Source organism: Priestia sp. JSM ZJ58, from assembly GCF_044383985.1.
GTDB lineage: Bacteria > Bacillota > Bacilli > Bacillales > Bacillaceae_H > Priestia > Priestia zanthoxyli.
The window spans coordinates 56,708-114,378 of sequence record NZ_JBISEM010000003.1; the positions used below are offsets into that span (position 1 = coordinate 56,708).

The following is a 57,671-nucleotide window of genomic DNA, read 5'->3' on the forward strand; positions in this document are numbered from 1 at the left end:
GTACTTCAAGCAAATTAATTTTTGAAACATCTGATTTAGTCATTGGATACGAAGAGCCGCTTTCTAAGCCACTGAATCTAAAAATGGAGCGAGGTCAAAAGATTGCCCTTGTAGGAGCAAATGGAATCGGGAAAACAACTCTTTTAAAAAGTATTCTAGGAGAAATCAAACCGATTTCAGGCTCTGTAGAAAAAGGCGATTACCAGCATATTGGCTATTTCGAACAAGAAGTTAAATCAGCTAACTACAATACGTGTATTGAAGAAGCATGGAACGAGTTTCCTCACTTTACCCAATATGAAATTCGTGCAGCGTTAGCTAAATGCGGCTTAACAACCAAACATATTGAAAGTAAAGTAGAAGTTCTAAGCGGTGGAGAAAAAGCAAAAGTCCGTCTATGTAAGCTGATTAACAATGAAACCAACATTCTTGTACTGGATGAGCCTACAAACCACTTGGATGTAGATGCGAAAGATGAATTAAAACGAGCTTTAAAAGAATACAAAGGAAGTATCTTAATTATTTGTCACGAACCTGAATTTTATCAAGATGTAGTCACAGACGTGTGGAACTGCGAATCTTGGACGACTAAATTATTTTAAAAAAACGGGTTAAAAGAGGCATATCTTTTAGAAAAAGTGGGAATGATAAGATTAAGTTCCCCCCCTTTGTGTGAGTAGCCATTTTTTAAATGGTTACTTTTTTTATGTATAGTCCTTTAATAAAATGGCTATATTGTATCTATACTCCCTAAACCCAAAAAGACCGCTGCAGTGATGCAGCGGTCTTTTCGTTGTCATGGTTTCATCTGTAGCCAGCTATCAAAATGATGAACAGCTATACTGCTTGGAGGGTTTTTAGCTTGACACTTCGTAAGCAACATACCCAGCTCTTGCATCATCTCTTCTTCTCCTTTAGCAGAAAAAGAAATGTATTCCCCTTCATCTGAGGCCATCGTTTCTACCCCTATTTCAATCGGAGTAGATAGTACACGTCCCCACCTGCGTTCATTTTGCGTTATGTCAGCAATACCGTCTTCTTTATCTGCATGGTTTCGGTACGACATAATTGTGACTTCATCAGCGTACTGAATAATCCAATGCCCCAGCGAACCGGAACCGTTGCTATTTTTGAATGGAACTTCGTCAAACCAAAACGGTATATCTACAGCAAGCGGCAAGTGTAACTCATGAGACTGTACAGCGGCTTGAGAAATAACATATTGATACTGCAGAATACTTTTCGCTCGATTATTTTTCCAGCTTTTATACAAATACGGCTCTATATCTAAATGAACCCCTGAAAATTGCTGTTGTTCTTCCGCTTCTGCTTGGTAAGCTGTTATCCAATTAAAAAATGCGTCTTGCTCTTCTATACCAGAAGGCCCTATCCAAGAAGGAGCGCCGTCAAGTGCGTAGACATCTATACCCTGGACTTGCGCTTGTTGGATAAAATGCCTATATACAGAAGGTGAAAGATGAGCATCAATTTGTAAATAAACCTTTGTCACCTTTTTTTCTTGAAGTTTTTCACGGATAGCTTCTTGGTTCAACATCCATTTCTTTGTATCCCACACCCACGTCGACAGCGGTATATTCATCTCTGCATTCACCTTTGATCCACATCCTATTCCTTTCCCCATATTAAACAGCCATACAACCACCAGAAAAATAAGAACGCACTTGCTTTTCACACTCTATTTCCTCCTTTATACGAGCCAGAACTCATATAAAGAGAGTCTGGCAGCTTGGCAACTTTATGGTGAATTTCTCCCTTAGATCTGTAGCTTTCAGCAAACTCTCCCTTATCAATTTTTTCAGCCTAATCTTTATTTGTTCTAGCGGTTGCTTGATTTACTTCCCTGTATCTTTCTTATGGAATAAATATGCCTGCTTTGGATGGTTTGGCTGATTTGGATATTTCAACTGTAATTGTCCTTTTCGTAATAGCTTTGTTAAATAATTATTACGTACTCCATCCGGCGTTCTTTCTAGTAAATAAGCAAACTCTTTAAGCATGAGCGGTTTTTCTTTGCATAATTCAAGAATAATATGCTCCATCTGATTAGGCGAAAGCCGTTTTTTTTCACGAGCCAGCGCTGCAATATCCCATAGCTTCGTATCAATATCCTCACCATTCACTGAATTAGAAGAACCATCTTCCGATTCTTTATTATAGGTGCTTTGATAACTATTATAGGAGTAATCACCTTTATTATATGAGTTAAGTTCACTACTGTAGTAGTTTTCTTCTTTATTATAGGAGTTATTGTCGTTATTACATAAGTTTAACTCCTCTAATAAACCTTTATTATAAGAGTCTTTATTTTTATTATAGGAGTTACTTTCGACATTGTTTTCAGGTATGTTTTGATATTTTTCGACACTTTTAAAATTATTTCCCAAATCAGTTACAGACGTATGATAAGTGTCTTTTTCAGAAGAACTAATCTGTCTTTCTTGAGTGGACAAAGATAACGTGACTACCGTACGATGCATAGAAACATCTTGATCAACAGAAGGCTTTTTATAATGATGCAAGCTCCAGTTTTGCTTCACTTTTTTCAAGCCAGAGCCCGAACGTTCACATAGCCCTAGTAAACTGAATAGCTTAACGATATTCGGGTTTCGAAGCTGACTAACGGTTTTACTAAAAACTGAATCTGTAGGTACTAACAAAAGACCTGGATTAGAAAAAACGTAATGAGAAGGTTGCTTTTCTAAAATAACGCCGCCCTCGCCATTATAATCTGCATGAATAAGCATGTTGATTAAAACTTCTGTTAAAGAGGAAGCGATTGACGACTGGGGTTCGCTATTGCGAACAATTTCATGAATATGGAAATAAAAATCAAAAATATTTCCTGACCACGTCCCGTCTTGAGAGGTAAAACGCTCTGTCCATTCTTCATTCCCTTTACTTTCCCGGTATTCTAAAAAGTATTGTGGTAAAACTTCTGTGATAATCCGTTCTTCACTGAATAAAAGCAGGCCTGCGAGTGTAACTCCTTCTTTATGGGTATCTCTTACCTTTCCCCATGCTCCTACTTTGTATAAAAACTCTTTTGTTTCAAGCGCATTCCAAGGATGAGCTGGTTTTACTTCAGCAAATCGATCCCGGTAGCTTTTGATCGTATCAAAATTTAATTCATTTAATCCATAGTGCTCTAGGATGAGATTACCTTGTAACATATTCAACTCTCCTATTATCTTTGTATATTTATTTAACAGCGCGAATATGCTGCTTCTTACCTCTTGTTACTAACGTACTAACTTTATTTATCTAGATGCCGCATAGATCCTGCTTCTGCCGCCTAATCTCTTCTACATCGATATATACACCTCATCTATTCTATCATTTTTTCTTTCTTCTCTCCTGCATTTTTCAATCTTCAACATAGCCGAGTCTATTGTGTAAAAGCTGTGGATATTTATCTTTATCCACAGCTTTTACACAACCTACAAACCCTTTTCTAGCTGTTTCAATATAAATTTGTTATAATACCCTTCATAACAACGGATTAAGTGAGGGATTACGTATGGAAAAAGCTACATTTGCAGGTGGATGTTTCTGGTGTATGGTTACACCATTTGAAGAGCTAGAAGGTATTCACGGCATTGTATCAGGATATATGGGGGGAACTGTGGATAACCCTACCTATGAGCAAGTAAAATCTGGCACAAGCGGTTATTACGAAGTGGTTCAAATCACATTTGACCCTGAAGTGTTTCCGTATAAACGTTTGCTAGATCTTTATTGGCCGCAAATTGATCCAACAGATGATGGAGGTCAATTCCAAGATCGCGGCTCGCAGTATCGAACAGCAATTTTTTACCATAACGATAGCCAAAAGCAGGAAGCTGAAGAGACAAAGCTAGAGGTCGCAAAAAGCGGACGTTTTAAAAAACCAATCGTGACAAGCATCCTTCCTGCCTCTGCGTTTTATGAAGCGGAAGAGTATCACCAAGATTTCCACAAGAAAAATCCAAAGCATTATAAAGAAGACCGCGCTAAGTCTGGTCGAGATGAGTTTATTCAAGCGAACTGGAAATAATTCTTATGTTCGAAACAAAGCCGCATAGCGTTTGCTATGCGGCTTTGTTTACCAATTATCTGTATAAGTTGCTGTTGTTGACGGCACGCTCCAATATTGCTGCGAAGGCTGCCATGCTTTTAACGAGCCATCAGCTCTCTTCACAATTGCTTTAAATTGAACATTTTGACTCGCAGGAAAATAGACGGTGCCTCTCCAATCGGCTGTAGATGAATTATATGTTAATTTAATTGGATAAAGGGACGTATCCCACTGACCTAGCTCAGCTCTGTCTCCAACAATATAAACCGTTTCTCCTACCGCAGTTGGCGCATTTTTTACTACAACCGTTTGCGCAACTGGTGTAACGGCCAGCGTATTTTTAAATTGCCCCATCAGCGTATCATTGTTAATGACATCGTAGAAACGAAGCAAAGTAAATCCTGCAAAATTATAGTTAAAGGCCATTTCAGCTGCTTTTTTATATTGATCTTCACTGCCTATAGTTAGAGCATTTTCCCCGTTTAAAACAATTCCTTTTGCATTCGCAATACCTGCTACTTGGCGTACAAGCGTCTTTGGCATAGAATATTCGGGATAACTTCCGCTGTCCGTCATTTCTAAGCACGTAAACGTTATATCTAATTTAGCTGTTTTAAAAGCGTCTAAAAGCGCATTGTAATCATTATATCCAGCAGGTTTTTCTGCAGCATGAGGAATCGTCGGATTATTATACTGCCAATGAATTCCCGCCACTTTTGCACCGATTGGTACGTTAAAGGTGGCATCAAAAGCCTGATGAGCTAACTGTCCAATACGTTTTGTGTGATCTTCCAAAGCTCCTTGATACCATGCTAAGAAATCTTTTCCATAAGCTGTTGAATAACCATCTTTTAAGAACTGATAGCCATCTGATGGCGGTAAAATTTGCGATGCAGAGGCTAAATTGGTTCCCCATGCCTGATTGACGCCGGCGAGTGAACCGTATTTAGTCAAAGCATATGATTGAAACTTGCTTTTGGCGAAGTTCGTATACACTTGAAATTTTCCTCTAGACGGATAGCCGGTTCCGTCTGCTGCTGTATAGGACGGATAACGAATTTCACCTGCAGGGCCTCCGGATAAATAGATTTTAGCAATCACGTCTTTATAAGGTGCTAACGCTTGCGCAAATGCCGTATAGAGCTCTCCGTATTGCTTAGAAATAACGTCAGTTGCAAGCGGGCTTAGCGTTTCTTTATTTGTCGTACCTGTTTCCGATTTAAAGTAAAGGCTGTCATCACTTTTTAAGTTCCATACCCAAGACGGAAGCGGAACGTTACAATCATCTCCAACATTACCGCCGCACTGATGAGTAGAAATAATAGGAACGATCTTTATACCTGCATTACGAGCAGCTTGAGCAAAGCGCTGAGCATAGGAAAAATCAAACTGCTGATCGCCGTTCTTCTCCATATCTCCCCACCAGAAGTCTACTGTCACCGCATAAAATCCATTTTGTTTCGCTTTGCGTAAATCGTTCTCAAACGCTTCCCATGTTGTATAGTCTGTTACCTTTTTTAAAGGCGCCATTAAGTAGGTTTTGTAACCAGGATTCATTGATTTTCCATCTACGGAAGCCGCTCCATTAAGTGGATTCAAAATGAAAGCGTTAACAAAAATGAGTACCAAAATAAAAGCCAATCCTTTTTTACATAGCTGTTTCATAGCTTCCCTCCATTTTTTCAAAATCACCTATAGGTATTCGGCGGATTTTAGTTTTTTCCTTTTTCTTTTATAAAAAAAGACGCCCCGCCAGGACGCCTCCTACATTAGTTCCAAATCTCATTCACCCATTCAGGATGGTCAATAAACGGATTGCGGTTATGCTGATAGTCTGAATAAATAATATCATTTCTGCGTCGTTCTCGATCATCTACTGGATCTTCGGCGTTCCATTGAAGAAGCACAGATAATTTCCCATGATAAGGAGCAGTGCCATTATTCACTGTGTTATTAAGTTCTAAGTCAGGCTCATCACTTACATCGCCTTCATAGCGTACGGCCATATAAAACAACATACGAGCCACATCACCTTTTACTTCATCTCGAGGTTCCCATGAATCACTGTCAAAATAATTTCCGAGTGCCTCGCTATGTTCCGTCCCTCCGTTATCAAAATCTAAGTTTCCTCTCGTACCATTTACAGACACATCGGTTGGACGTAAATGATGAAGATCTGTTCCAGGACCCATAGCTGTTCCAAAATCCCCGTGAGACTTTGCCCAGACGTGCTCACGATTCCAATCGTCCACTCCGCCTCCATTTGTACTCTTAGCCTGTGAACGCCCCGTGTAGAGCAAAATAACGTTATTTGCGTTAGCTGGATCTTCATCCGTTTTCTTTAAAGCTTCCCATACGGCTGAATAAGACAGTTCTGTGTGATGATCAATAATGTTATGAAGCTCTGTCTTTAAGGTATTTCCTGTTTTTCCAGCTGTGGTACGATAATAGTCTTCTACTGGAACGGTTGGCTCTGTGGGATCTGGCGTCGGATCAGTTCCTCCTGTTTCTGTACTAATAGAAGTAACTGATTTTATTCCTGGGTGTGAAAAATAAGGAGTGAGTGTGCCCGTAACAGTAAGACTTTTCCCTTTTAACTCCGAGCGACTTTGAAGTCCAAATGTACTTCGCAAATTTGAAGGAATTTGAACGTACACCATCTTGTCTGTATTGGTTTCATTTGCACTGTCAGCAAGAGCAAGTGCATAATCGTTTGGGTAATTGCTCGTAATAACTGTAGATGTGCCTGTAGGTTGACCTACTACATATCCTTTAACAGCTTGTACACTGTTGTTTTGATTTTCAAGAGCTTGTGACACAGATAAAGATGCGGCTGCTTGACTAACAGGAGTTAAGCTCACTGCAAGAGCAAAAACAAGCAGGGACATTACCCATGTTTTTTTACACAGAGCATGTAATCTCACTTTTTTATTCCTCCTTATGATAGGTTTAAAAACTCGTTTCCTTCCACCTCTTTATATTATTTTTTCACTGTGAATTCCCTGCCTGTTTTTTGTTAAGTTTTATAGTGAAAAAGATGTGTTCTTCTTTACAGTGGCGGCTGCTTTATGCGAAGGGTTATATTTTTAAAAGTCCACACTGGAAAAAGCATTATGTGTCTTTCTTTATATATGGTATAATCAACCGAATCGTAAAAGAGCTTATACCATTTCAGAAAATGAAATGATTTAAATAGAAATGAGGATTGTCTATGCTTAGTTTTGACGAAAAATTAGCTATTATTTCATCGTTTCCAGAGCTGCATCGAAAAGATGTATCTTTAGGACGCGTGAATTTTCATTATGAAGAAAGCGTGTACGATAAAACGGTTGTTGTGCATCATCTGCATCCTAACGGAAATGGATTTGTATATGCAGGTTTTTTAAAAGGATATGAAACAAATGACAAAGGTCTTGTGAATATCCGTGATTACACTGAAGAAGATCTTCGATCAATTATTGAAGCTTCTATTGAATCTTTGTCTACCCTTCCTGATACAGCTAGAGAAGAAGCTATTGTAGGGAATGGAAATGAACAGCGCTGGAACGGCCCAGACAATGCAACGCTTTTACTTGTTCATGAAGATGACCTGTGGAATATTTATTCTGGCTTGAATTTAGAGGCAGCATTTTTATCTTACGAAGAAGCAGAAGATTATTTGTTTGAAGAAGGCTTCCGCCGCCTGTAAATTTACGTCTATACGCAAAAACCTCGCTGTTGATTAACAGCGAGGTTTTTTCATTTTTTCACAGAAGGCTGAGGGCTAATGCGCGGTATTAAAACCACAAATAATACAACAACCCCCACACCAATCAATAATAAATAAAACCATTGTAGATCTGATGACTTTTCAGAAGCCGTTTGTTCTGTCCGATCTTTCTTGTAGGAAGTGTTTTTAGAAGAAAACAAGTTATATTCTTTTGCTTTCGCAGAAATCGTATTATCTTCAGCTGATGCGTTCGCAAAAAGACTTTCTTTTAAACTCTCTTTCTCTGCATCTTCCTCTTTTTCAAATGTAAGATCCTTTATTTCCTCCGGAATATTTCCTACTTCTTTTTTATTTTCTAGCAAAGATTCGGGGTCTAAGTTAATGGGATCATCTTTATATACATTTGGTTTAATCTCTTCAACGTTTCCATCATCAGCTTCAGCCGCTGCTGCTATAGGGAAACAAAGAAGTGAAAAAATAAGAACAACACTTCCAATCTTCTTACTAAGCACTATAGGTTTCATCATTTTCAACCTCTTTAGTCGTCTTTAAAGCACGAATAATAGATGGCAGAACACTTAAAACAGCAGTCATTCCCAGTAATACAATAAGCGCCTGTCCAAACAGAGACTGCGTATCATATTGAATGGACATGTACACTTTAGATACTGGATCTTCGTAATTAAAGTTTGGCATAGATAAGTTAAGAAGCGGGGTAATATAAAATAAAATCAACCCTACTGTCGTCACCCATCCAGCGAAGCTTCCTAATAAGAAAGCAATACGTACAAGTGTAGATGAAGCAAGCAATAAGACGATCGTAAAGATTGACCATTCCATTGCCCGGTCTCCCGATAACGAATAAATATTAAGGCTAAAGATACTTACCATTAACCCTACAATCAAATTCAATAATCCAAAGAGCGTACCTTTTACAAGCATCGGTGCATGTCGGTAGTATTGACTGAAATAGCCAATTAGTAGGCTGCTGATTAAGATAATAACCAAAATGACAACCGGTGGAACCTCTTTTACTTTTTCAGCCGGCACTTCACCGCTTACTTGAAGAGGATTTGCTAAATAATGATAAACGTAATCATTATTCTGTCCATCTACTAATGTATTATTTAACAAGCGGTATACCTGGCCTCGCACCAACTTCGTTGAATCCACGTTTTGGGCCCACTTGCTGTTAAGCGTGTCAGCCTTATCCTGAACTTCATTTACACGCTTCTGCAATTCATCTGTGTACGTGACAACATTAGCTTGTCTTTCACCTAAAGATGAAATGAGTTCGTTCATTCCCTTCAACTCTTGACCCATGCTTTGCTGCAGCGTCATTAAGCCTGTTACGTCCGGAGCTTCTTTCTTTTCTAATGCTTGATCTTCACCTGCGCTAGATTGAAGCTCTTGATTCATTGCATTTGCTTTTTCTTGAATAGCTGATAGCTCTTCCATAATCGATGCTTGTTCAGCATCAACTGTTTGTCCATATTGATCAGCAAAATCTTGCACTGAACTTTGGAACTGTGCTAACTCTTCTTTTGTTAGAGACAGGTTTTGTTGAATTTGCTTACGCGCGTCTTGAGAAGAAACGGTTCCAGCTAACGCCTGCTGCAAACTTCCTTTAATAGAGTCATTGTTAAGGACGCTGTTCTGTATGTCTGTATTTCCGACTTGAGCTAAAGTCAAATCATACTGCGATAAATCACCGTAGTACTTTAACAGATCTTCGGCACTGCTGCTTTTAATCTTACCTGAGAATGTATTGCTCAGCTTTTCTTTTCGAGAAGCTGAAAGGTTTGGAGAAGATAAGATTTTATCTTCTTTGTTTTTAATCATCGTAATGAGACCATCAACATCCGCACTGCCTTTAGAAGGTTTTTTGCCGTCTTCTTTCAACTTTTCATTCTCTTTTTTTAATCGTTCATTTTCTTCTTGAAGCTTAGCAATTTGACTGCTGGACGACTTGGTTGCTTCTTCTAAGTCTTTCTCTGCTTTGTTTTTCTGTGCTGTCAAAGACTCGACGTCTGCTTCCAAACTGGCAATTTTCTGCTTCAGCGCATCCGTATTTTCTCCTGAAGTTTCAGGCTGAACGGTTACATTTTGCAGCTCATCTTTGACCGCCTGTACCTGTGTTTTCAGATTAGCCACTTTTTCAAGCGCACTTTTCACAGCATTGGATGTGCCTGATGTATCAGGTGTATCCGGTGTTTCAGGCGTTCCAGGCGTTTCCGTGTCCTCAGGTGTCTCAGGTGCTTCAGGCGCTTCGGGTGTTTCACTCGTCATGCCTTGAAGCTGCTTTTCTAAATCATCAAGCCCTTTTGATATATCATCAAGCTTTGCTGTTTGCTGAGATAAATCCACTTGAATTGGTTCTGACGTTCCTTCGCCTTGACCGGAATCTGGCTGAGTTCCATCATCTTCTCCAGGATCCGTCGGCGTCTCTCCACCTTGATTAGGATCTGGCTTAGTTCCGTCACCTTCTCCAGGGTCCGTTGGCGTCTCTCCGTCTTGATTAGGATCTGGCTGAGTTCCATCACTTTCCCCTGGATCCGTTGAGCCTCCACCACTATCATTTGATGAAGCTGTCTCTAGCTGCGCACGAAGCGGCTTTAGCTTACTTTCAATTTGATTTAAGGTTGTTTGCTCAGACTGCTGTTTGTATGAACTGATGATTTGGCCGTTCAAATCTTGCAGAGCTTTTTCTTGTTCACTGACGTTATCTGCTTGTTGATCTCCAAGTTCTCCAACGGCTTTTTGATTTTCATCCAGCTGCTGTTGAATGGAAGATAAGCCACTAAACACTTGATTGGCCTGCTCATTAAAATTTTGCTTAGAGCTTGGCTGATTAGATTCAAGGGAAGACAACCCTTGTTGAATCGCAGCGACACTTTGAGCCTGCGTTTTTTCAAGCATTTGTTTCTGTGTTTCTTGATATGTTTGATATTGATTTACATATTCAATGAAGCTGTTTAAATTCTTTTCAACCTGTTCTACGTCGCCTTGTCTGTCGCTAGAACCTTTTTCTGCTTTATTTACATTATCTTGGATTTGCTGAAGAATTTTCTTTTGATCATTTAATTCACCTGCTAAATCTTTTGAATTCGGTTTATAAAAAGCGACCATTGTTTTTTGAAAGGCGATTTCTTTATTTAGAATTTTATCGAACTGTCCGCGTACCTTATCCACTTCCTGTGATACATAACTCCAGTACAAAGAGGACATTTCATTATTAACCTTTGTAGTAGCATCTTCTAATTCCCCTACTACTTTTTCCTTATTAACTGCGTTAAGCTGACTTTGAACTTTGTATTCCAAAGTAGCTTTTTCTGGTTTTTTTTCCTGATACGATAAAATATTTTGTGAGAAAGTCGAGGGAATATAAATAACCGCATCATATTTCCCATTCTGTAAACCGCTTGTAGCTGCGCTTCGTCCAAGCACGGTCCATTGATAATCTGACCCCTCCTGTAAAAGAGGAGTCACTTTTTCTCCAAATTCTATCGCTTTTTCACTATTTTCTTTTACTCCATTATCTTCGTTAACAACCGCAATCGTTCTTGTTGAGTTTTCTGTGACTTGTAGCGGGTTGTCTCCAATATACTGGAAAAAGAAAGAAGGAAGAGCCAAAATTAAAACAACAGCTAATATGACTTTAAGTGTATACTTACGCTGTTCGGTCATGTTAAGATCTTCCTTTCACTTACACATAGCGGGATTTGAATTCTTGTTTCTTTTCCACTTTTAATATAATAACCGAAGCCAGGGTTAACGTCGGCTTCTTTTCGGTCATAAGGAAGTGTAAATAAGCTTTGCTCTGTTTTCTTCATCAACAACACAGCTTGGCCAATTTGCTTCACTTCTGTTGTTAACGCGTCAAATCCTTTTGAAAACTCATTGTTGTTCCCTGCAACAATCAAGTTAAAGCCCAGGTGGCTATAATTTTTCATCAATTTTGTAATACGATCCTGCAAGACACTGTCTAAGTTTTGCTGGAATCGTACAAATCCGTCTACCACAAGCATGATCGGGGCAAATGAAAGGCCGTGTACGGTTCCTTCCTGCACTGCTTCCAAATACTTATTTTCACGTCGCTGCAATCGTTCTTCGGTTAGGTCAAGCCAGTCGACGATCTGTTCTTTTGTTTCCATGTAAACAACTTGCTCTTCAGCTGCATAGCTTGATAAACCACGGTCAACCGAATCAAATAGTCCGATTTGCTTCACGCCTTGTTCAAGCGCTGTTTGCAGTATGACTTTCACTACATTTGTCTTTCCTTTTTGCGTCTGCCCCATGACGATACAATGCTTATTTTTCGTAAAGTTCATATGCACCGGTCGAACAAACTCTTCATCTAACCCAAGAGGAATAACTCCTTTTTCGCGAATAACTCTTCTGTCCGTCATAAATTCGGCAAGTACAAGTTTCGATGACAGCATTGGCACCGGCTCCGGAAGAATAGCATCAGCATATTGTTTCTTTAATCGTTGAATGTGCAGCTTAACTGCATCAAAAATTTCAAAATCATCTTTTCCTTCCGCAGGTAAAAACAGCTGTGCAAAATAAGGTTGATCCGTTTTGATAATAGCCCGACCTGGAATAGACTCCAGCGCATACGGCGTACGTCCTAAAATAGAATACGCTTCTGAATGATCCATTAAGTAATGAACCACCTTCGTTTTCAAGTTATTCATAAGTGACTGACGAATAGAATTCACGCGCGTCGCGGTAAAGATCATATAAATTCCTAAAGACTGGCCGTCACGCACAAGCTGTGTGAACTGCATTTCTAGATCTTGCATTTCTTCTTTAACAAGATCAAAATTATCAATCGTGATAAAAATTAGAGGAAGCTCTTCTGAACTTAGAGCATTATACATTTTGATATTGCTAACTTCCTGCTGTTGAAATAACTGCTTTCGCCTTGCGATTTCTTGTTTGATAATCGTCATGAATTTTTCAATTTTACGCATTTGATCCATTAAGAAATAATCCGCCGTATGAGGCAGCTGACGAAGCGGCAGCAGCGTACCGTTCCCAAAGTCAAAAATGTAATAATGAAGCTGCTCTGGGCTCTGTCTTTCAGCTAGACTAAGAAGCAACATCATGACTGTAAACGATTTACCGTATCCTGACGAACCAAATATACCAATGTTTCCATCGTCCATCAGCTGATAGTTATATACCGTTTGACTTTGCTTTTCAGGTTCATCAATTAAGCCAATTGGGAATACGCCGTCTCGCTTCTCTTTGTACTCACTGCGAAGCAATCTCTCTTTAAGAGGCGGCAGCCATGGACTATTTAATTTTTTGATACCTAATTCCTGCTGCGTTTGTTCGATTTTTTGCACCACAACATCAATTTCTGCTTCCGCTTGTTTGGATGACGTCTGCTGAGTAGATACATCAGATAAAGGAATCAACCCGAGATCTGTGATAATGGCTACTTCATCTTCAGCCCCATACGTATCTTCCATGTACGGCGCGCCGCTCCAAGCTGACTGAAACAGTTCATACACTTCATTATTTCCAACCTGCAGATAGCCTCGACCCGTCACCGTAATAGAAGCAGCGTCTGCATTTTTTAAGATTTCTTTACTATCAGCGGCATCTTGGACTTTTAACGCTACTTTAAAGCGCGCATTACTCCAAATTTGATCGTCAATAACACCGCCTGGCTTTTGTGTTGCTAAAATTAAATGAACGCCTAGACTACGTCCAATTCGCGCCGCGCTGACTAATTCGCGAATGAACTCTGGTTCTTCACTTTTTAACTCAGCAAATTCATCCGAGATTAAGAATAAGTGAGGCAGAGGTTCTTCTGCCATACCTTGCTTATATAAATCTGTATAATCATTAATATGATTGACTTCATATCTATCAAACAAGCGTTGGCGTCGCTTTAATTCACTTTTAATAGAAGCTAAGGCTCTTGTACTAAAATTCTTACTTCCTTCAATATTTGTAATGGTTCCAAGCAGGTGAGGCATGTTTTTAAACGGCTGAGCCATTCCTCCGCCCTTATAGTCAATCAATAAAAATGCGACTTCATGGGGGTGGAAATTCACCGCTAGAGAAAGAATGTACGTTTGTAAAAATTCACTTTTCCCTGACCCCGTCGTACCTGCAAGTAATCCATGAGGGCCGTGAGCTTTTTCGTGAAGATTTAGTTCAACAATATCTTCTTTTCCTTTTAAACCAATTGGAACCGCTAGCGACTTAGCTGATTCATTGGTGTGCCACCTTTGCACGATATCCAGCTCACCAATTTCTCTTGCTTTAAATAATTCTAAGAATGAAACGCTATTTGGAATTGAGTTGGTCATGCCAACTTGGTGATCCAATGTCCGCAGCATCCTTGCAAATCTTTCATTATAATCAAGCGTGTGTTTATCAAGCTGAAATGGAATATTCACAGCTTTTTGCTTTTGAATTAATATATCCCCCTCGGATTCGTTAATATAACGAACGAGTGTGTGAACATGCTCCGTTAAGCTTTCTTTCGTCTCTGCCGCAAATATCGTAGAGAACCCAAGATGAGGGTGATACCCTTCTAAATACTCTAAGATAACGTGATCTGCAATTAGCTGCTGATTCGTAATAATAAAAACAAAGTGAGGCAAAAAAACCCCTTCTCCTTTTGCTTCATCTAAGTCGCGTTCTCTCAGCATTTCGTAAATAGAAGATAAAAGCTGATCTCTCGTTTGTTCATTATAAATGAAGCCTTTCGCAAAAGAATGAGGCAGCTGAAAATGAGGGAGCCATTTCATCCATTCCCACTCTTTATATTCTTCTTCATCAAAAATGAATACGAATCTCACATCATGATAACTGTGGGAGAATGCCAGCTGTCCTACAAGCTGATGCAGTTCATTCTTCACCGTCTTCATCTTTCCTACCAGACCGATAGAGCCTAAACCTAAGTGAGCGGTAACAGGCGCATTTTTGACTTCTCGATAGACTTTTTCCATGTGCTGAGACTGCTCAAGCAAATCATCAATTTCTCGATTAGCCATATCTCCGCTATTTAAAGAAATTTGGTAGCTTCCAGGAACTGTTCCTTTTCCAAGACGCACCTGTAAGAAATCACTGCTTTCCACAGTTCGTTCCCAAATTCGATCGGAAATCTGTTCTGTTAAATATTTCATTCGTTCAAACGTTGGAAAATGATAAGATAATACGTCTCGTTGAACTGATGCTAGTTCTTGTAATTCCTCGCGCTTGTTCTCTAAGTACTTTGTATAAATTCGACGACGACGCTCTTGGCGCTTCTTGCGCTGTTTTTTATCTTTGAAATATTGAACGGTAGATACAATCAGCGTGGTCGTAAACATCATGACAGATATAATAATAAAAATTCCCCTGGGCTGAATAATCGATACCGTACCCATGACTAAAAGCATGACTAATGGGGGTAAAATGGTAAGCCATAAGCTTCGGTTATTTTCATCATTGTCTTGAGACGGAAAGGACAAGCTCACCTTATCATTAGGCAAATCATATATCATGCGCGGTGTCCGTCTATAAACCGGGTACTTCTTTTTCATTTCAGAAATAGGTTGCGCCGTAGCCGGAAGCTTAGATGCATAATCATAGTAGCTTTGAATCTTCAGCAAATCTTTTTCGATCAATTGAATCGTCATAGAAGACCATAAAATAAGATCTCCGGGCTGAAGGTTCCTATTCTCTTCTATTCGGTGTCCATTAAGATAAAACCGTTCTTGGTTATAAAAGACCTTCCACTTCCCGTTTATCTTTGATAAGTAAAATCCTTCTTTTGGCTCTACTACATACTTTTCTTTCTGCTGATACACATCAGCTGCTTCATCACTTGTGGAAAACGAGACTTCTGATTCGTAATCAATATAATAGACAGCTTCTTTAACAGCCGTCTCTGTAAGGGCAAAGGTTAAAGCCTGTCCTTGTTCTCGCCATACAAACGACTCAGAAACAGATAGCTCTGCTATCCTTTCTTCTCCGTAGGAAATCAAGAGCCGGCCGTTCTTTTCAGATGACAGCGTCATTTGACCTTTCTCAAACGGATAGGAAAAAGTAAACGTTTGATGCTGAGTGTTTCCAACCGTTGCTTGGCGAAAGGTTTTAAAATCTATAGGCAGCTGCTGATACGTTTGCCCACTAACTATCCAAAGCATATTCATACAACTACCTCCCTACTTCGATTGATCTTCCTGCTGTTTTTTCTGCTCTTCTTGTTTCTTTTTCTCGGCTTCTGCAGCTTTCTGTTCTTCTTCCTGCTGCTTGGCCGCCTGTGCTTCCTCAGCCTGTTTCTCTTCTTGCTGCTTGGCTGCTTCCGCTTCTTGCTGATCATTTTCTTTCTTGAATTCTTCCAGTTCATTCGCTACTTTATCAAGCTCTTCTTGCTTTTTATCAGCCGCTAAATCGTTGTCTGTCTTTAGCTGACCTTCGTATTTCATTAATGCATAGATAATTAACGAACGTTCTTCTAACAACCTGCTCACTTCTAAAGCTTTTTTGTTGTCTCCTCGGCCAATGTAAAACCAATAGGCAAAGTACTGAGGATCTGACTGAAGCGTAATAGTCTTTAAAGCATTTGCCTTTTGCTCCTCTCCCAACTTTTCATTAACAAGATAGGAGGTTGCTATTTCGTATTGCACAATTTTAGGCATACTTTCAATATCGTAATCTTCAAGTGTGTCGACTACTTTGCTGTAGTTTTTTTCAAGAAAGTATTCGTTGCTTTCTACAAATGCTTCTTGTTTCGGCTGAGCAAAAAAATAAGAATAAAAAGTATAAATAAGAGCTGGAATTAATAAGACAAGTATACCGACAGATGAAAACTTAAAAATGGTCCAGCGTTTTTGAGGAAGTTGAACAAGTGTCTTTTGATGTTTTTCAATTTGGGTTAGCTTATGCTGAACAAATTGACTCAACTCTTCCTCATTGCTGATATGCATTATTTTTTTAGCGTCTTCTTTTAATTGCAAGGTCTCGTATAACTTAAAATACTGTTCAAATGTATGCGATGAGTCAACAGCCGCCGCTATCGTAGCCTTTAACTCCTGAAAGCTTTGTTCCTCGTTAGGTTCATAAGGAGGTAAACTTTCTTTCACTCCATAATGTAAAAAAGCAGGACTTAAACTTTTATCAAAAATGATATTTTCTGGACAAATCAACAAATGCAGCCTTGAAAAAGAATGCTGCTTTATCTTTTTGATAAGCTGATCTGCAAACAGCCACTTTTGCTGTTCTTCTTTTCCCTTTAATGCTGTAAAAGGTTGAAATTCAGAGGTAGGCTTAATTGTTATTTTAAGTTCATCATCGCTCATCATGATTTCTTTTTGAAAAGCCGTGTTTACATCCTTTAACATTTCAATTTCAACAGAACGATCAAGTCGAATTTTTTCTTTTTGAAAAACAAATGTATATTCATTATTATGACGTGTCATTACAGCTTCGAGCTGCTCTTCTAAGTAAGTCGGTTTCTTCTCTGACATTCTAATAGACTCCTTTAGAGAATTTCGATACAATCACCTGTGGTAATTCCGCAGTTAATCATCGTCTCATTTCCCGAGAAAATAAGATTTTTATTTGAAACACGTATCCACGCACCGTCCTTTGGTGATTGAGTAATCTTTTTAGCTTGCCAAACGATCTCGACTACTTTTTTGATTGAATGATAGTTTGATAGTCGCAAATCGAACCGATCACCTGTATAGTGCTTTAAGTCTACTGTTACTTCTATATACATAGGGTTTCATCACCTCAAAACATAGAAAAAGCGCCTTCATCTTTTGAGAATGGGGCGCTCCTTTTATTACTTCACTTAGATTATTAGATGAAGTTAACCGCGGATTTGGCTAGCGATTTGGTTATCTGTATCTTCAAGAACATTTGCAGAGTCGTCTAATTGCTTAGCAATTTTTGTAAGTAGGTTAGACATTTCAACGAAAGAAGGTTTTAATTCTTCGTATTGAGCAGCAAACGCTTCGCTTGAAGCACCTTCCCACATATCTTGAAGTTGATTTTTCATTGTATCAAGACGGCTTACTAGTTCTTGAACTTGACCGCTTTCGTTAGTATAGCGACCTGACATGTCGCGAAGCTCTGCTGGTGTTACGCGAATAATTCCTGACATACATATCTCTCCTTCGGTTTATATATTTACTATTATTGTAAGAAACTCTAGTGATAAGGTCAAAGGTTACTTGCAAAAGCCTCCAAAAATGAGAATATGTATCTACAAGTACCCCTAAAAAATGCAAATAAAACCTAAAAAACCAAGATTTTGTTCTCATTTAAACCTTTTCCATCTAATCTATAGGTACCTATTTAAAGGAAAATAAAAACTATAAGACTATTAAATTACATTTCTATTTATTATCTATAGAACTATTTACTAGTAATAAAAAAGCAGCAGCCTGTTTAAGGCCCTGCCTATATATATCCTATTTATTTAAGATTCAGACATGCTTGAAAAAAGGACATGTGCTTGTTATCGCCTTGGCTACTGCTTAAAATAATTTTTATCTTCTTTTAACATTCTTATTTCTTCCGGGATGAATAATTTTGAGAGAGGCGTGTCAGGATTAAGTAATATGGCTATTTCTTCATTTAATACAGGCAGCATATCCTTAAATGATACACATACGGTCTTTTCATCTTTTAGCATCTGTTCAATCGGATATTTTGACGAAAAAACAGGTAAATATCGATACGCTGCACTTTTCATCGTCTGAACGTAGTGCTCTGCAATTAATATATCTGATGCTACATGTTCTGAGCTAACAACTAGCCATAAATTGCTATTCATTAAAGTTTTATAAAATTGAGCAATTTTTTTATTATCTTTCATTGCTTCAATTAACGATTTTTCTAATAAATTAAATGTATACTTCATTGCTGAGACAACCCTGTAAGGAACTGTACCATTTCACTTCCAGCGCCATCATATACTTCATTCATTCTCTCTTCACTTCCTCTGTGCTGTCACTAAACATAATGTTTGAAGGATTCATCTCCTGACTTAAAATGCCCAATCCCATTTGAATAACCCCATAAGTGAAAAATTCCGTTCGACTGCATGTAGAACCATTCACTACTTTTTCTTCCCAAGACATAGAAAGCGAATTCCACATAACATTAAGAGTACCTAGAGGTTTTTCAATCGTTCTATGCATATTGTCATACGTGTTCCATTCTTTTAAGTTCTTTATGTCATTCCACGTATCTTGCGAATGGGCGCTCCCATCGCTCCATACGCTCGACCAAAACTCCGTCCAGCCTGAAGAGCCTTCTAGCTCTCCATCTGCTTTTCTCATTTGCTCCGCAGTGTCTTTTACTAATAAATGTGCATTTTCCGTTAGCGAATCAAGTTTGCGAATCATATGCTGTAACTCTTCCTGCAAGTCCAGCACTTTATCAATATCTGCAACAGACAAGAAATGTAGATTTGTAGCTTCCCAGCTTAGTTTTTGAAGTGCATCAGCCGTCTGTGAATGAGACTGTTGAATTCGCTCTGCAAATGTCTGCAGCACCTCTGGATTTACTTTTATCTCCATGTATGTCCGTCCCCCTATCTCTTGTAAGCCTTCAGTCATCATCCAAACATTTTTTAAGCCTATACGGAAAGACTCACTTTCTAAAAGAGTGAGTCGATAATGTTATTTATTACGCCGATGCTAGCTCTCTTAATCGTGAAATTTCTAAGCGTAAAGTTTGAAACAATTCATCCCTTACGTCGTACAGATGAAAAGTGGATTGCGTAATATCATTATAAATATCCTCATATGAGCTCTTAGAACGCCCTGACCAATCTGACGCATATTGTTGGTGCGAATTTTGAAACAGATAGATACCTTCTTCAAGAAATTCCATGATACGTTGAACTTCATGTAAATATGATTCTAATTGATCTGCATCTCGACTATATTCTTTGCTTTTTCTTCTTCGCTCTATGTCGTCAAAGAGATCATCAATTGCATCCATAAAATGTCCCCACGTCCTTCTTCCTCTTTTATTAGAAGTCTCTTAAAGTAATGTTAAAATAAGGTTACAAAAAACAAAATCCATCATTCAAACTATTTTCATACCTAGGAAAAAATATCTACATTTCTCTTTTTTTACTTATTTATACAGGGGAAATAGAGAAAATAAACAACGCCAGGCTGCTGTAATAAAGCAGTAGACGTTGCTTTTTAGGTTGTGACACTGCTGTTATAAAAAGGAAGAATACCTAGTTTACATCCGACCTTTTTGTTTCTTTTTCTTGTTAAATGGCTTTTTTGAAGGTTTTTTAGCTGTACGGGACTGCTCTTTTGTACCTTCATCGACGATTTCGCCCATATAAAGCTCTTTTTTCGCTAATGAAAGTTGAAGTTCACGTGCGATTTGTTTTAAATTTCGCTCTTCTCGTTCAGTGACAAGAGAAATGACTGTACCTTCTGCTCCCGATCTGCCTGTTCTACCTGAGCGATGTACGTATTGATCTGCATCTTGAGGAACATCGATATGAATTACATGCGTCAATCCCTTAATGTCTAATCCTCTAGCTGCGACATCCGTTGCTAATAAGACAGGGAAATCTCCTTTTCGAAAACCTTTAATCGTCGTAGCACGATCTTCTTTTTTCGTTTCACTGTGTAAAGAGCCTGCTTCTACACGCTTAAATGTTAATTTTTCTTCAAACTCGATCAGAGTATCAATCCCTTTAAAAAAGGCTAAAGCTTTCATTTGTTCTTGACGAACTAGTTTTCTAAGCACGTCCACTTTATCTCTAGCTTCACTTTTGATGTATACATGCTCTACCTTCGAAGCTGGGAGTTCATCTCTTCCTACCTCTATTTCAAGAGGCTGGTTCATCATGTCTTTCGCTAGCGATTTGGTACGTTCTGATACAGTAGCTGAGAAGACTAGGATTTGACGATCACTTAACGCCATTTTTACAATCTGTTGAACCGTTTGAACATGCTCAGGTACAAACAATTGATCCGCTTCATCAATCACAATTGTTTTGACTTCGTGCATTTTTAATTTCTTCATTTTAATTAATTCGTTCAAACGTCCTGGGGTACCAACAATGATATTAGGGCGCTTTTTGAGTTTTTCTAATTGCCGTTTCATATTTGCTCCGCCAATAAACGCAGCGCTTGAAATACCGCTTCCCTGCGACCAAGTTTGAATTTCACCATGAATTTGCATAACTAATTCATGGGAAGATGCTAAAATAACCGCTTGAACATGAGATGGTCCCGGCTGAATGCGATGTAAGACAGGCAACAAATATGCCAGTGTCTTTCCTGTTCCCGTTGGGGATTCTCCTATTACATCTTTATTAGCTAAAATCTCTGAAATAGCTTTCGTTTGAATGGCAGTAGGCTCATTGAACCCTGCTTTTTTCCACGCCTCTTGTAAAAAAGGCTGTAAAGTCTCTATAAACTGACTCATATCTATCTCCTTTTCCATGCTTTTCTCGATATTATAAACGATTTTTTTATTTCAATTAAACGAATGTATCAGTGGCCATGTGCGTTAATACTGACCTTAATTTCTATTTATAAATAAACCTTCCTTATCCCAAGGGACCCTGTCAATCCGTCAGTAGAAAAGTCGATTGTTGCCTTAACTTTTCTACATCGATATACATAGCTTCAACTATGATACACTATTGCTTCTATAGAAAACAATATGATCCTCTTTATTATGGACGAAAACTTGTATAAGAAGGAGGTTTTATGTCCTATATGGATCCGGACGCAAAGGGCTCAGCTGCTTACTTCCTCTTTTTCAAGAAAACAACCGCCTCTCTGAACTACGAAAGGCGGCTGTTTCGTTCTGTAATTGGCATATCAATAGTAACCGTTGTCCCTTTTCCTTTACCGCTTTTAAAATGCATGGTACCTTGATGACGCTCCATGATTTTGTAACACACGGCCAGCCCTAAGCCCGTTCCAGCTTCTTTTGTAGAATAAAACGGCGTCCCTACTTGTTCAATCCTCTCTTGACTCATTCCGATTCCATTGTCTTCGAAGTGAATCAATGCTCGTGTATCTTTTTCTTCAACTGTTATTGTAATATGGCCTTTCTCAATAATAGCTTCTACACCGTTTTTGATCACATTGATGAACACTTGTTTCAACTGATTTGCATCAGCCGAAACATAAATAGGCCTTTTTGCTGTTTCTTTCAATAAAATAGAAACATTATTTAAATTGGCCTGCGCTTCCATTAGCGTAATAACTTGTTTTAAAATCTCGCATAAATTGGTCTTTTCAAAAGATACATGCTGCTTTTTTCCAAGAATGAGCATTTCACTGGAGATTAAGTTGATGCGGTCGATTTCAGACATCATGATATCTAAATATGTGTCATTTGTTTCCTTAGAGGCTTGCATAACCTGTACAAAACCTTTTAAAGAAGTAAGGGGGTTTCTAATTTCATGTGCTACGGCACCTGCCATTTGTCCAATAACCGACATTTTTTCCGAGGTTATCATAAGCTCTTCATCTTGGCGGTATGTAGTAATATCGCGTGCAATCATAAATACACCTACTACCTGCTTATGAACAATAATGGGAAGCAAAGAACACCTAAGCAACCGTCTTTCTCGCTTTCTATTGATCACATTCATTTCGAACTTAGCACCTTTTCCATTCAGCACTTCTTTAAAATACTCTTTACACATATCAAACTCTTCAGCTGCGATAAGAGCTGAAGGTTTCATCTTTTGCAGTTCTTCACTGGAGTATCCAACGATTGCTTCACCTTCCGGGTTAGCAAGAAGTACTTCACCCGTTTTACTTATTTCAAAAACACCATCAGGGTTATGTTTGAACAAAGATTGATAGTGCTGATTGCTCGTTTGAAGTTCGTGTTCTTTCACTACGAGCTCTTGCTGGGACTCCACTAGTTTATAAGCTCTCCTATATACCAACCCATACAAAATAATACCCGTAGCTAAAATAAAAAACCAACCTTTGTATTGTTGAAAAAAAATATATACTTCAAAACGACCTTGCGCTAATGTTCTAGATATATTATCAGATATCAAGATCCATACAGCGCCAATAATGATATATATAATTGAAATTCTTAAAGCTACTTTACGCGCGTGTTTCACCAAATTTTAATCACCTGTTTATCCGTATTGATCCCCTGTCTTATTGCCTTTATATGAAGTGTTCACTTTTTGTAGCCATTTCATGCCGTTGTAAAAAATTGATGAATGGCCTGACCTAGGTTACTAATAGATTTTACATTTGCTTGAAAATGATACTGGTGAAGCCATTGACTGTGATCGGGTGTCACACCTGTTAAATAAATCTGTACGCCCATTAGCTGAAATTCCCATATTAAATGTTCTAGGGCTGCAACACCTCGTTCATCAATTTGACCGATTCCATTAAAATCAATGATAACTCGATCAACCGTTTCCTCATCTATTTGTCTGAGCAGCCGATGTTCATTTTTCATGATGACTTCCTCAAATAAATCGCCAAACAGAGGTATAAGCACCATGTTGTTCGATAAATGAATAAACGGTCCCGACAGCTCTATAACTCGGTTCATGGCCTTTTCTAATCGTTCTTTTTGCAGCAGCAGTTCTAAGTCTGTTTCAGATAAACGCGCTGTATGCTGTTCGATTTTTTCTGAGAGAATTCTAATTTGAGAATCTTCCTCTACACATATTACATGCGCCTTATCTTGCTCCCATTTGCAATTCACGGTATAAAGAGACATCTTAGATTTACGCGAATGCATGACTAATTCTGTTTTTATTTTTTCCTTCTTTCCTAATCGTTTTCTAGCTTTGTTCTGACTATCTTCATCAACAATTTCTAAAAAATGTTGAACCTCTCCGAATAAAGCGGCTGCTTCATCAGATTGCGCTAGAATATTCATTTCCTCATCCATAATAAAAGCAGGAAGCGGAGCATATTTAATAGTCGACAACCTTAATCCCCCTAATTGATTGATAATGAAAAAGCTCTTTCAACTCCTCTAGCTGTGCAATAAATCGAACTTGATTTGTTTGAACAAGAGGAAACTTATAGTTTGAAACTACTCGGCCTCCAACTAAAATAAGCGGCTGATGTTTTGTCTTTTTTAATCCTTCTATATATTCGTTTGCTTTTTCTATATGATGAGTTAAACTGAACGAGATTCCTACTAAATCAGGTTTCCATTGTTCAACAGCGTGCGTTGCATGTAAAAGCGGAGAATCTGCTCCTAAAAGTTTCGTCTGCCATCCGTGCTCTTCAAAGAGAATGGAAATCATTTTTAAACCTAAAAAATGCTGTTCATTTTCTATACACAAAAACAGACCTTTTTTTTCACTTTTAATAACTTCTTGTCTTATACACAATTGATAGCGTGACAAAACATAGTCACAGGTAGTAGTAGCTAAATGTTCATCAGCCACTGAAATTTCATCTTCTTCCCACATCATACCGATTTGAGCCATTGACACTGAAATGAATTGCTGAAAAATATAAAATGTGTCGAAACCCTGCTGTCTTTTTTTCCACACAATATTCCAAGCTTCATCTTGATTCCCTGATAACAGTAATTCAGTCAAGCGTTCTATGCTTTCAATCAAGAAACCACCTCTTTTTCAGTCAAACGACTTGTTTTTTTTCCTTTGTTATTATCAACCATACCACTTAACTCACCGGCACTCTACAGTAAAATATTCTCACACCGACAAAATAACACCGGACGTCTCTGACAGGTAAATCTTTTTATTTTTCAAAGTCAACGAGGTAGTGATGCAGCAAGTGACGGTTTTGTTCATTGTATAAGTACGCATACACAGGACGTCCTATTGTGCCGTAAGTCATTCTTTCTCCAAGAAGACCTATATCTGTTAGAAATTTTAAATATTTTCGAATAGACACTCTTGAAATTCCCGTTTTTTCAGCCACATCATCGGTCGAAAAAGGGTGATCTTTAAGATGCACAATGGCTTCTACGATGACTTCTAATGTTCCTGTCGTTAGACCCTTAGGCAACGGCTCTACCGGAGCTTCTTTTATTTTTTTATTAGACAGCAGCCCGTCTAATTCCTGTTGATTAAGCTGAGGTTGCTGTTTTAACGTACGAAATGTTTGTTTATAAGCCGAAAGTGCTTGATAAAAGCGTTCAAATGTAAAAGGCTTAATCAAATAATCAATCGCTCCATAGCGTAAAGCTTGCTGAATCGTTTGGGCATCCGAAGCAGCGGTGATAAAAATGACGTCTATTTCCTCTTGCTTTGTTCGAATCTCTTGTAAAACTCTCAAACCATTTTGCCCAGGCATAAAGATATCAAGCAGTACTAAATCAACTTGATATTCATTTACCTTCACTAAGGCTTCATGACCCGAATGAGCAACAGCGACCACTGTAAACCCCTCTATCTCTTCAATGTACTTTTGATTAAACTGAGCAACCATTGGGTCATCTTCAACAATTAATACTTTAATCAACTTGATCTCTCCTTGTTTCGTACGGAATATCAATATAGAATGTGGTGCCGCTATTTATAAATGAGTCAATAACGATTTGGCCACCTAGTTCATCAATCGTTTGCTTCACTAAATGCAGCCCAAACCCTCTGCTCGTTCCTTTTGTAGAAAAGCCTTTCTTGAAAATCTGATTCATTGTATCGGAAGGAATGCCGCAGCCTGTATCCGTAACTTGAATCGTAAGCTTATTGTTTTTATACACAAGCATAATGGACACTTTTTTAGAGGCTTGATGACAAACTGAATCAATTGCATTATCAATTAAATTTCCAATAATGGTAATGAGATGATGAGTAACGTGTGGATCTGAAGGTTCTGGAATAACTTCATCAGCGGAAAACGTCAGTTCTACGCTTTCCTCTCTAGCATAACTCATTTTGCCCATGAGAAACCCTGCCAACGCATGATCTTTAATAGATTTAGTCACTGAACTAGATTCATCGACACGATGATTAACAAGCTGATGAATATACGTTTTTAGCTCATCATAATAATTCATCTGCACCATTCCTAAAATCACATGAAGTTTATTCATAAATTCATGCGATTGTGCTCGAAGCGCTTCCACATACATTTTAACACCTGTTAGCTGTTCTGCTAAGATATTAACTTCTGTTTTATCCCGAAACGTAGAAAGTGCTCCTACAATCTCTTCGTTTACCACTAGCGGAACCCTATTAACTACAATGGCTACTCCATTTATGACTTGCTCTTCATCATAATGAGATTCCCCCGTAGACAAAACGTCGTCCAATCTGGAGGTGGGCATATATTCTCGAATAGACAAACCGATTGGCTCTGGTGCTAACCCTGCTTTAACAAATAAGCGGCGTGCAGAACGATTAGCAAGTGTAATATTACCTTCTTTATCAACAGCTATCACTCCTTCACGAACCGACTGCAGCATGGTGCTTCTCTCTTCTAGAATTTTAGCAATTTCAGAAGGTTCCAAGCCAAATAAAATTTTCTTTATGTAATTCGCTAATAAAATAGCACCAAGAACGCCTACAAGTAAGCCAATTAATGAACCTAAAACAATTCGACGATGCCCATCTCTAATCGCTTCATTTACATTATTCAAAGAAATCCCCACAGCCACTGCGCCAATTTGTTGATTTTTTTCATTATAAATAGGTGCAAAAGCGCGCAGAGATTTATCAAGCGTTCCTTTTGATACAGATACATAAGATTTCCCGTGCAATGATTTTTGCTCATCGCCTCCGGCAAACCTCTTTCCTATCTTTTTAGGATCTGGGTGAGATTGGCGGATTCCATTCATATCTATAACAACGATAAACAAGACGCTTGATTTTTTACGAATTCGTTCAGTAAATTCCTGAATTGACTGAGGTGTTTTTGTCTCTAGTCCTTTTTTCACGTTCGTTGATTCTGAAATAATTGTAGCAATAGTCCGAGCTTTTTCAGCCTGTTGATCTCGGATGTTTTTTCCAATTGAACTGCTAACTAATAAATCCGTTAACAATAGCGATAGAATTACCACCATGCATACAAGCAGCACCGTGATGCTTCGCAGCCCCATTCTTCCGTGTTTCACATTCTTCCCTCGCTTCCCTGCTTTCCTTGTTTATAGCACAAGAAAAAGATCTTATCTAGAGGCAGATAAGATCTTCGCTTATTTAATTTCATTTTTACTGAGTTGATGAACATTTATACAGGAAGGTTAACAATCTACTTTATAGTTTAGGTCCTTTTCGATATTTGAACCATCCCATTTTATAAAAGGCAAAGACCATTACGCCTACAAGCCCAATCATAATGCCCAGTACAATAAAATAATTATATTTTCCCGTCAGTTCCGGCATATATGAAAAGTTCATGCCATAGAGGCCAGCAATAAACGTCAACGGTAAGAAAATAGCTGACATCAGCGTTAGCGTAAACATGATTGAATTCATACGATCCGAGTTGATGGACATAAAGCTTTCTCGAATATCATTTGACAAATCCCTGCTTGCTTGCATAATTTCAATCATATTTAATAGGTGGTCATAAATATCATTAAAATAGCGAACCTGCTCTTTTGCTTTTAACGCATTGGTTGACATAATACGATACATTAAATCTCTCATGGGGTTTAAAATCCGGCGCATTCGTGACAAATCACTTCGGATGTCATAAAGCTGCCTCATTAGTTCATCCATAGGTTCGTCTTTTGCATTGTCTTCAATGTCGTCTATGTGATCTTCAAATTTATAAAGCACAGGGAAGTATTCATCAACGGTATGATCTAAGAGTTCATACATGATATCCCATGTTCCATCTTCGGTAGCCTCAGGGTCTTTTTTGATAAGCTCCCACACTCTAGCCACGCTCGTTAGCTTGTCCAAGTGGTAAGTGACTAAAAAGTTATCCCCCACAAATGCAGATACTTCTAAGTGCTCAAGCTCTTCTTTATGAAGTGCATAATACACTAAAAAATAATGCTCATCATACAACTCAAATTTAGCCCGCTGACCTTGATTCAAACAGTCCTCAACTGCTAAAGGATGAAAATTAAATTGTTCAAGCTGCTTTTTTTCTTCCTCGGTGGGATTGTAAAAATCAACCCAATACCATTGAAAGTCATGGCTTGAACGAATCTCATTCATTTCTATCTCTTTAATAGCTCCTTCTTTGGTTTTAGCTACAATTTTAATCATAAGATAACCTCTGTCTTTTTTGATACTATTCTCTGCACATACCCTTTTTACCATTTTGTTAAACTTTTTTCTTTTAATGTACGCCTTTTCTTGTCTATACATACGATGATGGTGACGACAAGAGAACAAAACGGTGAGGAGGTATATCCATATGTATGAATTTTACTCCCGGCATGAAGAATATTGGGAAGATGATACAAGACTAGACGAACAGCTTTTAAGAGATATAAACAAAGCTGTAAACGATGAGTTTTCCGCTATTCACTACTATACACGCCTAGCAGAGCTGGCTCCTAATGATCAGTTTCAACAAGCTATATTAGGTATTCGGCAGGATGAAATTAAACACTTTGACTGGTTTTCTAAAGCCTATTATGATTTATCAGGCAGCTACCCACAGATTTCATTAAACATAAAACTGCCAAATACTTTTCAAGAAGGGGTCTCTGAATCCATTAAAGATGAAGTAGAAACCGTTCCATTTTATCAATCAATCGCTAGAAGAATCACAAATGCTCGAATTCAAAGCCGCATTGTTCGAGCTGCGAGCGATGAACAGCGCCACGGTCAAATTTTTCGAACCATTCAGTCCCACTTCTCATACTAAATAATACGCTTGCCACTGCAAGCGTATTATTTAGTATGGTTTTATTATTATCTCTTACTTTGTAGCATTAAATTCTTCTTTAATTTTTTGGAGCAGCGTTTGATTGGTTAATACGTCATACCCTGTTAATGCCATTGTTTTTGCACCAAGTATCATTGCTTCTCTTCCTTGCTCACTTAAAGCTGCTTCTCTAAATTCGTGCGTATGACAAACAAAATAATCATCACAAATTTGAATATACGGATGAATAGCCGGAACAACCTGACTCACATTCCCCATATCTAAAGATCCATGATCGCCTTGGTCTTCCGTAATGCTTTGCTCGCTCACACCTAATGAGATGAGATTATTTGTATAGACGTCGGATAATGTTTGATTCGTTTGCATATCATCATAAGAAAACTCATAGTTTGAGATTTTTAATTTTGTTCCTGTCGCTAAAGCAGCACCATGTGCACATGCCTTCACCTTATCTGTTACTTCATCTACATATGCACGAGTTGAAGCGCGAACATAAAATTGTGCTACTGCATAATCCGGTACAACGTTGGCCGCCTTGCCACCCTCTGTAATCACTCCATGAATACGTACATCCGGCTTCACATGCTGGCGAAGCGCATTAATGCTATTGAACGTTTGTAATACACCGTCTAGTGCATTGATTCCTTCATGAGGGGCAGCGGCTGCATGTGCAGATTTTCCGAAGAACTCAAACTGAATCGCATCCATCGCAAGAGAACGCCCGCTTTTTTGATGACAGTAATAAGGGTGCACCATCATAGCTACGTCTAAATGATTAAAAATACCTTGTTCAGCCATCGTTACTTTGCCGCCTCGTGTTTCCTCTGCAGGCGTTCCGTATACGTATATTTTACCGCCCGTTTTTGCGACTGCTTTACTCAGACCAATACCAGCGGCAATTGACATGGTTCCAATTAAGTTATGTCCGCATGCGTGTCCGAGATCCGGCAAAGCATCGTACTCTGCCATAAACCCAATCGATGGACCTGGCTTTTGACTGTCATAAACAGCGGTAAAAGCCGTTGGCAAGTCACATGTACCAATTTCAACTGTGAACCCTTGTTCTTTTAAAACATCTGTTAATGCTTTGCAAGCCTTAAATTCTTCATGGCCAAGCTCAGGATTTTGTCCAATATATTTGCTTACATCATAAAATGTATCCTGTAATTTATTAATTGTTTCATTTATTAATTGTTTCATTAGTTGTACTCCTCTTTTAAATATTTAAACAAATTATAGTATATTTATTCGTTTTTTGAAAGCTAGTTTTTAAGACGTGTTTTCCTATCACCTTAATATGCCTTATAATTAAACTACTAACTGTTTTAAAGAAGGTATGCATAATGATTAACGTAAAAAAATTTAATTTTTTAGGCGGTCGTATTATTAAAACAGGCATTGCCGTTTTTTTGACTGCACTCATTTGTCAGTCCGTTGGCTGGCCGTATATGCTCGCTGTTATTACAGCCATTGTTACGATTGAACCAACCGCTGCGGATTCTATCAAAAAAGCGTTCATTCGCTTTCCTGCTTCAGCAATTGGAGCTGCTTTTGCCATGATTTACACATTTCTTTTAGGCGTAACGCCGCTTACCTATATGCTTGTTGCTGTTTCTACTATTATATCCTGTTATAAATTGCGTTTACATGCCGGAACACTCGTTGCAACGCTAACAGGAGTGGCTATGCTGACGATTGTGCACGACCATTATTTCATATCATTTTTAATTCGCCTAGCGACCACTAGTATTGGGCTGCTTACTTCTTCACTTGTAAATATAATTGTTCTTCCTCCTAATTATACACCGATTATTACGAGGAAAATTCAAAATCTCTCAAAACAAATGAGTAGCGTCTTACAGCAAAGAGGAAGCGAACTTTCTCAAGTACACGCTTGTCATAAACAAACAAAGCTTCAATTTCAGCAGCTTTCTGCTGAAATTGAAAAAATTGAGACGCTTTGTGAGTATCAGCGAAAAGAATGGAAATTTCATCATTTCACTCGTACAGCTATGAGAAAATTCCACTATGAATATAAGAAACTTTCTCTTATGAGGCAGCTTGTCTACCATATTGGTAATTTAATTTATTTGCCCGCTCATCAGCTGCAAAGTGCAAAACATCAAGTGATTTGGGACACTTTCACTTCCTTTCATAAAGTCTTACAAAATGAACAATATAAAAGCTCTTTGCAGCATCAAACGCTTGTTTTGACTTTAAAACAAAGGTTTTGGGCACATAAGCAGGAAGAAAACAGAGTGGATCAGCCTTTTTCAACAGAAACAACCATGCTGTACGAACTTCTTGCGATTCATCACCTGCTTGAAGAACTACACCGTATTCATCGTTTGAAGGAACGCTATAACTTAAACAATTCGCCTGTCTCACTTTCTTCATAAAAAAATCCTCACAAATGTGAGGATTTTCTTGTTTACGAAACTTGTGACTCATCTTTCTTATATTCTTTCTCCCAGTAGTCCGCATTTTTAATTCCTAGCTTAACAGGATCAAATACGGGGTCTACCCCTTGTTTTTTCTGAGCTTCATAGTCTTTTAATGCAACTAACGCAGGCTTAGCTAAAATTAAGATAGCAATTAAATTTAGCCATACCATAATACCAAGTCCTGCATCACCTAACGCCCAAGCTAATGAGGCTTGTTTCACTGACCCGTAGAACGTAGCTCCCAGCAGGACAAGTTTTAATGCAAACATAGCCCACTTCCCGTTCTTTCCGCGAGTTAGATAAGCAATATTTGTTTCAGCAATGTAATAATAAGCCATGATCGTTGTAAACGCGAAAAAGAATAGGGCAACTGCCACGAAGCCAGCTCCAAACCCCGGCAACACTGTTTCAATAGCAGCTTGTGTAAATCCAGGTCCTGCTTCTACACCCGGTAAATTTGAAATAATAAATGAACCTCCCGGTCCTTCCGTGTTGTACATGCCTGTGAATAAAATCATAAACGCTGTTGCTGAACAAACGAACAGTGTATCAATATAAACCGAAAAAGCTTGTACAAGACCTTGTTTCGCCGGGTGTGAAACTTCTGCTGCAGCTGCTGCGTGCGGCCCCGTTCCTTGTCCTGCTTCGTTTGAATAAATGCCGCGCTTCACTCCCCAAGAAACAGCTAAACCAACGATTCCTCCAAAAGCAGAATCTAATGCAAAAGCACTTTTAAAAATAAGAGCGATAACTCCCGGCAACTCCGAAATGTTCATGGCAATAATAATAAGAGCTAAAATAATATACCCAAGTGCCATAAAAGGTACAACGAATTGGGCTACCCCTGCAATACGCTTAACGCCTCCAAAAATAATAAAAGCAAGAATAATAACTAATCCTACTGCTGTAACCGTTGGACTAACACCAAATGCATTGTCGATGCCAAGCGCGATGGAATTGGACTGAACGCCCGGCATTAAGATACTCATCGCAACAAGGGCTGCAATGGCAAATAAAATGCCATACCATTTCATACCTGTTCCTTTTTCAATGTAGTACGCTGGACCACCTCGATATTGGCCATCTTGCTTAACTTTATAAATTTGAGCCAGTGTTGATTCGATGAATGCACTAGAAGCACCAATAAAAGCAACTGCCCACATCCAAAATACAGCCCCTGGACCTCCAAAAGCGATAGCTGTCGCAACTCCAGCAATATTTCCTGTTCCAACTCGTCCCGACAGCGCTAAAGACAGTGCTTGGAAGGAAGAAACTCCTGCTTCTGAGCTTTTACCCTGAAACATCAGCATAACCATGTCTTTTAAGTGTCGTACCTGTAAAAACCTTGTTAAAATCGAGAAAAACAGGCCAATCGCAAGACACCCATAAATAACAGGCGTGCTCCATAGCACATTATTCAAACTCGTTACAAATTGCTCCAAACGATAACCCCCTTATTTTTTGATTCAGACTATTTTAAATTATAAGTTAAATTATAAATTTTAACAATAAAACTCTAAATTAAAACTTTTTTTTAGTTAAAATACACAAAAAAAGTTATAAACCCCTCAAAAACATCCAATAAGAAATCGTTTACACTCCATAATTATTGCTCTCAAAAAAGAGATATCTGCACCTTTCTTCTCAAGAACACATAGGCTATAGGAGTTATTTTCTATTAGAAGGTGTGAAAAACAATGATGAGAATCGAGCCTTTATTTTATCGTTCTTTAGCTCTAGACCTTCTTTATGCGTGCGTCTTAGCTTATAAGCAATACGCACAGGGAGGCACATTTGATGTACCTGAAGGCTACCGGCTTATTAAATCGTTTAAAGCTTCTGCCGTAGGGGTGCAAGAATGGTTTGGTTTTATTTTAGAATCTGATGACTCTATCGTAATTGCCTTTCGAGGAACTCAATCTGAGGCAGATTGGATTGCTGATGCTCGCATTAGGCAGCGCCCCTATCCATACAATCAACGAGCCGGGCTCGTTCATGAAGGTTTTTTAGCCGTTTACGAATCATGCCGTGATGAAATTTTTGAAACATATAAATCGCTTCCCACCAAGCCCATTTATATAACGGGGCATAGCCTAGGTGGCGCACTCGCTGCTCTTCATGCCTTAGATGTCGCCACAAACGCATCTTTTCCGGAAATTACAATGTACAACTACGGAGCTCCTCGAGTAGGGGATCCTCAATTCGTTCAAACATACACAAATCTTGTTTCAAATAGCCGCTGTTTTGTTAACACGACGGATACGGTTCCTAAAATCCCTCCGAAGCGACTCTATTCCCCTTCCACCAAGCAAACAATTTATTACGATCAAGACCCTCTGCAACTCTCATTTACCATCCAAACAGGCTCTACCGTAGGGAACCATAATCCCCAAACATACAGTGTTGGGATATGGATGATGTCGGATTACCCTATTTTGGTCCAAAAATAAAAAAACAGGCGGAATGCCTGTTTTTTTATGCGCCAATTGCTGTTTTGATTTCTTCTATTTGTTCTTGGTGACGCTTTTCATGATAGCCAATAAAATCAATCCATTGCTTTAAATCCATTAACCCAAACACAGGATGTGGAAACGATTTTTGCTTTAGGTTTTCTTCACTGGCTGTTTCTTCTAACTCTACTAAAGCCGCTCTTGATTCCGCCAGCTTACTCTTCATTTCTTCTAATGTCTGATTTTCATTAGAAGGCGTAACTTGAGCCGGTGCATCTACTTTTCGAGAACGGTCTACCGCTAAATGAAACGGCTTATCTTCGGTTGGCTGATCTACACCGTTTTCTAACTGATCCTTTACACGTGAAACAATCATGCGCTCCATCAAATATAAATGTTCTAATACTTGCATAACGCTCCATGTATTAGATGCTGGCTGCTGATTTAATTGTTCATATGTTAATGATTCTACACTGTTCAATACATCATTTCGAAACTGTTCATTTTTGTTCATTGTTCATCCTCCTCTAGGATTCCTCTAGCTTATCGTATCAAAAAACTCTTCTATATAAAAAGGATATCCCTTTACTTAACCATGTTTTAGCTGCAATTGTTTCACGTGAAAAAAATATTTTTTCTATTTGACATAGATCAACTGAAGTGTTATATTTAGATTTCTGGCTTTTCTTTAAGAGCTGGACATAGTGAAAGTAACTTGAAAGGATGTATCGTACAATGCAAGGTAAAAATACTGGCATTCGACACATGTCTTTGAACAAAACTTATTCACACTGGATCGGCTTCGGAGCCGTAAGGATGCAAGAGAGGTAGGGCTTGCGTCGTTTAGGTTAATCGATCATGTGGAAAAACAAACCGCGGCAATGGATGAAATCCATGCAAGCACAATCAATGCTAATTGTGCCCTAACAACAACGAAACATACAAAAACCGTAATCATGGATTTTATAAAGAAAGTAATCATTTTGTTTTTACACTTGCAAAAAGCAAGTTACTGATAAGAAACACGAACAAAAGCGAGCAGATGCATCTGCTCGCTTTTTTAATGATGATTTTTTATTTACTTTATCATTTCTTTTTTAGGGAATCTTATAAAAAAGCCAAAACCAATATGGTTTCGGCTTTTTTCTTATTGCCCTGCTAGTACATCAGCAAATGCTTTTGCATAAGGAGGAAGGTCTGGCGGACGGCGGCTTGAAATGATGTGGCCGTCGATTACGACTGCTTCATCATGCCAAATAGCTCCCGCATTTTCCATATCATCTTTGATTCCTGGCGTACTTGTTACGTTTCGGCCATCTAAGATTTTTGCAGAGATTAATACCCATCCTGCATGGCAGATTTGGCCGATTGGCTTTTGCTGTTCATCCATATGACGAACCATTTCAATTACTTCAGGGTAGCGGCGCAGTTTATCCGGCGCCCAGCCTCCAGGTACTAAAATAGCGTCATATTCAGCTGGATCAACATCTTTAAATGCATAGTCCGATACGGCTGGAACACCGTATTTCCCCATGTACGTTTCGTTTGCTTTTTCTCCAACTAAATGTACTTCTGCTCCTTCTTCGCGAAGACGCATCACTGGATACCATAGTTCTAGATCTTCAAAGTCTGCACTAACAAGCGCAATAACTCTTTTATTTTCTAAGCGCATCGTAACACCTCCGCCATCAGTATAGCATGTTGGAGAATAAGATTGAAAATAAGGAACTAAATTGTACATAATTAAAGGATTTTTCAAGTGCCCTTCAGAAATTTTTTGTATGCCAAATGATCTAATTTTATATTTTTACTTGACTGGGGACAAACATCACACTACAATGTGTAGTGTGATGTTCATAATGTTGTAAAATTATCCAAATAAGAAAGACTTTATTTAATTGCTACATTTCTTTTCACGGGCTTTTACACTACATAATGTAGTGTTTTTCAAATACACTTAAAGGAGGAAGTAAAGTGAATAAAAACGTCGAAATTGGATCGCTTATTATTCGTTTAGTATTAGGTTTTACATTTTTAGTACACGGCTTTCAAAAATGGCAAGGGGGAATTGAAAATACAGTAGGCTTCTTCGATAGCTTAGGAATCCCTGGTTTCATGGCATATATTGTGGCAACAATTGAACTTGTAGGTGGGGTTCTGATTATTCTTGGTCTAGCAACAAGAGTCGTAGCTGCTTTATTTGTGGCAGTTATGCTTGGCGCTATTTTTACAGCCAAGCTTAAAAGCGGATTCGTTGGCGGGTTTGAGTTTGATATTGCCTTAATTGCCATGTCTGCTCACTTATTTGTTGCAGGAAGCCAGTTCCTTGCTCTTGATAAAGTGGTATTTAAAAAGAAAGAAACTGCTTTTTCTCTTCAAGAAGAAAGCAGTAAATAAAAAAGAAAGCTTATACTCTCCCAATATAAGCTTTCAGGTTAGTCCCGCCGTTTGAGGCGGGCTTTTTTTATATTTGAAGCAGCAAATTCGCAAATAAAGAAGAACGCTCGGACAACGTATCAATTTGAATATGTTCATATTCTGCATGTATTCCTTTTCCGCATGCTCCTAATCCATCCAACGTGGGAATGCCAATAGCCGCTGTAAAATTGCCATCACTTCCGCCTCCAACAGCTGCTTCTTCTAATTTCATACCCAGTTTGGCCGCAATTGACTGAGCGCATTCAAATAACTCTTCCGTTTGTTTAGACTTAACCATTGGAGGACGATTCATGCCTCCTGTTACTTCAATCTTAATCCCTTTTAAAATGGGCGTTAAATTCAAAATAATATCCGTCATACGTTTTGCTTCTTCTTCTGTAGAAACACGTAAATCCACGTGCGCTTCTGCATATTCCGGCACTACATTTGTACCGCTGCCTCCGGTAAATGTCCCAACGTTCACCGTTGTACCTTTTTCATAATCGGTTAAGCTCTGCAGAAAAATCACTTGGCGCGCTAGCTCTTCAATAGCATTGATTCCTTCTTTGTGGTGATTACCAGCGTGGGCTGCTCGTCCCCACACCTTTACGGTGAAAATCCCCGCTCCTTTGCGCGACGTTTTTAACGCACCTGAACCCGCCACCGCAGGTTCTGCTACTAGCACTGCTTCACTTCTTTGTGCTTCTTCTTCTATATATTTTTTAGAGGAAATTGATCCAATCTCTTCATCTGAATTGCAAAAAAACACAATTTTTTTATCCAGCGATAAGCCAAGCTCTTGAATCGCTTTAATCGCCCATATAGATTGTATAATGCCGCCTTTCATATCTAAAATTCCCGGACCATAAAGCTTGTTTCCTTCTGTTCTTAGACTCAGCCTTCCCTTTTCCCATACCGTGTCAAAGTGACCGATAATTAAAAGCTGCTTCTCTCCTTCTCCAATCGTAAATTTCAAGTGGTTTCCTACTTCTTTTTCTTCTATGATTTCATACCCTACGCCTAAACGCTTCTGAAACAGCTGCGTTAAATACATTCCACACTGATCCACTAACTCTTTACTGTAGGACGGTGATTCTTTTTTCACAAATCCAACTAAATCTTCGAGCATCTCTTGTTCATGTTCTTTTAAATAACTAAATACGCTTTGTTCTACCATTACCTGACTCAAATCAATTCCTCCTCCAAACAACCCCTGCTGCTTGTGCATTCATTGCTTTTATTTATCGTACGTATGAGTATGTTCTACGTTTCACATAACGACCTTAAATTATCCTTAATTATAATGGTTTTCAGACAATTTTCCATCCTTAAAATACAGATAATACTTTAACTTATTCATAACCGACCGAAAATAGCCATAAACTTCAACAAATTTATACAAAAAAGCTTCAATCTTCAACAGATTAAAGCTTTCATTTTATTAATTGACATTTATTTTGATATTTTTCCCTTTTGACTTCACACTTACAAATACAAACATAGACACTAAAAAAATAAACAAAATAACGCCAACCATTTCAAAGTTTACTTCGGCCCATGGATTAAAGAAAGTGAATGCTAAGTAGAAGGACACCCCGTATGCGAGGATAACAATAACCCAGCCCATCAAGCGGGAAGCAGATTGCCCAAACTTACTCGATTCATTCACCATTTTATGTACAATCAGTGAATCGATTGTATCTGTCAGCATCATACCAAACATAAATACTAGTCCTAATAAAAGCGGCGTATATTTGCCTGCGTTCCCTACAGCTAGAGACCACACGGCCGTTTGACTGACCGTTTCAGCTGCTAGGGCAAACAGCGCTCCTACAAGAATAATTAAAAAAGGATTCGTTGTTCCTTTTGCGATTTTCGGAATAAACTTCCCTTTTAACCCGCTCACCTGAAACTCTTCTTCTTTGTTTTTAGTTCGAAGCAAATGATATGTGTTTAATGTCCCAATCAGAAAGAGAGAGATGATAGATACCCAAGATGCAAAATGATCGAAATATGCTGGAAACGTAAAATTCTTCATCACTACGCCCAGCACCCCGGCCGTGACGGCCACCATTCCTCCATGACCGAGTGAAAACAGCGTTCCGACCCACGGGGCAAAACGGCTGCCCATTCGCCAATTATATCGGGTCTGGCCATCAATAAAAGCTAAGTGATCTGCATCTAATCCGTGCCTGATTCCTAATAAAAAGACAAGTAAAAAAACTGATAAACCTTCCATTTCCTACACTCCTTTTTTTAAAATAAAACGTAAAAAAGCCTCAATTCTATAGAAATTGAGGATGTGTCGGCATATGAAAATAAACAGTAATTGCTCACTGCGTACCTTGATACACCGCCTCTTTCCTAGAAGAGTCAAGTGTACAGAATAGGTAGGTCTCCTGGCTTGAGATCATCATTTTCTACCGCCTTCCCCGTTTTGAGTGACGATAAGATAGAAAACTCCCTGCTTACAGTGGCTGGACCGCTCGAGATTTGCACTCGATTCCCTGTTACCTCTTACGCTATGTAAGAGCACCTAAACTGTGCGAATGATTCATTTTCTTCCTCATTATACTAGTACTCCTTACAAATGAATAGAGAAAATTCAAATAAAAAAGCCCTGCTAAGCTTTACATGCTTAACAGGGCTTTTTAAAGCAATTAAACTACTTCTACCGTTACGTCTACGTTGCCGCTGATTGCTTTTGAATACGGGCAGTATGAGTGGGCTAGGTCTACATATTTTTTAGCTGTTTCTAAATCTAAGCCTTCGATATGAGCTTCAAGCGCTACAGCAATTTTTACTCCTTGATCAGCTTTATCTGGAAGCAGCTGAACCGTAGCTTTTACTTCACTGCTTTTAATTTCTACGTTATGTTTTTTCAACATAAATTCTAACGCACTGTTGAAACAAGCACTGTATCCAGCTGCAAATAGCTGCTCTGGGTTTGTTGCTGTTGTTGCTTCTCCACCAAGCGCTGGAGGTGTTGCAACGTCTAAATTAAAGATATTATCTAAAGAATGAACTTCTCCTGTTCTTCCACCTGTGTTAACGACTGTCGTTTCATATAAAGCTTTCATGTATAAATCTCTCCTCTTTTTTAGTAATTTTATTAAAATTTTTTATTTATCGTTTCTGTGATTTAATTGTACACAATTTAATTTTAAAAAACAAGTGTTAAATACATTAAAAATTTTCCAATAAAAAAAGCCGCGTATATGCGACTTTTTCTTAATAATATTGAGACTGTTCGTCATAAGCTGATTTTCGAAAAATAGACAAGTTGGTAATAGCCCTCATCAGTTTCGTATTAAAAATAACATAATGAATAAACAGCGCCAGCACGCAGCCTAAAACGGCTCCTGTTAACACATCGAATGGATAGTGAACGCCAACCCATACCCGTGAAAATGCAATGAGTGCACCCATGACAACCCACATGCGCCCTGAACGTTTGAAATGCAGCCAGATGGTAAAAGTGATAACTAATGCAGATGTAGCATGATCGCTTGGAAATGAAGAATTCGCGGCGTGATCAATAAGCTGATTCACGTGGTGAGAGATAAACGGACGATCTCGATAAGCAAATAAACTAATCACTTTATTGATAATGACTCCTGTGGCACAAGCACATAAAGCTTGAAATGCTACAACACGGCTGCCGTTTTTATTAATAAGTAAAAACAAGCCGAGTAAAACAATAAGTACATACTGGGCATAATCTGCAAAGAATACCATTAGCGAATCTACAAACTTCACATGCGAGGCATACTGATTCACCGCATGGAAAATGGTATAGTCTACTGAATTAATAGCTGATAACATAATCGAAATCCTTTCTTATTTTTAAATGTCATTAGCTATCTTATCAGTTTCTTGGGAAAATGAACATGTTTTTGTCAGAGGCTTCCTAACTGGTATTTATAAATAACGTATTCAGGATGAGTAGTAAGCCAACGGACTTTTGCCCATTAACTTACCTGCGAATGATCCACAATGTTTTTTTGCAAAAAGATTTCTTCTAAAGAAGGTTCTTCTACGTGAACTTGATAAATATCGATGCCGCATTGAATCAATTCGCGAATAATCAGAGGGATATTTCTCTCTTTTTGAAGCATCACTTTTGTGTACGTGTGATGGTATTCCACGTCCGGACTCACCGTACGGAAAAACTGTTGAATATATTCTTTGTGGCTGTTTGGGTAAGGATCATGTTTGATTATCACCGTTTTTTTCGCTTGGTATTGAAAGCGCAGTTCTTCCATTGTCCCTTCTATTAAAATAATCCCATTTTTCATAATCGCTACACGCGTACAAATCTTCTCAACTTCATTTAAATTATGAGACGTCATAAAAATCGTCTTGTCTTGATTTTGAAGTTCTCTTATTAATTCATGAATGTGGAGAGCAGATTCAATATCTACTCCAGAAGTTGGTTCATCTAAAAAGATAAGATCTGGGTCTGTTATAATTGCTTGAGCAATTCCTAACTTCTTTTTCATTCCAAATGAAAACTTTCCAACTTTCTGATGCTCATGTCCTTCTAATCCTACTTTCTTCAGTACATCAATACAGTGTTCTTTCGAAAAACGATGGCCATTTATCTTTAAAAAATAGCACAAATGATTGAGCGCTGTCATCTCATCGTAAAAGTTAGCATAGTCAGGAAGCACGCCTATTTTCTTCTGAAGCTCTAAATCAATATCACTCTGTCCCAGCAGCGTAAATTCTCCTGCTGAAGGAAATGAAACGCCGGTAAGCATATTAATAAATGTAGACTTCCCTGCTCCGTTTCTCCCTAAAAATCCGTAAATTTCTCCTTGTGGTACCTGTAAATTAATACTATTAACAATTGTTTTAGATCCATACTTTTTAGTTAATTTACTTGTTTCAATAGCATACATATTATACTTCTCTCCTTTTAAAACTCCAAAGTGCCGTACATAAACAGAGTGCTGCAAAAATAAGAAGAACCGTTAAATACCCTTTCTCCAACTTTAAATAGTAGTAAGGTGTCACATACTTAAACCATGCAATGTACGCTTTTGATGAAAATATGCTCCATCCACTCAGTACCGGTAGAACAAACGATAAAATAATTGATAAAAACATAGTATGAGTTGGACTTGGTATTAAAGCTGAAAGCATTAAAACAAATGAAATGATACAAACGGTGAATAGCAGGCACTCTAAAAATATATAAAAAGAAAAATGATGCGAAATAAACCCAATCAGTAGAAAAGAAATAGAGATACAAACAAGCCAGAAACAACAAATTCCTAAGAATTTTCCTAGTACAATACGCTCTCTTGATGTTTTGGTAACTAAAAACCTGGCTGTTCTTGTTTTAATTTCTTGATTAATAACATTGTGAGAAAGACTTGAAATAAACAAAGGTCCGAATCCGAGAAGCATCACCAAAATCCCTCCGTTGGCTCCATCTCGAATCTGTGCGCTCGTCAGTTGACCTCCAAGTTGACTAACTAGATGGGCTATTCCATAGGAAGCACCGCATACGATTAAAATAACGATAATTGATTTAACACTTTTAAATAAGCTTTGAAACTCTTTTACACTAATGGCCCACATTTCGAAAATCTCCTTTTAAATAAGTTTGACTGCTATCATCCAACAAAAGGATGATTTATTCCCTCCGGTAAAGCTTTTTTCTCTTTGGGCTTTCCGTTCCAAGAAAAATTTGTCCATATACGCAGCAGCTTTTCCACCGGTCCAGTTTGAAATTTTCGCACGTACATATAGCTGCCGATAAGCTGAATTCCGTAAATACCTATGCAGACAAAAATCCCTGCTATCATGCCGAGCTTTCCGAAATAACCTAATCCATAACCGTAAAAAATCGTCGTGCATATAACCGTTTGCATTAAATAATTACTAAGCGATATCCTGCCTACGCTTTCAAAAGCCTTCATCAAAAATGACCGCTCGCATTTCGTATATACCCAAGCAAAGCCTGCAATATAACCAAGAGATAGGAGACTCCCACCTAACATATGTGTAGAACCAGCCCAATTAGCATCTTGCCATACGTACATAGTTCCTTTTAACAATAAGCTAAGCGGAATCAACACGGCCGCCCAACGGCCATACTGTTTTGGATTAGCTGAAACGTCGTAAAACCACTTTTTCTTCCCTGCGTACATACCAAACAAAAATAAAGCACCCATTATAAATGGTGTAAACAAGAAGGCAAAAGCAAATTTATATCCTGCTATATTCATCGGATCAACGTTGTTGCGGTGGTCTTTAATTTGTTCATAAGTTCCACTTCCATACACATGAATCGTATCTTTTACGTATGTGGTAAGCGTTTGTTGATCACTAAGAAGATACATATTATCGTTTAATGAACCGTAACCAGCTGCTCCCGTAAGAACTAGTAAAATCGATGCCCATACCAACAGCGTTTTAGCTTTACGGTTTAAAAAGAAAAGTAATAAAAATATCCCCATCATTCCGTAAAACGTAAGAATATCTCCTTCCCATAAAAGTACTCCATGCAGTAGGCCAAACCCTAGAAGCAGAAGAAAGCGGCGAAAGAAATGCCTTTTTACTCCTAACTGCCTTCTTTCTAAACTCTCTTTCATCTTCACCATTGAATAACCGAATAAAAAAGTAAAGATTGGCATAAAACTTTCTTCTACCGCGACTTTTAAAAAGACATAGGCTGCTGAATCACTTGGTGATAGGGAGAAAAGATGAATCATATCCTTTCCGTAAATACCATATTGAAAAATCAGCATATTCGCTAGTAAAATACCAAACAAGCTAAATCCTCTCATACTATCAATTACTTTAACCCGCCTAACATCATTACTCATCCTTTTAACTCCTTTACTATGTGTCTGTATATTTAGTATATAAAATGAAGTTTTCAAGAAAATAAACGGGAGATTATCTTTTCTTTAACATTTTCCAATTTTGTTAATCTTTTCGTAATGTTCTTATGCTAAAATCGAATACGTATGAAATGAAACCGAGGTGATTTATATTGGAAGATGCATCTATCTTGCTAATTGATGATGAAATTGCTATTGTCAAAATGCTGGAGACAGTATTAAAAAAAGAAGGCTTCAACCAAATCTATAAAGCTCACACCGCTCAAGAAGCGCTAGATGTTTTACATAATAAAACGATTGATATTATTTTGTTGGACGTCATGCTTCCCGATAAAAGCGGATTTGATATTTGCCCTAAAATTCGTGAGCTCTCAAACGCATATATCCTGTTCATAACAGCCAAAGTATCTGACTTGGATGTATTAACAGGTTTTGCCATGGGCGGAGACGACTACGTAACTAAGCCATTTAATCCTTTAGAGATTGCGGCACGAATTAAAGCACGATTACGCAGAAAACAAACGCTGATCGAAAGAAGTCCTGTAAAAATGGGATTACAGCCTTCAAATCGCTATGAGTTTGATCGTTTTATCGTAGATGAATCCGCTGGAGAGCTCATTGTAGATGGTCAAACGCTTGCTTGCCCCGCACAAGTATTTTTGCTGCTACTTCATTTTTGTAAAAACATGAACGTGGTTCTTTCTAAATCACAGCTGCTTGAAGCCGTTTGGGGATATAATCAGTTCGTAGACGATAATACGGTAACCGTTCATATTCGAAGAATTAGAGAAAGAATCGAAGATAACCCTAGCAATCCAAAACATTTAGTTACGGTACGAGGACTTGGATATAAATTAGTGAACGGCAAAGCACTATGAAATCAATTAAAAGAAGGTTGACCTTTCATTTTTCGTTTCAGTTTATCGCAGCTATTGCGTGTGTTTGCTGCGTTCTTTTTTGCGCTTTAATATTTCTAGGCTATTACCTTACAAAGCAAGATATCAAAAGAGACTTGCCCTCTGGATCACTTAGCGTATTAACTACGGACACAACAGTTAAAAATGGGAAAGCGAACGTTTCAGACAATTTAGCGAAACAGCTTAAACAGGAAGGGTTATGGTACCAAGTACTGAACAAACAAGGAAAAGTAATTGGAGAAGTTAACTCCCCAAAAGACTTACCTAAGCACTACGGTCTTTCAGAGTTATTAGAAATGGATAAAACCAAAAAATTTAAAGGCTATAATGTCGTAACAGAACTTGATACCTTTTTGACTACACCTACTTATTATATTTTGGGCTATAAAAGTGATTTAAAAGACCAGCTATATGCTTTGTATGCTAAATATAATAAACAAAGTGTGCCTCCCAAAAGCGATATCCCTCTTATCAAAAAGGCGTTAAAAGAAAAAGATGCTTCGCTTCAAATTTTAAATGAGAAAGGTGATATCTTAGCTTCAATTAGAATGCCTAAAGAAAAAACACGTTACGATCCTTTAGAAATTATTTCCCGAAAAATTGAACAAGATAAATATGATTCAACAGCTACTGTATTCCATGATCCAAAGAAGAAAATTTCTTGGGTTTTTTACACTCCTAATAATTACCACAGTATAACCGATGAATCTATTATTCGAAAAGCTTGGATGATCTCCATCATCGTGGCGGTTTCTGTTCTTATAGCCACTATCACTTTCTCCATCTGGAACGCTTTTCGCTACGGTGGCCCCTTACTTCTCTTCACCAGCTGGCTCGGGCGCATGGGAAGCGGAAACTATTCAGAAGTGCTAACAGAAAAAGAGCGGAAGCGCGTCTTTCGGAAGAATGGAAAAGTACGTTTTCAATATCGTTTGTATTCAGAAGTAATCACAGCTTTTTATGAGATGGCGGAGCAGCTTAGCTTAGCTGAAAAAGAACGAAAGCAGCTAGAAACCACTCGTGAAGAATGGATGACTGGAATATCACATGATTTGCGAACCCCCCTTTCGACGATTCAAGGATATGGCCATATGCTTGAAAGCGGCTATTACAATTGGAACGAAGAAGAGCTAAAAGAAATTGGCCAAACGCTGCGTGACAAAAGTGAATATATGGTGGGGCTTGTAGAAGATTTTTCACTGGCCTTTAAGCTTAAAAATAATGTGGTTGCCTTAGAAACAAAAAAAGTGGATGTTCATCAATTGCTTCAGCATATTGTTTTAAAATTCGTTAACGATCGAACTATTAAAAATGTTCAATTCTCTTATGTACCCGTTCACCTTCAACCTTTTATTCAAGCTGACCCGCGCTGGTTTGAAAGAATGGTTGATAACCTAATTTTTAATGCTATTAAACATAATCCGGAGAACACCACTATTACAATTTTGACCGTTCTAAAAAGTGACCACGTCTTGATTACAATTCAAGATGATGGAATTGGAATGGATGAAGAAACGCAGAAAAATTTATTTGACCGCTATTACCGCGGCACAAATACAACCGAAAAAACAGAAGGTGCTGGACTTGGCATGAGTATCGCAAAGGCCATTTGCGAACTTCATAAAGGGCATATTGAAGTGAAATCCACTCCTAACCAAGGCACTTCCATTACCTTACATATTCCTCTTTCAACCAATCAGCAGCCGGGCTAACCTCCAGCTGCTTTTATACACCTCAATCCTCTCCATGCTATAATGTACGCAACTATACATAGACACAAGGGGGAATTTTTTTGAGTAAAGGCAGAATTTTAATTGTAGAAGATGAGCGCAAAATTGCTCGTTTGATTCAGCTCGAGCTTGAACACGAAGGGTACGAAACGGGCATGGCTTATACAGGGACAGAAGGATTGGCAGAGTTTCAAGCACATGATTGGGATTTGCTGCTTTTAGATGTGATGCTTCCTGAATTGAGCGGACTCGAAGTACTGCGTCGCATTCGAGCAAACGATGATCAGACGCCCGTTATCTTATTAACCGCTCGAGACGCCCTTCCTGATAAGGTAAGCGGACTAGATTTAGGAGCGAACGATTACATTACAAAGCCCTTTCAAATTGAGGAGCTTTTTGCACGTATCCGCGTCTGGCTTCGCCATCCTGCATCAGCATCTCCTGCTGAAAAAGAAGCAGATACTCTGCAGCTAGGAACTTTAGTTGTGAATGAAAAAACGCGAGAAGTCACGCGTGAAAATGAAGCTATTGAGCTGACTCCTAAAGAATATGATTTGCTTGTCTATATGCTTCAAAACAACAATCAAGTGCTAAGCTTTGAACAGCTTCTTACAAACGTGTGGGGATTTGATTACTACGGCGACACGAATATTGTATACGTATACATTCGTTATTTGCGCAAAAAAATTGATGCTCCATTTTCAACACCCTACATTCAAACAATGCGGGGCGTTGGCTATATGCTTAAGGAGTAGCTCATGAAACTGCAAACAAAGATTATCCTTACATCAACTGTGCTGCTTTTTATTCTGCTAGTGATTGCGAACAGCTCGATTTACTTCATTTTCAAGAAAACCATGGAAGACAATGCAATTGAACGTTTGCAAGCAGAAACAAGCAACGTAACACATGGTCTAAAACAAACAAGTTCGACGGTTAAACAAGCCAATTTGCTTCGTGCCTATTTGCCTCCTAACGGAATGATTCGTATTTTGCCTAAATCAGGGAGGCCTTTAGTTGTATCGGTTACTGATCAAACGAAAGAGCTTCAGGACTTATCCTATTCTTATTATTCAAATGAACAAACAACCATCAAAGAAGACGACGGCCACCTATACGCAATTTCGCATACTCCGGTCATTTGGACGAACGGTGAAGTCGTTTCTTTAGAAGTCACGGAACAACTCGAAGACGTGGAACAATCTTTACAGACGTTAAAATTCATCTTGCTTATTGCCTCTCTTGTTATATTAATTCCGACCATATTTGCCGGACGGCTTTTAAGTAAAATCATTTTGCGGCCTATCAAATCTCTTATTCATACTATGGAAGAAATTCAAGTGTCTCGCACATTCAAAAAAATCGCTCTCTCTTCCTCTTCTAAAGATGAGTTAGATCAAATGGCCAACACCTTCAATAATATGATGGATTTATTAGAGGAAAACTATAAAAAGCAAGAGCAGTTCGTATCCGATGCTTCTCATGAATTAAAAACACCCCTGACCGTGGTAGAAAGCTATGCCAATATGCTAAAACGATGGGGGATGAAGCGTCCAGATATTTTAGAAGAAGCCATCGAAGCCATTCACTCTGAGTCTTTACGCATGAAACAGCTTACGTCTCAAATGCTGGTGCTTGCGAAAGATGAGTCGCAGTGGGAGCTTCACATGGAACACGTAGATGCGGCGGCCGTCTGTAACCAAACAATCAAGCATCTAGAACAAGCTTTTGAACGAACCATTTATTTAAATATAAAAACGGATCATCCCGTCGTAACAGCGGATGAAAAACGCTTAAAGCAGCTGCTGTACATCCTCTTAGATAATGCCATTAAATATAGTGAAAAAGCGGTAGAGGTAACCATAACAAGAAGCGAAAGCTTTATGATTACGGTCACAGATCAAGGAATTGGTATTCCAAAAGAAGATTTATCAAACGTGTATGAACGCTTTTTTCGCGTAGATAAAGCAAGAAATCGAGAAACCGGTGGTTCAGGGCTTGGGTTATCCATTGCTCGAAAGATTGTAGAAGCCCATAGCGGACGTATTGAGATTAGCAGCGATGAAGGCAAAGGGACATCCGTAACGGTTTGCTTTCCTCTTTGATTTCTCACCGTTTCTTAGAGATTTTTAAGAATTGCCTGCTATACTATTTTTCATAATACTGGAGGTGAATGTATGAAGAAAACGGTGCTTTTTATACTTATCTTTCTTGCTGTTGGTTCAGCTTGCTTTTATGGAATAGCAAAAGCAATGAATCGATCTGATACCATTTTATCCGAGTCTGAAATCAGCCGTATGATTCAGCAGAAATATGGCGGCACAATTGAAAATGCAAGCTTTTCTCAAAAAGATGATGAACCGATTTATCTAATTACTTTGCTTAAAGGTGATATTCCATACCACATCACAGTAAATGGAGAAAATGGAGAAGTCCAGTCATTAATCAAACAAAAAGTAGAGAAACAAACGTCTACTCAAACTAAAAATGATACAGAAAAAGAACAAAAAAAGAGCGAGCAGCCACCCGTTTCTCCTACATCCGACGAGCCTCTCATTTCAATGGAACAAGCAAGAGATATTGCTTTACAAAAAGTAAAAGGAACGTTTTCCTCAGTTGAAATAGAAGAGGAAGAAGGCCAAACCTTCTACGAAGTCGAAATTGATCAGTCTAAAACAAGAGAAGCTAAAGTAATGATAAACGCTTACTCTGGGCATGTAGATTCCATAACCTACGAAAATGACGACGACTAAAAGTACAGCGGAAAGCTGTGCTTTTTTTATACACCTTTATTTATTTCTAAGAAAATTTTAAACTTCTTCTTCTTTTCCTTTAAAGTTCATGGGCTAATATAGTCTTAACAACAAATCAAGGAGGCCGTAACATATGAAAGTTATTACAACCGTTTTAGCCAGTGCAGTATTAGTCGGTGGATTAGGTGCAAGTGCATATGCCATGACGGATCAGTCTAAAAGCAATGACAAGAAGCAAACCACAACGATTGAAGAAGCAAAGGCAAAAGACATTGCTCTTCAAAAAACAGACGGCGGTGACATTACAAATATCCAATTAGCCGTAGATGACGGCGTTAAACAATATGAAGTAGACATCACAAAAGGTGATAAAGAATACGATGTAGATATTGACAGCAGCAGCGGTAAAATCATTGAATTTGATGAAGAACAAAAAGACGATGAAGATGAGAAAGAAGAGAATCTTCAAAACGTTTCCCCTGCTGTTTCATTAGATCAAGCCATAAAAACAGCTTTAAAAAGTGCTAAAGGAACCGTGAATGAAACGGATTTAGACCAAGAAAACAACCGTTTAGTATATGAAATTGAAATTGACACAGCCGATAAACGTGAAGCAACTGTTTCAATAGATGCCAAAAACGGTGACGTAATCAGTGTAGAAATAGATGATTAATAGAAAAAGCACGCTCCAAAAGGAGCGTGCTTCTTTTTTATACCGCTAATTTAATAACCGTTAACACAATACCAATCAAGAATCCACATAGAGCTCCGTTCACTCGAATCCACTGCAAATCTTTTCCGACATTGTTTTCCATCATATCCACAAGCGTTTCATCATCTAATTTATCTAAGTTTTCTTGAACAAGCTGCCCAATTTTTGAATGATTCTCGTCTACAAAACTCATGATTTGCTTTTGAATAGCCGTATCAATTGCTTCTTGACGCTGTGCATCCCCTTCAAGAGCATTCAGCCAGCTCTCTACGTAAGGAACGGCGTAGCTTTTCATAAATTCAGGGCTTTCAATAAATGCCGTCACTTTCGCTTTCATTTTATCGACGATTTCTGTTAATTTATTCGTTACATTTAATTCATTAATCGTTTTTTGTTTCCATGCTTCTAATTTCTCAAGAAGCTCTTCATTGTGCTCCAAGCCTTGCAGCTCTTTTCTAATTCCATTTACCAAAGCAAGGCGATATTCATCATCTTCATTACGAAGACGACCTGTAATAGAAACCAGTAGATTTTGCAAAATAGACCCTAGCTTCTCTTCGTTAATCATGCTTTGAAATGATTTGAGAGCAAATTGTAAAATACCGTCAAGCTCAATATTATCAAGCGCATTTTTAGCAATACTTCCGAGCTGGTACTGCGTTTCTTCTTTTTTAATCCAGCTCTCTCCTTTATTTAAAAGAACATCAAGTGCTTTTTCATCATACTGATTTTTTACCACTTCTCCGACAATCGAATGCACGATAGGTTTTAACTCTATTGCTGAAAGCGATGATTTAAGCTCTTTTTCAATAATAGGAACGACTTTACCTGTATCCACACGATTAATCGCATCAACAAGCAGTGCTGTTCCTTTTTGTTGAATCGTTTCCGAATGAACACCTTTTCGAACAATCGGAAGCAAACGCTTTGTAAACGCAATTCTTTTTACTTTTTCTTGAATGCTTTCTTTTGACAGCCAGTCGTTTTCCAGCGTTGAAACTAACCCTTTTGTAATACGCTGTCTGTTTTTAGGAAGCAGCGCAGTGTGCGGAATAGGAATGCCTAAAGGGTGACGAAAAAGAGCCGTAACTGCAAACCAATCCGCTAAGCCGCCGACTAATCCAGCTTCGAACCCACCTTGAAGCAACCGACCCCAAATTGAATCACCAAAAGGCATGGTGGCAACGAAGCCCACTCCCATAATCGCCAAAGAAATCGTGGCCAAGTGCTTTGATTTCTTTTTTGGGTTTGTTGTAAATACATTATTTGATTCCATTGTAGTCCTCATCCTTTATTTATTTAACTAAACATTTCATCTAGAAATATGTAACGTGATACAGAAATTTTCGCAAAAAAAGAAAGACAAGCTTTTACCCTCGTCTTTCTAGTATATTGCCTTTTTGCTATACTTCAAACTTTTTTTCTTTTCGACTTTTATTAATAAATGAAAAAATGAGGAGTACGACCAGGATAACCGCACATACGCTTGATCCAATCACATTGTTTTTGTTAAACATAAACGATACAAAAATAACAAGCAGTGCTGCTGTTGCAAAGAGCGTTGTATAAGGAAACCACTTTAAGGAAAAAAATGGATTTTCTTTATATCCTTTACGCAGCTTTAATTGAGCTAAACAAATGCTTACCCAAATAAGAATAATCGTGAAGCCAGGAATAGTCATTAAATAACTAATTACATTGTCCGGCGTTTTATAGGCTAAAAATAAACCTATTAAAATACAAGCAGCCGTAATCATTAACCCATTAATCGGAATACCGTTTTTCGAAACTTTCAAGAAGCGCTTTGACGCTTCCCCGCTTTGAGCCATAGCATAAAGCGTACGAGACGTTGCATACATACCTGAATTCGCTGCTGATAAAACGGCCGTCAATAAAACAAAGTTCATAATATGAGCCGCACCCGGAAGTCCGGTGATACTAAACACTTGCACAAAGGGACTGTCTTGCCCCGATACAGAATTCCAGGGCATAAGGCCGCAAATAATTAAAATAGGCAAAATATAAAAGCCAATTACTCGCCATACTGTGCCTTTAATTACTTTCGGTAACACATTTTTTACATCTTTTGTTTCGGTTACGGCCACACCAATTAGTTCAGCTCCGCCGTAAGAAAACATTACAATTAAAAAGGCACTTAGCACACCGCTCATGCCGTGAGGGAAAAATCCTCCATGAGCCGTATAATTTGCCCAAGGGTTTTGCACATCACTTGGAATTACACCGAATAAAATGAAAGCTCCCAAAATGATAAAAGCAGTAAGAGCAATTACTTTAATACCGGCAAACCAAAACTCAATTTCTCCGTAATACTTCACTTGAAATAAATTCATCCCTACAATCAGCACTGCACAGAGAAAGCTTAAGAGCCAAAGAGGTACAGAAGGGAACCAAAACTTCAAAAAGCTTCCTCCCGCAAGCAGTTCAACAACCGTCACAACAATCCAGTTCACCCAGTACAGCCACCCTACAATAAAAGAGGTTTGCGTACCGAATGCCTTATGCACTAAATTTTGTACGTTCATATTCGGATAGACAATTGCCATCTCCGCTAGTGCTGTCATTACAATAAATAAGATAAGGCCACCAAATAAATACGCAAGTACAACACTTGGTCCTGCAATACCTAGCGTGTCAGCGCTACCTTTAAAAATGCCTGTCCCAATCATGCCGGCAAGTGCAATGAGCTGCACATGACGAGGCAACAGACCTTTTTTTAAATTTTGATCTTGTTTTTCCATAATGCCCGTCCCTTCTGTTCATTTTACGTGTTAGTTTAACCAAATCACTTCTTGCGCAAAAACCCCTACCGGATATTCAGTAGGGGTTGGACCAACACTGTTTTTTTCTTCTATATAATGAATGAAAATAATCTCATTTAATCACTGTTACTTTAGTCATTTTATGCGTTGCAACAATGCATTGTCAATGTTATTTATTTTCCAAAAATAAAGTCAAAAGAGTATCTACACCCTTTTGACTTCTAGTCTTCGTGCAATGATTGATAAAGCATAGTTTACAATAAAATACATCATCGCAATGATCAAAAACATCGGCACCACGTAACTTTGTTTCTGTCCATAAATGATTTGAGCATTGTGCAGCAAATCAGGAAGCGCGATGACCACTGCAAGCGACGTATCTTTTAATAATGAAATAAATTGACTAACTAAAGGAGGTACCATTCGTCGCAAAGCTTGTGGCAATACAATAAAACGAAGCGTTTGGTAATAGTTTAAACCTGATGAACGTGCCGCTTCAATTTGTCCTTTTTCAATTGATTTTAATCCGCTTCGGATAATTTCTGAAATCATAGCAGATTCAAATACAGTGAGGGCCACAATCGCTGCTGACGTAATTTCCATATCAATTCCGATTTCAGGTAAAGCAAAGTATGTAAAAAAGATGATTAAAAGAAGCGGCAAATTCCGGATAATTTCTACGACAAAAGCGAGTACATGAGACAGAACTGGAATGCGGGCATACCTTAAAATACCTACTATACTTCCAATAAGAAAACTTAACACAATCGAAATGAATGCCACTTTTAAAGTGACCCAAAATCCTTCTACTAAGAAGGAAAGGTGATCAGGAGAATAAGCACTCATAAAATCCATCACTTTCACTCCTTTCAGCTTGTTTTACCAAGACGTTTCTCAAGATAACCAACTCCTAAACTCAACGGAATGGTTAGAACTAAATAGAATAAGGCCACAAAAATATACACATCAAACACTACGTAAGTTCGAGAGGAAACAAGATCTGCCTGATACATTAAATCAAAACCAGCAACAATCCCTAGCACGGATGAGTTTTTCACTAAATTAATAAATTGATTCCCAAGAGGAGGAATGACAATTTTAATGGCTTGAGGCAATATAATGAATCGCATCGCCTGACCGTACGTAAGGCCGGATGAACGCGCCGCTTCAAGCTGCCCTTTTGGAACTGCCATAATTCCCGCTCGTATAGCTTCGGCGATAAAAGCTGCCGTATAAATAGTGAGTCCCAGCACTCCGGCTGCTGTACCGCTGATTCCTGCCACAATAAAAATAAAAAAGACGATAACCACAAGTGGAATATTTCGAATAAACTCTACGTAGACAGTGCCAATTACATTTACTATTTTGAGAGGAGCTATTCGCATTACCGCAATGATTGTACCAAGTACAAAACTGGCCACTAAAGCAATCAGACTGGCGATAATGGTGTACTTAAAACCTTCTAAATAAAGATCCATATTGTTCGTAAGAATTGAAAAATCCAGCAATTTTCTTCCTCCTTTCAACTAAACAAGCAGGATGAGCATAATGCTGCTCATCCTGAGAAAAGAAAACTGTACGCTTATTGTTTGATCCACTTGTCGTGAATTTCATCATATTTTCCAGAGTCTTTCATCTTTTTAAGCGCATCGTTTAATGCATCTACAAGCTCTTTGTTTCCTTTTTTCACAGCAATGCCATAAGGCTCTTCTGTGAACGGCTTTCCTACTAATTCATAAGAAGGATCTTCATCAGCCATTCCATAAAGAATAGCATCATCAGTTGTTAAAGCATCTCCTTGCTTAGATTTTAAAGCGGTAAATGCTTCTGCATAGTTTTCAAACTCTAATACCGTTGTCTCCGGTGCTTTTTCGCGAATATTAATAGCTGAAGTTGATCCTTTAACAGCCAACACTTTAGTACCTTTCTTCAAATCATCAACGCTTTTAATTTTACTGCCTTTTTTCACAAGAAGAGACTGGCCAGCTTGAAAATACACATCCGTAAAATCCACTTCTTTTTTACGCTCATCTGTGATGGTCATTGTTGCAACAACAGCGTCAATATCTCCTTTTTGAAGAAGAGGAACCCTTGTTTTGGACGTAACTTCTTTAAATTCTACCTTGTTTTCATCTCCTAAAATCTCTTTAGCCAGCTGCTTAGAAATATCAACATCAAAACCTTCTACTTCACCCGTCTTTGGATTCTTTAAGCCAAACAAACGCGTATCATTTTTAACTCCAATGACAATTTTCCCTCTGTCTTTGATTTCAGTGAGCGCATCTTTTTTAGCTGATGATCCACTCGTTTCTTCACTTTTCCCTCCACAAGCCGCTAACATCATAGCCGCTGCTAATGAAAGCACGGCTGCCTTTAAAAACGTTTTTGATTTCTTCATATTACTCCCCCTATTAAACAATTAATGATTTAAAATACGGCTAAGAAATAAACGTGCCCTTTCTTCTTGCGGGTTTTCATAAAACTCAGCCGGAGTTGCCTCTTCTAAGATTTTTCCTTGATCCATAAATACAATGCGGTCTGCTACTTCTTTAGCAAACCCCATTTCATGAGTTACAACTACCATCGTCATTCCTTCTTTAGCCAATGTTTTCATGACATCCAGCACTTCTCCAATCATTTCTGGATCAAGAGCAGAGGTAGGCTCATCAAAAAGCATAATCTCTGGTTTCATCGCAAGTCCCCTCGCAATGGCTACACGCTGCTGCTGGCCGCCTGAAAGCTGGGATGGGTAGGCGTTGGCTTTTTCACCGATTCCTACTTTATCCAAATAGTATAGAGCTGTTTTCTTAGCTTCTTCTGACGACTGTCCCAGTACTTTCATAGGCGCTAAGGTGATATTTTCTAAAACCGTTTTGTGCGGATATAAATAAAAATGCTGAAACACCATACCTATATTGCGGCGCAGTTTGTTAATATTTGTTTTTTTATCTGCAACTAATATATTATTTACCGTCAATTGTCCGTTAGATATTGTTTCTAAATAATTTATGCATCGCAGCATCGTGCTTTTACCCGAACCCGAAGGTCCAATTACGACGACAACTTCACCTTTTTTAATCGTTAAATTGATATCTTTTAATACGTGAAAATCACCGTAATATTTGTTCACTCCGTCAAAAACAATCATTTTCCTCCTCCTAATCTGCGAACAACAATAAATATTTAAATTTTTAAAATATTTAAAATATGTTAAAAATTATATTCTTACCCTTAAAGCAAAGTCAACAGTTGACAAATTATCTCTTTTTTGTAATCAAAATGAACTATCTTCAAATAAAATATGCTAGAAAAATAAAAGGTTTTGTTGGCATTTGCCGATATGTAAGCATACGTTCGCTAGGCTGAAGGTACTTGTATAAGCTTAATCAATAGATTATATTAGTTAACGCATATCTTTATACGAATTGTCTTTCATTTTTCTAGGGCAGTTCTCTCTAATCAGCCCTTTTTCTAATTATCTGTCTATCACTTTATTATATTAATATATATAATTCTCTTAGCAGTAAATTAATAAAAAAGTAAATACAAGCTTCCATTCATGTTAGAGGTTCTGACATAAATATAGTGAAATTATATTATTTCTCTAAAAAACACACGCTTTATTAGCGTGTGTGGCCTTTTATATTTTCCGGACTCATTTGAAAATGCGGATAGTCTTTAAAACCTTGCCAATCTCCTCCCCATTCAAACCCTAAACTTTTTGCGATATCTACAACCTCCATCCAATCAGACCGATTATTGTTATTACCGTCATATTTCATGTCCCAAATAACTTGTCCGTCTTTTAACCCAATAGCAAAATCAATAGCTAGTCCATAGTTATGATAAGACTGGCCGCCCTTTGAATAGGTAACAATGTTGCCTTCTTCCGTCCTGCCTTTTGCATAAAGCTTATCTTGTTCTTCTTTTGAACGGAAACCTTCCGTAATGACAATCGAGATTCCTTGGTCGTTTGCTTGTTGAACAAGTTTATTTTTCTTTTCTTCTACGACAGGATGCAACTCAGCTGCTCCTGAAAAATCTTTTAACGTTGGACCTGGCTTTAACTCATCGCGAAACAAAAATAACAGGCTTACCGCTATCACAACTATCAAAGCTATTGCCAATTTTTTAAGAACGTTCATCTATATAAAGTCTCCATTCTTTTTTGCTGTTACTTAGATAAAATCATATCGAATTTCATTTTGTTATCCAATAAAAGAGCTGTAGTGTTCAACAAACGTCTATATTTTTTCGTTTTTTATCTATTTTCACCATTTTTTCACTATTGGTGGTTACATTAACAATTGTGGACAGCTCTGTACCACACCCCTATAACTTTTAAGGAGTGACAACAGCATGAAAAAGAAACTATTCGGTTATATCATGGCAAGCGGTTTAACAATAGGAGTTATGGCCGCTGCAAACTCCACGGCATTTGCAGCAAGCAAAGATGAAACAAGCTCTTCAACGGTTGTAGAGCGAACAAATGGCAATACAACAACTACGAGTGATGCAACACAACAAAAAGTTGATGATATTATGAAAAAAGCACAGGAAAAATTACAGAAACTCGGCGTAAGCTTACCTCAGCATCATAAAGAAGGCCCCTTTAGCAATTTAGATGCTGGTACAAAGGCAAAAGCCAAAGCTGTTATGGATCAGCTTCGCGACGGCACCCTGACTAAGGAACAAGCTGAAGCCAAATTAAAAGAACTTGGCGTAGACTTTCCTGAACATAAAGGCGGTCCTTTTAGCAATCTAGATGCAGCCACTAAGAAAAAAGCCAAAGCTATTATGGACCAGCTTCGCGACGGCACCCTGACTAAGGAACAAGCTGAAGCCAAATTAAAAGAACTTGGCGTAGACTTCCCTGAACATAAAGGTGGTCCTTTTAGCAATCTAGATGCAGCCACTAAGAAAAAAGCCAAAGCTATTATGGATCAGCTTCGCGATGGCACGCTGACTAAGGAACAAGCTGAAGCCAAATTAAAAGAACTTGGCGTAGATCTTCCTGCTAAAAAGAAAGATTTTCTAAATGGTTTAGATGCTGAAACAAAAGCTAAGGCCGAAACCATTTTAGAAAATGCAAAAAAAGAAATTCAAAAACTCGGTGTCACAATGCCGTTTGAAAAGAACGAGCACAAAGCTCAATAACTAAAAAAAGCTACTTGGCTGTTGAGAGCCAAGTAGCTTTTTTATGATGCAGTTTTCCGTTTCACTAATGCCATGTATACACCTAATGCTAATAAATCACAGACCATAATCACAATGCCCATCGGCAGAGCATTTTGCCCTCCTCCAAGTCCCACAAGAGGAGCTACGGCTGCTCCGAGCAAGAACGGCAGCAATCCTAGAAGCGCTGAAGCACTCCCTGCATTAGAAGCTTGATTTTGCATAGCAAGTGAAAAAACGGTTGTGTTCACAATTCCTACGCTTGATACAACAAAGAAAAGCAAGATGCAGACCAAAATAACGGATGTGTGAGTAGCAATTACAGCCACTAAAAGCACGCTTCCAACGGCTGCTTGAAGCAATCCATACATGAGAAGAGTAGCTTCTTTTACTTTACCAGCTAAACGTCCTGTCACTTGAGTAGCTATAATGAGACCAAAACCGTTAATAGCAAAAACAAAACTGAACATCTGCGGAGACAGTCCATAAATGTCTTGAAGAACAAATGTAGAGCCTGAAATATAAGCAAACATAGCGCTCATAATAAAACCTTGCGCCAGCGCATATCCCACGAAGACACTATCTTTTAGCAATACGCTAAATGTACGCAGTACTTCTGTTAATCCACCTTCTTTACGGCGTTCAGCCGGCAGCGTTTCTTTCAAGCCAAATAAAACGGCAAAAAACATTAGTGCACCAATTACGGCTAACACACCAAATACTCCGCGCCACGACATAACCGTCAGCAGCTGTCCACCGGCAACCGGAGCCAAAATGGGAGCTAAACCATTTACGAGCATGAGCATGGAGAAAAACTTTGTTAAATCCGAACCTGAAAACAAGTCTCGCACGCTTGCTCTTGAAATAACCATTCCTG

Annotated in this window: 54 protein-coding genes and 1 riboswitch (2 of these 55 running past the window's edge); of the genes, 15 read left to right on the plus strand and 39 right to left on the minus strand. The window is 38.4% G+C overall.

The window, feature by feature from the left end; all coding sequences use genetic code 11:
- Window positions 1-602 carry the 3' portion of an ABC-F family ATP-binding cassette domain-containing protein gene (locus tag ACH6EI_RS23535; protein ID WP_028412463.1) on the plus strand. It extends 955 nt beyond the left edge of the window, so 602 of the gene's 1,557 nt are visible here — the last part of the coding sequence; its start codon lies beyond the left edge, outside the window; its stop codon occupies window positions 600-602.
- Between the two features lie 194 nt (window positions 603-796).
- On the opposite strand, the gene ACH6EI_RS23540 is transcribed toward ACH6EI_RS23535, so the two are convergent.
- On the minus strand, window positions 797-1,693 hold the full coding sequence (locus ACH6EI_RS23540; RefSeq protein WP_098999459.1) for an amidase: 897 nt from the start codon (window positions 1,691-1,693) through the stop codon (window positions 797-799).
- 160 nt (window positions 1,694-1,853) lie between these two features.
- Window positions 1,854-3,191, minus strand: coding sequence for an ATP-binding protein (locus ACH6EI_RS23545; RefSeq protein WP_099330592.1), 1,338 nt, complete (start codon window positions 3,189-3,191; stop codon window positions 1,854-1,856).
- A gap of 347 nt (window positions 3,192-3,538) precedes the next feature.
- On the opposite strand from ACH6EI_RS23545, the gene msrA reads away from it, so the two are divergent.
- Window positions 3,539-4,054 carry a peptide-methionine (S)-S-oxide reductase MsrA gene (gene msrA / locus ACH6EI_RS23550; RefSeq protein ID WP_028412466.1) on the plus strand — a complete coding sequence of 172 codons (516 nt, stop codon included), beginning with the start codon at window positions 3,539-3,541 and terminating at the stop codon, window positions 4,052-4,054.
- A 48-nt stretch (window positions 4,055-4,102) separates the two neighbouring features.
- On the opposite strand, the gene ACH6EI_RS23555 is transcribed toward msrA, so the two are convergent.
- A complete protein-coding gene (locus tag ACH6EI_RS23555; RefSeq protein WP_099330591.1) occupies window positions 4,103-5,740 on the minus strand; it encodes a family 14 glycosylhydrolase in 1,638 nt (545 codons plus the stop codon).
- Window positions 5,741-5,844: 104 nt separating this feature from the next.
- Window positions 5,845-6,999, minus strand: a complete 1,155-nt coding sequence (locus ACH6EI_RS23560; RefSeq protein ID WP_028412468.1) for an endonuclease — start codon at window positions 6,997-6,999, stop codon at window positions 5,845-5,847.
- Between the two features lie 287 nt (window positions 7,000-7,286).
- Here ACH6EI_RS23560 and ACH6EI_RS23565 point away from each other — a divergent pair, with 287 nt between their 5' ends.
- A complete protein-coding gene (locus ACH6EI_RS23565; protein ID WP_028412469.1) occupies window positions 7,287-7,763 on the plus strand; it encodes a hypothetical protein in 477 nt (158 codons plus the stop codon).
- Between the two features lie 50 nt (window positions 7,764-7,813).
- Here ACH6EI_RS23565 and essA read toward each other — a convergent pair whose 3' ends face one another.
- The 16 genes from essA to corA all read right to left on the minus strand — a co-directional run bounded on the left by essA (window position 7,814) and on the right by corA (window position 27,930).
- Window positions 7,814-8,311, minus strand: coding sequence for a type VII secretion protein EssA (gene essA / locus ACH6EI_RS23570; protein ID WP_028412470.1), 498 nt, complete (start codon window positions 8,309-8,311; stop codon window positions 7,814-7,816).
- Window positions 8,289-11,471 carry a type VII secretion protein EsaA gene (gene esaA / locus ACH6EI_RS23575; protein ID WP_028412471.1) on the minus strand — a complete coding sequence of 1,061 codons (3,183 nt, stop codon included), beginning with the start codon at window positions 11,469-11,471 and terminating at the stop codon, window positions 8,289-8,291. Before esaA ends, essA begins: the two co-directional genes overlap by 23 nt.
- Window positions 11,468-15,946, minus strand: coding sequence for a type VII secretion protein EssC (gene essC / locus ACH6EI_RS23580; protein WP_099330590.1), 4,479 nt, complete (start codon window positions 15,944-15,946; stop codon window positions 11,468-11,470). The genes esaA and essC overlap by 4 nt, the downstream gene beginning before the upstream one ends.
- A gap of 12 nt (window positions 15,947-15,958) precedes the next feature.
- Window positions 15,959-17,263, minus strand: a complete 1,305-nt coding sequence (gene essB, locus ACH6EI_RS23585) for a type VII secretion protein EssB (RefSeq protein ID WP_028412472.1) — start codon at window positions 17,261-17,263, stop codon at window positions 15,959-15,961.
- A gap of 14 nt (window positions 17,264-17,277) precedes the next feature.
- Window positions 17,278-17,517, minus strand: coding sequence for an ESX secretion system protein YukD (gene yukD, locus ACH6EI_RS23590; RefSeq protein WP_025752817.1), 240 nt, complete (start codon window positions 17,515-17,517; stop codon window positions 17,278-17,280).
- Between the two features lie 93 nt (window positions 17,518-17,610).
- The gene (locus ACH6EI_RS23595; RefSeq protein ID WP_028412473.1) at window positions 17,611-17,904 is read right to left on the minus strand and encodes a WXG100 family type VII secretion target; all 294 of its coding nucleotides are present in this window, start codon (window positions 17,902-17,904) and stop codon (window positions 17,611-17,613) included.
- Between the two features lie 369 nt (window positions 17,905-18,273).
- A complete protein-coding gene (locus ACH6EI_RS23600) occupies window positions 18,274-18,666 on the minus strand; it encodes an SseB family protein (RefSeq protein WP_028412474.1) in 393 nt (130 codons plus the stop codon).
- Window positions 18,667-18,727: 61 nt separating this feature from the next.
- Entirely contained in the window at window positions 18,728-19,327 is a 600-nt protein-coding gene (locus tag ACH6EI_RS23605; protein ID WP_028412475.1) for a WXG100 family type VII secretion target, read from the minus strand.
- A gap of 109 nt (window positions 19,328-19,436) precedes the next feature.
- Complete coding sequence (locus ACH6EI_RS23610; RefSeq protein ID WP_013055102.1) at window positions 19,437-19,754, minus strand: hypothetical protein; 318 nt, start codon at window positions 19,752-19,754, stop codon at window positions 19,437-19,439.
- A 252-nt stretch (window positions 19,755-20,006) separates the two neighbouring features.
- A complete protein-coding gene (locus ACH6EI_RS23615) occupies window positions 20,007-21,212 on the minus strand; it encodes a DEAD/DEAH box helicase (RefSeq protein WP_028412476.1) in 1,206 nt (401 codons plus the stop codon).
- A gap of 364 nt (window positions 21,213-21,576) precedes the next feature.
- Window positions 21,577-22,671, minus strand: coding sequence for an ATP-binding protein (locus ACH6EI_RS23620; RefSeq protein ID WP_224980631.1), 1,095 nt, complete (start codon window positions 22,669-22,671; stop codon window positions 21,577-21,579).
- 293 nt (window positions 22,672-22,964) lie between these two features.
- Window positions 22,965-23,717: an STAS domain-containing protein gene (locus ACH6EI_RS23625; protein ID WP_028412478.1), complete on the minus strand. Its 753-nt coding sequence runs from the start codon at window positions 23,715-23,717 to the stop codon at window positions 22,965-22,967.
- Window positions 23,704-24,363, minus strand: coding sequence for a cobalamin B12-binding domain-containing protein (locus tag ACH6EI_RS23630; protein ID WP_028412479.1), 660 nt, complete (start codon window positions 24,361-24,363; stop codon window positions 23,704-23,706). The genes ACH6EI_RS23625 and ACH6EI_RS23630 overlap by 14 nt, the downstream gene beginning before the upstream one ends.
- A 142-nt stretch (window positions 24,364-24,505) precedes the next feature.
- Window positions 24,506-25,231 carry a response regulator gene (locus ACH6EI_RS23635; protein WP_028412480.1) on the minus strand — a complete coding sequence of 242 codons (726 nt, stop codon included), beginning with the start codon at window positions 25,229-25,231 and terminating at the stop codon, window positions 24,506-24,508.
- Entirely contained in the window at window positions 25,224-26,810 is a 1,587-nt protein-coding gene (gene dcuS, locus ACH6EI_RS23640; protein ID WP_034327425.1) for a DcuS/MalK family sensor histidine kinase, read from the minus strand. The genes ACH6EI_RS23635 and dcuS overlap by 8 nt, the downstream gene beginning before the upstream one ends.
- A 154-nt stretch (window positions 26,811-26,964) precedes the next feature.
- The gene (gene corA, locus ACH6EI_RS23645) at window positions 26,965-27,930 is read right to left on the minus strand and encodes a magnesium/cobalt transporter CorA (RefSeq protein WP_028412482.1); all 966 of its coding nucleotides are present in this window, start codon (window positions 27,928-27,930) and stop codon (window positions 26,965-26,967) included.
- Window positions 27,931-28,081: 151 nt separating this feature from the next.
- On the opposite strand from corA, the gene ACH6EI_RS23650 reads away from it, so the two are divergent.
- Window positions 28,082-28,537: a ferritin-like domain-containing protein gene (locus ACH6EI_RS23650; RefSeq protein WP_028412483.1), complete on the plus strand. Its 456-nt coding sequence runs from the start codon at window positions 28,082-28,084 to the stop codon at window positions 28,535-28,537.
- A gap of 54 nt (window positions 28,538-28,591) precedes the next feature.
- On the opposite strand, the gene ACH6EI_RS23655 is transcribed toward ACH6EI_RS23650, so the two are convergent.
- On the minus strand, window positions 28,592-29,758 hold the full coding sequence (locus ACH6EI_RS23655) for a M20 family metallopeptidase (protein ID WP_028412484.1): 1,167 nt from the start codon (window positions 29,756-29,758) through the stop codon (window positions 28,592-28,594).
- 143 nt (window positions 29,759-29,901) lie between these two features.
- Between ACH6EI_RS23655 and ACH6EI_RS23660 the strand changes: the two genes are divergently transcribed.
- Complete coding sequence (locus ACH6EI_RS23660) at window positions 29,902-30,957, plus strand: aromatic acid exporter family protein (protein WP_028412485.1); 1,056 nt, start codon at window positions 29,902-29,904, stop codon at window positions 30,955-30,957.
- Between the two features lie 32 nt (window positions 30,958-30,989).
- On the opposite strand, the gene ACH6EI_RS23665 is transcribed toward ACH6EI_RS23660, so the two are convergent.
- A complete protein-coding gene (locus tag ACH6EI_RS23665) occupies window positions 30,990-32,444 on the minus strand; it encodes an alanine/glycine:cation symporter family protein (protein ID WP_028412486.1) in 1,455 nt (484 codons plus the stop codon).
- 255 nt (window positions 32,445-32,699) lie between these two features.
- On the opposite strand from ACH6EI_RS23665, the gene ACH6EI_RS23670 reads away from it, so the two are divergent.
- Window positions 32,700-33,452, plus strand: a complete 753-nt coding sequence (locus tag ACH6EI_RS23670; RefSeq protein WP_034327418.1) for a lipase family protein — start codon at window positions 32,700-32,702, stop codon at window positions 33,450-33,452.
- A 25-nt stretch (window positions 33,453-33,477) separates the two neighbouring features.
- Here ACH6EI_RS23670 and ACH6EI_RS23675 read toward each other — a convergent pair whose 3' ends face one another.
- Entirely contained in the window at window positions 33,478-33,966 is a 489-nt protein-coding gene (locus ACH6EI_RS23675; protein ID WP_028412487.1) for a DinB family protein, read from the minus strand.
- Between the two features lie 346 nt (window positions 33,967-34,312).
- Between ACH6EI_RS23675 and ACH6EI_RS23680 the strand changes: the two genes are divergently transcribed.
- Window positions 34,313-34,468 (plus strand): hypothetical protein, encoded by a 156-nt coding sequence (locus ACH6EI_RS23680; RefSeq protein WP_014461889.1) that lies wholly within the window; start codon window positions 34,313-34,315, stop codon window positions 34,466-34,468.
- A gap of 131 nt (window positions 34,469-34,599) precedes the next feature.
- Here ACH6EI_RS23680 and ACH6EI_RS23685 read toward each other — a convergent pair whose 3' ends face one another.
- On the minus strand, window positions 34,600-35,124 hold the full coding sequence (locus tag ACH6EI_RS23685) for a type 1 glutamine amidotransferase domain-containing protein (RefSeq protein ID WP_098999452.1): 525 nt from the start codon (window positions 35,122-35,124) through the stop codon (window positions 34,600-34,602).
- A gap of 302 nt (window positions 35,125-35,426) precedes the next feature.
- Here ACH6EI_RS23685 and ACH6EI_RS23690 point away from each other — a divergent pair, with 302 nt between their 5' ends.
- Complete coding sequence (locus ACH6EI_RS23690; protein ID WP_028412488.1) at window positions 35,427-35,849, plus strand: DoxX family protein; 423 nt, start codon at window positions 35,427-35,429, stop codon at window positions 35,847-35,849.
- A 67-nt stretch (window positions 35,850-35,916) separates the two neighbouring features.
- On the opposite strand, the gene ACH6EI_RS23695 is transcribed toward ACH6EI_RS23690, so the two are convergent.
- The 7 genes from ACH6EI_RS23695 to ACH6EI_RS23725 all read right to left on the minus strand — a co-directional run bounded on the left by ACH6EI_RS23695 (window position 35,917) and on the right by ACH6EI_RS23725 (window position 42,709).
- Window positions 35,917-37,080 carry a M20 family metallopeptidase gene (locus ACH6EI_RS23695; protein ID WP_034327426.1) on the minus strand — a complete coding sequence of 388 codons (1,164 nt, stop codon included), beginning with the start codon at window positions 37,078-37,080 and terminating at the stop codon, window positions 35,917-35,919.
- Window positions 37,081-37,311: 231 nt separating this feature from the next.
- Complete coding sequence (locus ACH6EI_RS23700) at window positions 37,312-38,109, minus strand: HoxN/HupN/NixA family nickel/cobalt transporter (protein ID WP_028412490.1); 798 nt, start codon at window positions 38,107-38,109, stop codon at window positions 37,312-37,314.
- A 133-nt stretch (window positions 38,110-38,242) separates the two neighbouring features.
- A riboswitch (cobalamin riboswitch) is annotated at window positions 38,243-38,425 on the minus strand.
- Window positions 38,426-38,530: 105 nt separating this feature from the next.
- The gene (locus tag ACH6EI_RS23705; protein ID WP_028412491.1) at window positions 38,531-38,950 is read right to left on the minus strand and encodes an organic hydroperoxide resistance protein; all 420 of its coding nucleotides are present in this window, start codon (window positions 38,948-38,950) and stop codon (window positions 38,531-38,533) included.
- 151 nt (window positions 38,951-39,101) lie between these two features.
- Window positions 39,102-39,695, minus strand: coding sequence for an undecaprenyl-diphosphatase (locus tag ACH6EI_RS23710; protein ID WP_033580715.1), 594 nt, complete (start codon window positions 39,693-39,695; stop codon window positions 39,102-39,104).
- Between the two features lie 146 nt (window positions 39,696-39,841).
- A complete protein-coding gene (locus tag ACH6EI_RS23715) occupies window positions 39,842-40,774 on the minus strand; it encodes an ABC transporter ATP-binding protein (protein WP_098999451.1) in 933 nt (310 codons plus the stop codon).
- Window position 40,775: 1 nt separating this feature from the next.
- Window positions 40,776-41,459, minus strand: a complete 684-nt coding sequence (locus tag ACH6EI_RS23720) for an ABC transporter permease (RefSeq protein WP_014461898.1) — start codon at window positions 41,457-41,459, stop codon at window positions 40,776-40,778.
- Window positions 41,460-41,494: 35 nt separating this feature from the next.
- Entirely contained in the window at window positions 41,495-42,709 is a 1,215-nt protein-coding gene (locus ACH6EI_RS23725) for a DUF418 domain-containing protein (protein ID WP_098999450.1), read from the minus strand.
- A gap of 170 nt (window positions 42,710-42,879) precedes the next feature.
- On the opposite strand from ACH6EI_RS23725, the gene ACH6EI_RS23730 reads away from it, so the two are divergent.
- The 6 genes from ACH6EI_RS23730 to ACH6EI_RS23755 all read left to right on the plus strand — a co-directional run bounded on the left by ACH6EI_RS23730 (window position 42,880) and on the right by ACH6EI_RS23755 (window position 48,800).
- On the plus strand, window positions 42,880-43,605 hold the full coding sequence (locus tag ACH6EI_RS23730) for a response regulator transcription factor (RefSeq protein WP_099330589.1): 726 nt from the start codon (window positions 42,880-42,882) through the stop codon (window positions 43,603-43,605).
- Window positions 43,602-45,356, plus strand: a complete 1,755-nt coding sequence (locus ACH6EI_RS23735; RefSeq protein ID WP_099330588.1) for a sensor histidine kinase — start codon at window positions 43,602-43,604, stop codon at window positions 45,354-45,356. Before ACH6EI_RS23730 ends, ACH6EI_RS23735 begins: the two co-directional genes overlap by 4 nt.
- Window positions 45,357-45,436: 80 nt before the next feature.
- Window positions 45,437-46,129, plus strand: coding sequence for a response regulator transcription factor (locus ACH6EI_RS23740; RefSeq protein WP_099330587.1), 693 nt, complete (start codon window positions 45,437-45,439; stop codon window positions 46,127-46,129).
- A 3-nt stretch (window positions 46,130-46,132) separates the two neighbouring features.
- Entirely contained in the window at window positions 46,133-47,479 is a 1,347-nt protein-coding gene (locus ACH6EI_RS23745; RefSeq protein WP_108674360.1) for a HAMP domain-containing sensor histidine kinase, read from the plus strand.
- A 72-nt stretch (window positions 47,480-47,551) separates the two neighbouring features.
- Window positions 47,552-48,127, plus strand: coding sequence for a PepSY domain-containing protein (locus ACH6EI_RS23750; RefSeq protein WP_028412500.1), 576 nt, complete (start codon window positions 47,552-47,554; stop codon window positions 48,125-48,127).
- Between the two features lie 133 nt (window positions 48,128-48,260).
- Complete coding sequence (locus ACH6EI_RS23755; RefSeq protein WP_099330585.1) at window positions 48,261-48,800, plus strand: PepSY domain-containing protein; 540 nt, start codon at window positions 48,261-48,263, stop codon at window positions 48,798-48,800.
- A gap of 37 nt (window positions 48,801-48,837) precedes the next feature.
- On the opposite strand, the gene ACH6EI_RS23760 is transcribed toward ACH6EI_RS23755, so the two are convergent.
- The 7 genes from ACH6EI_RS23760 to ACH6EI_RS23790 form a co-directional block, all read right to left on the minus strand.
- Window positions 48,838-50,115 (minus strand): DUF445 domain-containing protein, encoded by a 1,278-nt coding sequence (locus ACH6EI_RS23760; protein WP_099330584.1) that lies wholly within the window; start codon window positions 50,113-50,115, stop codon window positions 48,838-48,840.
- A 127-nt stretch (window positions 50,116-50,242) separates the two neighbouring features.
- Window positions 50,243-51,598 (minus strand): amino acid permease, encoded by a 1,356-nt coding sequence (locus ACH6EI_RS23765; RefSeq protein WP_099330583.1) that lies wholly within the window; start codon window positions 51,596-51,598, stop codon window positions 50,243-50,245.
- Window positions 51,599-51,823: 225 nt separating this feature from the next.
- A complete protein-coding gene (locus tag ACH6EI_RS23770) occupies window positions 51,824-52,474 on the minus strand; it encodes an amino acid ABC transporter permease (RefSeq protein ID WP_099330582.1) in 651 nt (216 codons plus the stop codon).
- Window positions 52,475-52,488: 14 nt separating this feature from the next.
- Window positions 52,489-53,127 (minus strand): amino acid ABC transporter permease, encoded by a 639-nt coding sequence (locus tag ACH6EI_RS23775; RefSeq protein ID WP_047751753.1) that lies wholly within the window; start codon window positions 53,125-53,127, stop codon window positions 52,489-52,491.
- Between the two features lie 74 nt (window positions 53,128-53,201).
- The gene (locus ACH6EI_RS23780; RefSeq protein WP_033580702.1) at window positions 53,202-54,017 is read right to left on the minus strand and encodes a transporter substrate-binding domain-containing protein; all 816 of its coding nucleotides are present in this window, start codon (window positions 54,015-54,017) and stop codon (window positions 53,202-53,204) included.
- 21 nt (window positions 54,018-54,038) lie between these two features.
- Window positions 54,039-54,767, minus strand: a complete 729-nt coding sequence (locus tag ACH6EI_RS23785; RefSeq protein ID WP_028410185.1) for an amino acid ABC transporter ATP-binding protein — start codon at window positions 54,765-54,767, stop codon at window positions 54,039-54,041.
- Window positions 54,768-55,242: 475 nt separating this feature from the next.
- Window positions 55,243-55,764 (minus strand): M15 family metallopeptidase, encoded by a 522-nt coding sequence (locus ACH6EI_RS23790; RefSeq protein ID WP_048021637.1) that lies wholly within the window; start codon window positions 55,762-55,764, stop codon window positions 55,243-55,245.
- Window positions 55,765-55,978: 214 nt separating this feature from the next.
- Here ACH6EI_RS23790 and ACH6EI_RS23795 point away from each other — a divergent pair, with 214 nt between their 5' ends.
- Window positions 55,979-56,776, plus strand: coding sequence for a hypothetical protein (locus ACH6EI_RS23795; RefSeq protein WP_099330581.1), 798 nt, complete (start codon window positions 55,979-55,981; stop codon window positions 56,774-56,776).
- Between the two features lie 41 nt (window positions 56,777-56,817).
- Here ACH6EI_RS23795 and ACH6EI_RS23800 read toward each other — a convergent pair whose 3' ends face one another.
- On the minus strand, window positions 56,818-57,671 hold the 3' portion of the coding sequence (locus tag ACH6EI_RS23800) for a multidrug effflux MFS transporter (protein WP_028412507.1). The gene runs 367 nt beyond the window's last position; the window shows 854 of its 1,221 coding nt (coding positions 368-1,221); its start codon lies off the right edge, out of view; its stop codon occupies window positions 56,818-56,820.

Excerpts from the sequence above, each read along its gene's own strand:
- ACH6EI_RS23715 (WP_098999451.1), bottom strand. The coding sequence starts at position 40,774 with ATGTATGCTATTGAAACAAGTAAATTAACTAAAAAGTATGGATCTAAA.
- ACH6EI_RS23700 (WP_028412490.1), bottom strand. The coding sequence starts at position 38,109 with ATGGAAGGTTTATCAGTTTTTTTACTTGTCTTTTTATTAGGAATCAGG.
- corA (WP_028412482.1), bottom strand. The coding sequence starts at position 27,930 with ATGATTAAAATTGTAGCTAAAACCAAAGAAGGAGCTATTAAAGAGATA.
- ACH6EI_RS23595 (WP_028412473.1), bottom strand. The coding sequence starts at position 17,904 with ATGTCAGGAATTATTCGCGTAACACCAGCAGAGCTTCGCGACATGTCA.
- essB (WP_028412472.1), bottom strand. The coding sequence starts at position 17,263 with ATGTCAGAGAAGAAACCGACTTACTTAGAAGAGCAGCTCGAAGCTGTA.
- ACH6EI_RS23720 (WP_014461898.1), bottom strand. The coding sequence starts at position 41,459 with ATGTGGGCCATTAGTGTAAAAGAGTTTCAAAGCTTATTTAAAAGTGTT.
- ACH6EI_RS23710 (WP_033580715.1), bottom strand. The coding sequence starts at position 39,695 with ATGTTATCAGCTATTAATTCAGTAGACTATACCATTTTCCATGCGGTG.
- ACH6EI_RS23675 (WP_028412487.1), bottom strand. The coding sequence starts at position 33,966 with ATGAACAAAAATGAACAGTTTCGAAATGATGTATTGAACAGTGTAGAA.
- ACH6EI_RS23735 (WP_099330588.1), top strand. The coding sequence starts at position 43,602 with ATGAAATCAATTAAAAGAAGGTTGACCTTTCATTTTTCGTTTCAGTTT.
- ACH6EI_RS23725 (WP_098999450.1), bottom strand. The coding sequence starts at position 42,709 with ATGAGTAATGATGTTAGGCGGGTTAAAGTAATTGATAGTATGAGAGGA.
- ACH6EI_RS23610 (WP_013055102.1), bottom strand. The coding sequence starts at position 19,754 with ATGGATGCAATTGATGATCTCTTTGACGACATAGAGCGAAGAAGAAAA.
- ACH6EI_RS23770 (WP_099330582.1), bottom strand. The coding sequence starts at position 52,474 with ATGGATTTTATGAGTGCTTATTCTCCTGATCACCTTTCCTTCTTAGTA.
- ACH6EI_RS23745 (WP_108674360.1), top strand. The coding sequence starts at position 46,133 with ATGAAACTGCAAACAAAGATTATCCTTACATCAACTGTGCTGCTTTTT.
- dcuS (WP_034327425.1), bottom strand. The coding sequence starts at position 26,810 with ATGGGGCTGCGAAGCATCACGGTGCTGCTTGTATGCATGGTGGTAATT.
- ACH6EI_RS23755 (WP_099330585.1), top strand. The coding sequence starts at position 48,261 with ATGAAAGTTATTACAACCGTTTTAGCCAGTGCAGTATTAGTCGGTGGA.
- ACH6EI_RS23705 (WP_028412491.1), bottom strand. The coding sequence starts at position 38,950 with ATGAAAGCTTTATATGAAACGACAGTCGTTAACACAGGTGGAAGAACA.
- ACH6EI_RS23780 (WP_033580702.1), bottom strand. The coding sequence starts at position 54,017 with ATGAAGAAATCAAAAACGTTTTTAAAGGCAGCCGTGCTTTCATTAGCA.
- ACH6EI_RS23655 (WP_028412484.1), bottom strand. The coding sequence starts at position 29,758 with ATGAAACAATTAATAAATGAAACAATTAATAAATTACAGGATACATTT.
- ACH6EI_RS23750 (WP_028412500.1), top strand. The coding sequence starts at position 47,552 with ATGAAGAAAACGGTGCTTTTTATACTTATCTTTCTTGCTGTTGGTTCA.
- ACH6EI_RS23795 (WP_099330581.1), top strand. The coding sequence starts at position 55,979 with ATGAAAAAGAAACTATTCGGTTATATCATGGCAAGCGGTTTAACAATA.
- ACH6EI_RS23605 (WP_028412475.1), bottom strand. The coding sequence starts at position 19,327 with ATGGAGATAAAAGTAAATCCAGAGGTGCTGCAGACATTTGCAGAGCGA.
- ACH6EI_RS23765 (WP_099330583.1), bottom strand. The coding sequence starts at position 51,598 with ATGGAAAAACAAGATCAAAATTTAAAAAAAGGTCTGTTGCCTCGTCAT.
- esaA (WP_028412471.1), bottom strand. The coding sequence starts at position 11,471 with ATGACCGAACAGCGTAAGTATACACTTAAAGTCATATTAGCTGTTGTT.
- essA (WP_028412470.1), bottom strand. The coding sequence starts at position 8,311 with ATGATGAAACCTATAGTGCTTAGTAAGAAGATTGGAAGTGTTGTTCTT.
- ACH6EI_RS23670 (WP_034327418.1), top strand. The coding sequence starts at position 32,700 with ATGATGAGAATCGAGCCTTTATTTTATCGTTCTTTAGCTCTAGACCTT.
- msrA (WP_028412466.1), top strand. The coding sequence starts at position 3,539 with ATGGAAAAAGCTACATTTGCAGGTGGATGTTTCTGGTGTATGGTTACA.
- essC (WP_099330590.1), bottom strand. The coding sequence starts at position 15,946 with ATGAATATGCTTTGGATAGTTAGTGGGCAAACGTATCAGCAGCTGCCT.
- ACH6EI_RS23555 (WP_099330591.1), bottom strand. The coding sequence starts at position 5,740 with ATGAAACAGCTATGTAAAAAAGGATTGGCTTTTATTTTGGTACTCATT.
- ACH6EI_RS23790 (WP_048021637.1), bottom strand. The coding sequence starts at position 55,764 with ATGAACGTTCTTAAAAAATTGGCAATAGCTTTGATAGTTGTGATAGCG.
- ACH6EI_RS23660 (WP_028412485.1), top strand. The coding sequence starts at position 29,902 with ATGATTAACGTAAAAAAATTTAATTTTTTAGGCGGTCGTATTATTAAA.
- ACH6EI_RS23545 (WP_099330592.1), bottom strand. The coding sequence starts at position 3,191 with ATGTTACAAGGTAATCTCATCCTAGAGCACTATGGATTAAATGAATTA.
- ACH6EI_RS23785 (WP_028410185.1), bottom strand. The coding sequence starts at position 54,767 with ATGATTGTTTTTGACGGAGTGAACAAATATTACGGTGATTTTCACGTA.
- ACH6EI_RS23650 (WP_028412483.1), top strand. The coding sequence starts at position 28,082 with ATGTATGAATTTTACTCCCGGCATGAAGAATATTGGGAAGATGATACA.
- ACH6EI_RS23685 (WP_098999452.1), bottom strand. The coding sequence starts at position 35,124 with ATGCGCTTAGAAAATAAAAGAGTTATTGCGCTTGTTAGTGCAGACTTT.
- yukD (WP_025752817.1), bottom strand. The coding sequence starts at position 17,517 with ATGTATATAGAAGTAACAGTAGACTTAAAGCACTATACAGGTGATCGG.
- ACH6EI_RS23565 (WP_028412469.1), top strand. The coding sequence starts at position 7,287 with ATGCTTAGTTTTGACGAAAAATTAGCTATTATTTCATCGTTTCCAGAG.
- ACH6EI_RS23600 (WP_028412474.1), bottom strand. The coding sequence starts at position 18,666 with ATGAAGTATACATTTAATTTATTAGAAAAATCGTTAATTGAAGCAATG.
- ACH6EI_RS23615 (WP_028412476.1), bottom strand. The coding sequence starts at position 21,212 with ATGAGTCAGTTTATAGAGACTTTACAGCCTTTTTTACAAGAGGCGTGG.
- ACH6EI_RS23760 (WP_099330584.1), bottom strand. The coding sequence starts at position 50,115 with ATGGAATCAAATAATGTATTTACAACAAACCCAAAAAAGAAATCAAAG.